The 53,813-nt window shown below is 66.2% G+C and carries 60 protein-coding genes, 2 tRNA genes and 1 pseudogene (1 of these 63 only partly in view); 26 read left to right on the top strand and 37 right to left on the bottom strand.

What is annotated here, in order from left to right; translation table 11 throughout:
* Window positions 1-240: 240 nt before the first annotated feature.
* The 6 genes from MMSR116_RS05745 to MMSR116_RS05725 all read right to left on the bottom strand — a co-directional run bounded on the left by MMSR116_RS05745 (window position 241) and on the right by MMSR116_RS05725 (window position 5,336).
* Window positions 241-501 carry a hypothetical protein gene (locus MMSR116_RS05745; RefSeq protein WP_010683198.1) on the bottom strand — a complete coding sequence of 87 codons (261 nt, stop codon included), beginning with the start codon at window positions 499-501 and terminating at the stop codon, window positions 241-243.
* Window positions 502-511: 10 nt separating this feature from the next.
* Window positions 512-1,060: a hypothetical protein gene (locus tag MMSR116_RS05740; RefSeq protein WP_010683197.1), complete on the bottom strand. Its 549-nt coding sequence runs from the start codon at window positions 1,058-1,060 to the stop codon at window positions 512-514.
* A gap of 35 nt (window positions 1,061-1,095) precedes the next feature.
* Window positions 1,096-1,230, bottom strand: coding sequence for a hypothetical protein (locus MMSR116_RS32200; protein WP_280178352.1), 135 nt, complete (start codon window positions 1,228-1,230; stop codon window positions 1,096-1,098).
* Between the two features lie 256 nt (window positions 1,231-1,486).
* A complete protein-coding gene (locus MMSR116_RS05735; protein WP_158168526.1) occupies window positions 1,487-2,041 on the bottom strand; it encodes a hypothetical protein in 555 nt (184 codons plus the stop codon).
* A complete protein-coding gene (locus MMSR116_RS05730) occupies window positions 2,020-3,999 on the bottom strand; it encodes a hypothetical protein (RefSeq protein WP_158168524.1) in 1,980 nt (659 codons plus the stop codon). Before MMSR116_RS05730 ends, MMSR116_RS05735 begins: the two co-directional genes overlap by 22 nt.
* Before the next feature lie 1,103 nt (window positions 4,000-5,102).
* Window positions 5,103-5,336 (bottom strand): exonuclease domain-containing protein, encoded by a 234-nt coding sequence (locus MMSR116_RS05725; protein ID WP_010683194.1) that lies wholly within the window; start codon window positions 5,334-5,336, stop codon window positions 5,103-5,105.
* A 269-nt stretch (window positions 5,337-5,605) separates the two neighbouring features.
* Here MMSR116_RS05725 and MMSR116_RS05720 point away from each other — a divergent pair, with 269 nt between their 5' ends.
* Window positions 5,606-6,715: a hypothetical protein gene (locus tag MMSR116_RS05720; RefSeq protein WP_158168522.1), complete on the top strand. Its 1,110-nt coding sequence runs from the start codon at window positions 5,606-5,608 to the stop codon at window positions 6,713-6,715.
* A 583-nt stretch (window positions 6,716-7,298) separates the two neighbouring features.
* On the opposite strand, the gene MMSR116_RS05715 is transcribed toward MMSR116_RS05720, so the two are convergent.
* The gene (locus MMSR116_RS05715) at window positions 7,299-7,787 is read right to left on the bottom strand and encodes a hypothetical protein (RefSeq protein ID WP_010683190.1); all 489 of its coding nucleotides are present in this window, start codon (window positions 7,785-7,787) and stop codon (window positions 7,299-7,301) included.
* A gap of 363 nt (window positions 7,788-8,150) precedes the next feature.
* On the opposite strand from MMSR116_RS05715, the gene MMSR116_RS05710 reads away from it, so the two are divergent.
* On the top strand, window positions 8,151-8,297 hold the full coding sequence (locus tag MMSR116_RS05710) for a hypothetical protein (RefSeq protein ID WP_158168520.1): 147 nt from the start codon (window positions 8,151-8,153) through the stop codon (window positions 8,295-8,297).
* Between the two features lie 635 nt (window positions 8,298-8,932).
* On the opposite strand, the gene MMSR116_RS05705 is transcribed toward MMSR116_RS05710, so the two are convergent.
* Window positions 8,933-9,250, bottom strand: a complete 318-nt coding sequence (locus tag MMSR116_RS05705) for a hypothetical protein (protein WP_010683187.1) — start codon at window positions 9,248-9,250, stop codon at window positions 8,933-8,935.
* 69 nt (window positions 9,251-9,319) lie between these two features.
* Window positions 9,320-9,502, bottom strand: coding sequence for a hypothetical protein (locus MMSR116_RS05700; protein ID WP_010683186.1), 183 nt, complete (start codon window positions 9,500-9,502; stop codon window positions 9,320-9,322).
* A 407-nt stretch (window positions 9,503-9,909) separates the two neighbouring features.
* Here MMSR116_RS05700 and MMSR116_RS05695 point away from each other — a divergent pair, with 407 nt between their 5' ends.
* The 4 genes from MMSR116_RS05695 to MMSR116_RS05680 are packed head-to-tail and all read left to right on the top strand — an operon-like array spanning window position 9,910 to window position 11,705.
* Window positions 9,910-10,770 (top strand): glucose 1-dehydrogenase, encoded by an 861-nt coding sequence (locus MMSR116_RS05695; RefSeq protein ID WP_010683185.1) that lies wholly within the window; start codon window positions 9,910-9,912, stop codon window positions 10,768-10,770.
* Between the two features lie 32 nt (window positions 10,771-10,802).
* Window positions 10,803-11,117, top strand: a complete 315-nt coding sequence (locus MMSR116_RS05690; protein ID WP_010683184.1) for a hypothetical protein — start codon at window positions 10,803-10,805, stop codon at window positions 11,115-11,117.
* A 31-nt stretch (window positions 11,118-11,148) separates the two neighbouring features.
* On the top strand, window positions 11,149-11,487 hold the full coding sequence (locus MMSR116_RS05685; protein WP_010683183.1) for a hypothetical protein: 339 nt from the start codon (window positions 11,149-11,151) through the stop codon (window positions 11,485-11,487).
* Window positions 11,484-11,705: a hypothetical protein gene (locus MMSR116_RS05680; RefSeq protein ID WP_010683182.1), complete on the top strand. Its 222-nt coding sequence runs from the start codon at window positions 11,484-11,486 to the stop codon at window positions 11,703-11,705. Before MMSR116_RS05685 ends, MMSR116_RS05680 begins: the two co-directional genes overlap by 4 nt.
* Window positions 11,706-11,813: 108 nt before the next feature.
* On the opposite strand, the gene MMSR116_RS31745 is transcribed toward MMSR116_RS05680, so the two are convergent.
* On the bottom strand, window positions 11,814-12,038 hold the full coding sequence (locus MMSR116_RS31745) for a hypothetical protein (protein WP_244625606.1): 225 nt from the start codon (window positions 12,036-12,038) through the stop codon (window positions 11,814-11,816).
* On the opposite strand from MMSR116_RS31745, the gene MMSR116_RS05675 reads away from it, so the two are divergent.
* From MMSR116_RS05675 to MMSR116_RS05665, 3 genes are all read left to right on the top strand, one after another.
* Window positions 12,037-12,444, top strand: coding sequence for a hypothetical protein (locus MMSR116_RS05675; RefSeq protein ID WP_244625605.1), 408 nt, complete (start codon window positions 12,037-12,039; stop codon window positions 12,442-12,444). The genes MMSR116_RS31745 and MMSR116_RS05675 overlap by 2 nt on opposite strands.
* Before the next feature lie 72 nt (window positions 12,445-12,516).
* Window positions 12,517-13,095, top strand: coding sequence for an NADPH-dependent FMN reductase (locus MMSR116_RS05670; RefSeq protein ID WP_010683180.1), 579 nt, complete (start codon window positions 12,517-12,519; stop codon window positions 13,093-13,095).
* Window positions 13,096-13,486: 391 nt separating this feature from the next.
* Complete coding sequence (locus MMSR116_RS05665) at window positions 13,487-13,819, top strand: hypothetical protein (RefSeq protein WP_010683179.1); 333 nt, start codon at window positions 13,487-13,489, stop codon at window positions 13,817-13,819.
* Window positions 13,820-13,884: 65 nt separating this feature from the next.
* Here the strand turns inward: MMSR116_RS05665 and MMSR116_RS05660 are convergent, their stop codons facing one another.
* The gene (locus MMSR116_RS05660; protein WP_039892932.1) at window positions 13,885-14,100 is read right to left on the bottom strand and encodes a hypothetical protein; all 216 of its coding nucleotides are present in this window, start codon (window positions 14,098-14,100) and stop codon (window positions 13,885-13,887) included.
* Window positions 14,101-14,418: 318 nt separating this feature from the next.
* Between MMSR116_RS05660 and MMSR116_RS31300 the strand changes: the two genes are divergently transcribed.
* Window positions 14,419-14,571 carry a hypothetical protein gene (locus tag MMSR116_RS31300; protein WP_191991874.1) on the top strand — a complete coding sequence of 51 codons (153 nt, stop codon included), beginning with the start codon at window positions 14,419-14,421 and terminating at the stop codon, window positions 14,569-14,571.
* Window positions 14,572-14,575: 4 nt separating this feature from the next.
* Here MMSR116_RS31300 and MMSR116_RS05655 read toward each other — a convergent pair whose 3' ends face one another.
* Window positions 14,576-15,049 carry a hypothetical protein gene (locus MMSR116_RS05655; protein WP_010683176.1) on the bottom strand — a complete coding sequence of 158 codons (474 nt, stop codon included), beginning with the start codon at window positions 15,047-15,049 and terminating at the stop codon, window positions 14,576-14,578.
* Between the two features lie 144 nt (window positions 15,050-15,193).
* Window positions 15,194-16,444 carry a phosphoglycerate dehydrogenase gene (serA, locus tag MMSR116_RS05650; RefSeq protein ID WP_010683175.1) on the bottom strand — a complete coding sequence of 417 codons (1,251 nt, stop codon included), beginning with the start codon at window positions 16,442-16,444 and terminating at the stop codon, window positions 15,194-15,196.
* Window positions 16,445-16,767: 323 nt separating this feature from the next.
* Between serA and MMSR116_RS05645 the strand changes: the two genes are divergently transcribed.
* Entirely contained in the window at window positions 16,768-17,616 is an 849-nt protein-coding gene (locus tag MMSR116_RS05645; RefSeq protein WP_010683174.1) for a transglutaminase-like domain-containing protein, read from the top strand.
* 14 nt (window positions 17,617-17,630) lie between these two features.
* On the opposite strand, the gene MMSR116_RS05640 is transcribed toward MMSR116_RS05645, so the two are convergent.
* Entirely contained in the window at window positions 17,631-18,398 is a 768-nt protein-coding gene (locus tag MMSR116_RS05640) for a Crp/Fnr family transcriptional regulator (protein ID WP_010683173.1), read from the bottom strand.
* A gap of 538 nt (window positions 18,399-18,936) precedes the next feature.
* Here MMSR116_RS05640 and rpsA point away from each other — a divergent pair.
* The 4 genes from rpsA to MMSR116_RS05620 all read left to right on the top strand — a co-directional run bounded on the left by rpsA (window position 18,937) and on the right by MMSR116_RS05620 (window position 22,697).
* Window positions 18,937-20,649: a 30S ribosomal protein S1 gene (gene rpsA, locus MMSR116_RS05635; protein ID WP_010683172.1), complete on the top strand. Its 1,713-nt coding sequence runs from the start codon at window positions 18,937-18,939 to the stop codon at window positions 20,647-20,649.
* A 336-nt stretch (window positions 20,650-20,985) separates the two neighbouring features.
* Complete coding sequence (sppA, locus tag MMSR116_RS05630) at window positions 20,986-21,948, top strand: signal peptide peptidase SppA (RefSeq protein ID WP_010683171.1); 963 nt, start codon at window positions 20,986-20,988, stop codon at window positions 21,946-21,948.
* A 50-nt stretch (window positions 21,949-21,998) separates the two neighbouring features.
* Window positions 21,999-22,310, top strand: coding sequence for an integration host factor subunit beta (locus tag MMSR116_RS05625; protein ID WP_010683170.1), 312 nt, complete (start codon window positions 21,999-22,001; stop codon window positions 22,308-22,310).
* A gap of 18 nt (window positions 22,311-22,328) precedes the next feature.
* Window positions 22,329-22,697, top strand: coding sequence for a LapA family protein (locus MMSR116_RS05620; RefSeq protein ID WP_010683169.1), 369 nt, complete (start codon window positions 22,329-22,331; stop codon window positions 22,695-22,697).
* Between the two features lie 154 nt (window positions 22,698-22,851).
* On the opposite strand, the gene MMSR116_RS05615 is transcribed toward MMSR116_RS05620, so the two are convergent.
* The 9 genes from MMSR116_RS05615 to MMSR116_RS05575 form a co-directional block, all read right to left on the bottom strand.
* Window positions 22,852-23,532, bottom strand: coding sequence for a phosphoribosylanthranilate isomerase (locus MMSR116_RS05615; RefSeq protein WP_010683168.1), 681 nt, complete (start codon window positions 23,530-23,532; stop codon window positions 22,852-22,854).
* Between the two features lie 60 nt (window positions 23,533-23,592).
* The gene (locus tag MMSR116_RS05610) at window positions 23,593-24,699 is read right to left on the bottom strand and encodes a DUF2125 domain-containing protein (protein ID WP_010683167.1); all 1,107 of its coding nucleotides are present in this window, start codon (window positions 24,697-24,699) and stop codon (window positions 23,593-23,595) included.
* 148 nt (window positions 24,700-24,847) lie between these two features.
* Window positions 24,848-25,294, bottom strand: coding sequence for a hypothetical protein (locus MMSR116_RS05605; protein ID WP_010683166.1), 447 nt, complete (start codon window positions 25,292-25,294; stop codon window positions 24,848-24,850).
* A 139-nt stretch (window positions 25,295-25,433) separates the two neighbouring features.
* Window positions 25,434-26,213 carry a lysophospholipid acyltransferase family protein gene (locus MMSR116_RS05600; RefSeq protein WP_010683165.1) on the bottom strand — a complete coding sequence of 260 codons (780 nt, stop codon included), beginning with the start codon at window positions 26,211-26,213 and terminating at the stop codon, window positions 25,434-25,436.
* An 86-nt stretch (window positions 26,214-26,299) separates the two neighbouring features.
* Window positions 26,300-26,827: a hypothetical protein gene (locus MMSR116_RS05595; protein ID WP_010683164.1), complete on the bottom strand. Its 528-nt coding sequence runs from the start codon at window positions 26,825-26,827 to the stop codon at window positions 26,300-26,302.
* Window positions 26,828-26,924: 97 nt separating this feature from the next.
* Window positions 26,925-30,122, bottom strand: coding sequence for an efflux RND transporter permease subunit (locus MMSR116_RS05590; protein ID WP_010683163.1), 3,198 nt, complete (start codon window positions 30,120-30,122; stop codon window positions 26,925-26,927).
* A 107-nt stretch (window positions 30,123-30,229) separates the two neighbouring features.
* Window positions 30,230-31,384 carry an efflux RND transporter periplasmic adaptor subunit gene (locus MMSR116_RS05585; protein ID WP_010683162.1) on the bottom strand — a complete coding sequence of 385 codons (1,155 nt, stop codon included), beginning with the start codon at window positions 31,382-31,384 and terminating at the stop codon, window positions 30,230-30,232.
* Between the two features lie 145 nt (window positions 31,385-31,529).
* Window positions 31,530-31,850 carry a rhodanese-like domain-containing protein gene (locus MMSR116_RS05580; RefSeq protein ID WP_010683161.1) on the bottom strand — a complete coding sequence of 107 codons (321 nt, stop codon included), beginning with the start codon at window positions 31,848-31,850 and terminating at the stop codon, window positions 31,530-31,532.
* A 118-nt stretch (window positions 31,851-31,968) separates the two neighbouring features.
* Window positions 31,969-33,264, bottom strand: a complete 1,296-nt coding sequence (locus MMSR116_RS05575; RefSeq protein ID WP_010683160.1) for a glycosyltransferase family 4 protein — start codon at window positions 33,262-33,264, stop codon at window positions 31,969-31,971.
* 131 nt (window positions 33,265-33,395) lie between these two features.
* On the opposite strand from MMSR116_RS05575, the gene MMSR116_RS05570 reads away from it, so the two are divergent.
* Window positions 33,396-33,473: transfer RNA gene (locus MMSR116_RS05570), tRNA-Pro, on the top strand.
* Window positions 33,474-34,023: 550 nt separating this feature from the next.
* On the opposite strand, the pseudogene MMSR116_RS31740 reads toward MMSR116_RS05570, so the two are convergent.
* Window positions 34,024-34,326, bottom strand: a pseudogene (locus MMSR116_RS31740) (hypothetical protein); the annotation flags it as partial.
* 564 nt (window positions 34,327-34,890) lie between these two features.
* Here MMSR116_RS31740 and MMSR116_RS05565 point away from each other — a divergent pair.
* Window positions 34,891-35,805 carry a manganese catalase family protein gene (locus tag MMSR116_RS05565; protein ID WP_010685278.1) on the top strand — a complete coding sequence of 305 codons (915 nt, stop codon included), beginning with the start codon at window positions 34,891-34,893 and terminating at the stop codon, window positions 35,803-35,805.
* A gap of 55 nt (window positions 35,806-35,860) precedes the next feature.
* Here the strand turns inward: MMSR116_RS05565 and MMSR116_RS32475 are convergent, their stop codons facing one another.
* On the bottom strand, window positions 35,861-36,163 hold the full coding sequence (locus MMSR116_RS32475; protein ID WP_010685277.1) for a hypothetical protein: 303 nt from the start codon (window positions 36,161-36,163) through the stop codon (window positions 35,861-35,863).
* 1,328 nt (window positions 36,164-37,491) lie between these two features.
* Here MMSR116_RS32475 and MMSR116_RS31295 point away from each other — a divergent pair.
* Window positions 37,492-37,668, top strand: coding sequence for a hypothetical protein (locus MMSR116_RS31295; protein ID WP_010685275.1), 177 nt, complete (start codon window positions 37,492-37,494; stop codon window positions 37,666-37,668).
* Between the two features lie 183 nt (window positions 37,669-37,851).
* On the opposite strand, the gene MMSR116_RS05560 is transcribed toward MMSR116_RS31295, so the two are convergent.
* On the bottom strand, window positions 37,852-38,076 hold the full coding sequence (locus MMSR116_RS05560; protein ID WP_039893881.1) for a hypothetical protein: 225 nt from the start codon (window positions 38,074-38,076) through the stop codon (window positions 37,852-37,854).
* Between the two features lie 178 nt (window positions 38,077-38,254).
* On the opposite strand from MMSR116_RS05560, the gene MMSR116_RS05555 reads away from it, so the two are divergent.
* The gene (locus tag MMSR116_RS05555; RefSeq protein ID WP_010685273.1) at window positions 38,255-38,650 is read left to right on the top strand and encodes a response regulator; all 396 of its coding nucleotides are present in this window, start codon (window positions 38,255-38,257) and stop codon (window positions 38,648-38,650) included.
* 291 nt (window positions 38,651-38,941) lie between these two features.
* On the opposite strand, the gene MMSR116_RS31290 is transcribed toward MMSR116_RS05555, so the two are convergent.
* From MMSR116_RS31290 to MMSR116_RS05540, 4 genes are all read right to left on the bottom strand, one after another.
* Window positions 38,942-39,085: a hypothetical protein gene (locus MMSR116_RS31290; protein ID WP_010685272.1), complete on the bottom strand. Its 144-nt coding sequence runs from the start codon at window positions 39,083-39,085 to the stop codon at window positions 38,942-38,944.
* A 1,079-nt stretch (window positions 39,086-40,164) separates the two neighbouring features.
* Window positions 40,165-40,587 (bottom strand): hypothetical protein, encoded by a 423-nt coding sequence (locus MMSR116_RS31730; RefSeq protein WP_244625604.1) that lies wholly within the window; start codon window positions 40,585-40,587, stop codon window positions 40,165-40,167.
* A 10-nt stretch (window positions 40,588-40,597) separates the two neighbouring features.
* Window positions 40,598-40,900, bottom strand: a complete 303-nt coding sequence (locus MMSR116_RS05545; RefSeq protein ID WP_010685270.1) for a hypothetical protein — start codon at window positions 40,898-40,900, stop codon at window positions 40,598-40,600.
* 53 nt (window positions 40,901-40,953) lie between these two features.
* Window positions 40,954-41,133, bottom strand: a complete 180-nt coding sequence (locus MMSR116_RS05540; protein WP_010685269.1) for a hypothetical protein — start codon at window positions 41,131-41,133, stop codon at window positions 40,954-40,956.
* Window positions 41,134-41,411: 278 nt separating this feature from the next.
* On the opposite strand from MMSR116_RS05540, the gene MMSR116_RS05535 reads away from it, so the two are divergent.
* Window positions 41,412-41,954 (top strand): hypothetical protein, encoded by a 543-nt coding sequence (locus MMSR116_RS05535; protein ID WP_010685268.1) that lies wholly within the window; start codon window positions 41,412-41,414, stop codon window positions 41,952-41,954.
* 81 nt (window positions 41,955-42,035) lie between these two features.
* Here MMSR116_RS05535 and MMSR116_RS05530 read toward each other — a convergent pair whose 3' ends face one another.
* From MMSR116_RS05530 to MMSR116_RS05505, 6 genes are all read right to left on the bottom strand, one after another.
* Window positions 42,036-42,314: a hypothetical protein gene (locus MMSR116_RS05530; RefSeq protein ID WP_010685267.1), complete on the bottom strand. Its 279-nt coding sequence runs from the start codon at window positions 42,312-42,314 to the stop codon at window positions 42,036-42,038.
* Window positions 42,315-42,331: 17 nt separating this feature from the next.
* Complete coding sequence (locus MMSR116_RS05525; protein ID WP_010685266.1) at window positions 42,332-42,589, bottom strand: hypothetical protein; 258 nt, start codon at window positions 42,587-42,589, stop codon at window positions 42,332-42,334.
* Window positions 42,590-44,924: 2,335 nt separating this feature from the next.
* Window positions 44,925-45,281: a hypothetical protein gene (locus MMSR116_RS05520; protein ID WP_010685262.1), complete on the bottom strand. Its 357-nt coding sequence runs from the start codon at window positions 45,279-45,281 to the stop codon at window positions 44,925-44,927.
* Between the two features lie 448 nt (window positions 45,282-45,729).
* Complete coding sequence (locus MMSR116_RS05515) at window positions 45,730-46,389, bottom strand: carboxymuconolactone decarboxylase family protein (RefSeq protein WP_010685261.1); 660 nt, start codon at window positions 46,387-46,389, stop codon at window positions 45,730-45,732.
* A 179-nt stretch (window positions 46,390-46,568) separates the two neighbouring features.
* The gene (locus MMSR116_RS05510; RefSeq protein ID WP_010685260.1) at window positions 46,569-46,955 is read right to left on the bottom strand and encodes a hypothetical protein; all 387 of its coding nucleotides are present in this window, start codon (window positions 46,953-46,955) and stop codon (window positions 46,569-46,571) included.
* A gap of 307 nt (window positions 46,956-47,262) precedes the next feature.
* Window positions 47,263-47,339: transfer RNA gene (locus MMSR116_RS05505), tRNA-Arg, on the bottom strand.
* A gap of 195 nt (window positions 47,340-47,534) precedes the next feature.
* Here MMSR116_RS05505 and MMSR116_RS05500 point away from each other — a divergent pair.
* On the top strand, window positions 47,535-49,700 hold the full coding sequence (locus tag MMSR116_RS05500; RefSeq protein WP_039893879.1) for an FUSC family protein: 2,166 nt from the start codon (window positions 47,535-47,537) through the stop codon (window positions 49,698-49,700).
* Between the two features lie 203 nt (window positions 49,701-49,903).
* On the opposite strand, the gene MMSR116_RS05495 is transcribed toward MMSR116_RS05500, so the two are convergent.
* Complete coding sequence (locus tag MMSR116_RS05495; RefSeq protein ID WP_039893878.1) at window positions 49,904-50,131, bottom strand: hypothetical protein; 228 nt, start codon at window positions 50,129-50,131, stop codon at window positions 49,904-49,906.
* Window positions 50,132-50,437: 306 nt separating this feature from the next.
* On the opposite strand from MMSR116_RS05495, the gene pth reads away from it, so the two are divergent.
* The 5 genes in view from pth to MMSR116_RS05470 are tightly spaced (at most 44 nt apart) and all read left to right on the top strand, a layout consistent with a single transcriptional unit that may run on beyond the window.
* Entirely contained in the window at window positions 50,438-51,046 is a 609-nt protein-coding gene (pth, locus tag MMSR116_RS05490) for an aminoacyl-tRNA hydrolase (RefSeq protein WP_039893877.1), read from the top strand.
* Between the two features lie 44 nt (window positions 51,047-51,090).
* The gene (locus MMSR116_RS05485; RefSeq protein ID WP_051072245.1) at window positions 51,091-51,318 is read left to right on the top strand and encodes a hypothetical protein; all 228 of its coding nucleotides are present in this window, start codon (window positions 51,091-51,093) and stop codon (window positions 51,316-51,318) included.
* Complete coding sequence (locus MMSR116_RS05480) at window positions 51,314-51,757, top strand: PIN domain-containing protein (protein WP_039893875.1); 444 nt, start codon at window positions 51,314-51,316, stop codon at window positions 51,755-51,757. The genes MMSR116_RS05485 and MMSR116_RS05480 overlap by 5 nt, the downstream gene beginning before the upstream one ends.
* Window positions 51,758-51,772: 15 nt before the next feature.
* Entirely contained in the window at window positions 51,773-52,870 is a 1,098-nt protein-coding gene (ychF, locus tag MMSR116_RS05475) for a redox-regulated ATPase YchF (protein ID WP_010685255.1), read from the top strand.
* A 38-nt stretch (window positions 52,871-52,908) separates the two neighbouring features.
* On the top strand, window positions 52,909-53,813 hold the 5' portion of the coding sequence (locus MMSR116_RS05470; RefSeq protein ID WP_010685254.1) for a MaoC family dehydratase. It continues 85 nt past the right edge of the window; the window shows 905 of its 990 coding nt (coding positions 1-905); the start codon lies at window positions 52,909-52,911; its stop codon lies beyond the right edge, outside the window.

Here is a 53,813-nt window from a genome sequence, read left to right as displayed (position 1 = left end):
CGGCGGCGACAAGGGATAAGGCTTGTCGGCGATCAGCCTTGATCCGGACGTTTCTAAAGCCGGCCAAAGGGTCGGAAGCAGCCATTAGGACCGGTTCGTTAGATGCGCACTCAAACCAGACCAACCGCCACTGGCTTAAATGTCCGGTTTCGGCCGCTGTGCTAAAGGCAGCTCACCACCCTTCTCGGACGTTGTAGGGTGGTTCCAAGCGTCAGGTTTCGACCACTAGCTCGAACGCGATCACCGCTCGATCCCCATCATCCCGTCGAGGATCCGGAAGATCCGATCGGCGGCGTCCGCGTGCTCCTCGGCCTGCTGCTTGAGAGGTGTGGCGCCGTCTTGGCCGCCGCGCTGATCAAGCCACCAGGCTTCCTTGCGCAGATCCTTCTCCTTGTCGCGCAATGCCTGATGAACGAGGAGCGCCTCGCGCATGGTGAAGCGCATCTCGATGTTGCGTGGGCCGGCACCATCGCCGACATTGATCTTTGGGATATCGGGCATCAGCGGCCCCTCATCGAGCGCTCCATGCCAGCAGCGAGCATGCGCTGACGAAGCACCCGACAGAGGTCCAGCCCGACATAAGGCCAAACCAAAAATACATCTTTGTCCGAAAATCGGACTTCCTCTTTTCGCTGGTAAATTGCTTCAGTTCATCGGACCACGCGCGTTGAACGAGCGATGGAGATAAGCGACCCAAATCCGACTCACGCCACAATCTTTCGGCGTTCCAGTGGTTGGCGATCGCCTCATAATTTCGGTAGGTGAAGAAGGCGGCAAGCGTTGCAAGGACCAATCCGCCGGTAAACAGTCCCATTGGAAGACCAATGAGAGTCAGTTTGTCTTCTTTGGTCAAGCCGGTGAGACCGAGCAAATTCGCGGATATTGATGGCGTAGCAAGGAGCGCCCCCGCGTTTATAAACTGTAGATTAGTAATGATTATCTTAGAAAACTCGGCTGAAAGCTTTTGAGCTTCAATAGCTCGACGTTCCGGCATCTCTTCGACGTCACGCCTCACTTTTACGAACGTAGCCCAATCGCGAAAGTCCGGCAAATCCGCCAATGCAGGCCTCTGGGGCGGAATGTTCGATGGATGACTCACTCCGCGTCCTCGCTGATGTAATCCGCCCAGATCGGCGTCTCGAGCGTGCCCACGAACGCCGCGTGACGCTCGCGTTCCGCATCGGTCAGCCAGGACTTGCAAACGCGCAGCGCCGCCGAGTGAGCGACCATCGCAGCCGCCGCGACAGGGGAGGGGGCGACGGGCCCACGATCAAATCCAACCTGTTTGCCGCCGAGCAACTCGACATAGACGTCGGCGAAAATCTGAACGTCGAGGAGCGCACCATGCTCGTAATGCCCCTCGATCTGCTTCGGTACGACGACACCGCGAGACGTCGTATCAGTTTCTTCGATAGATCTGCAAGCAAGGCAAACTTAAGGATGTATCACCAATATCGAACTGTGACCCCGATCGCGGAGGAACCGATTATTCGGATTGACGTACATAGCGCCATGCCGAATGCTTTAGTTCCTCCAACTCCGAGTCGTCGGGATTATGAATAGAGATCGCGTCCACCATGCGGGCGAAGCTGACACAAGCGGCTGGGTCCGATCTGAACGCGTATGTCACGTGACACCAAACTCGCGCCCGCTCCACCTGCATATCGCGATCGTTGGGGTAGGGAGCAGCAATCAAGTCTACTGACCGGGCATGCTCCAAACAAGCGGCCGAGTCGGAACGGGTTGCGTAGGCGACGGAGCGCCAGGCTTGCGCTCGCTGATGCTGCATGTCGCGATCGTCGGGGAAGGGGACAGCGATTGCGTCCACCGTCTGGGCGTGCTCAGCACACACGGCCGCATCAAACCGAGTCGCGTAGGCGACGTAGCGCCAAGCCTGCGCCCGCTCAAATTGCATCTTGAGATCCTCGGGGTAGGGGGCAACGATCGCGTCCACCGTCCGGGCATGCTTCACACAGGCGGCCGGATCAGATTCGGTCGCTTCAGCTAGCACGCGGCAGGTTATCGCCCGCTCCAACTGCATATCGCGATCGTTGGGGTAGGGGCAGCGATTGCGTCCACCGTCCGGGCGTGCCTTGCACAAGCGGTTGGATCAGACCGGGTCGCGAAGGCGACGTAGCGCCAAGCCTGTGCCCGCTCGAACTGCATATCGCGATCGTCGGGGAAGGGGACAGCGATTGCGTCCACCGTCTGGGCGTGCTCAGCACACACGGCCGCATCAAACCGAGTCGCGTAGGCGACGTAGTTCCAGACCAGAGCCCGCTCCAATTGCATGTCGCGATCTTCTGGATAGGGGACAGCGATCGGGTCCACCGCCCGGGCATGGTCCGCACACGCGACCGGATCGACTAAAGACGCGTAGGCGACGCAGCGCCAAGCTTGCGCTCGCTCGAATTGCATGTCGCGATCCTCGGGGTAGGGGACGGCGATTGCGTCCACCATTCGGGCGTGCCCCGCACAAGCGACCGGATCAGGCGCGTTCTCATGAGCGACGCAGTACCACGTCTCCGCTCGCTTGAGCTGTAAATAGCGGTCCCCGGGGTGGGAGTCGACAAGCTTATCGAGTGCGAGCGCCCACATCTGACATTTGCCGGCCTCAATAGAGCGATCGAGAAAAGCAGAGCGATAGAGAAAGGCGGCTGCTGCGTACGCTCCAGCGATCGCTTCGACCGTGGCACTGCGCTCGTCGAGCTTGTCCACGGCATCGGACAAGGTCTTGCTCATCGACATCGCGAGTATGTGACAATGATTCGGCCGATAAGCTTCGGCCAGACGCTGAATCACCTCAGCTTCCCAGCCAGCGGCGCTGAATAAAACTGGCCACATCGCGGATAGCGTTTCGAACACTCGCGACCGCGACCCTCTTCCATGAGTGCGATCGACGAGATAGAATAATCGCTCCAACCAACCCAGACTCCGAGCGGTGGGTACACCCTCTGTCCGAACAAAGGTCAGTCCGACAAGGCATAGCCACGTGTCGGCCATAAATGGACGGCACGCTTCACGAACTTCTCCCAGATCCAATATTTGGGGCATGAAGCGTGCTGCTGCTTCCCGGTCTAAGCCGTTACACCATGCCTCCGCGAGCGTCGCGAGCCGACGCGCCTCTTGGATGTCCCTCGAAGCGGTCGACATTCCCTCGGGCAACCAAACGGCCGCGTCAGCATAAGCCAAAGCCACTGCAGTAGGATCGAGGCCCGCATTCGTCGGCGGTCCACTTCGAAGCAGCGCGCCGAGCTGATCGTCTTTCCCGCCCAGACGCAAAGCGCTGCGTAAGGTTCCCTGAGAGCTGATCGCCCATGCCGTCGCGACGAGCCGCTCCTTTTCGGCCAGAGAGTTCAACTTCTCGATAACACGCCGTACGAAAGCGTCACCGATCATCTCCGGTCGGATGGGCGGCAAAATATCCGATCGATCAAGGTCGTCGACGGGATAGACGCGAGCGAGCTCTTCACGATTTGCGGTCGGCAAATGATAGATAGCCGTTAGTGTAGACAGCCCACGATGCGTCACGCTATCGGTCGCCCCACCTGCCAGCGTCGCCGCAGCTGCTGCGTAGCGATGCTCTTCTTGATCGAAGCCGGCCTCGCTTAGCGCCTCAATGACTCGATCGACCCGATGACGCAGCAAGTCGTGCTCGGTCATCGACGAGAGCGACTTGCCCTCGCGCAACCAGCGCAGGCCGAGTTCGACGAGAAGCGGGTTGCCGTGCGTCCTCTCCTCAAAATACCTGACGCGCTCCGTGTTGCTGAGCGGATAATAATTCCCAGAGACACATATACCGCCACCCAAGAACCGGATGTCCCCCTCCGTGAGGCGCGTTTCATCTGAGAGCATCAACGGGCGCTGAAACGATCGTCTGCCGCGATTCGCGCTCCAGGCACCCTCGCTACGGTTGAGGCCTAGCTCCGCGGGTGCCGTCTGATTCACAATCAGCAGACGTACTGGATGACGGAAGGCGATGGCGGACTCTTCCAGCATAGTGACGATCTGCTCTGAGTCAGCCGGACGAGGATCATCGAGAAGCAACAGCGTGGGTCGACGGGGTCGCCAAGCGCTGAGGCTCGCCAGCCAGCCCTTCGAGACGCCGGCCCGTGCATTCCAGGGTGCATAAACGGAGCGCTCAAGCGAACCTTCGCCTGGCACGAGCCAGCCGGCATCCCAAGGATCCTCGGCCTTCGGAGACCGCTGGCAGACCTGAACGCGCCACCAAGACCATAGACGTTCGTGTAAGGCGGCGGGCCCGCCTGACCCAAAATGCGTTCGACGTGCGAGTTCGCGGGCAAGTTCGACAGCCAATCGACTTTTGCCCGAGCCAGAGCGGCCCATCAGCAGCGTCCAGCTGAACGCATCCTCGGCTCGCGGGATGGTTTGCCCGCCCGATCTATCCTCGGCCGTACGCCGCACGAAGTCGAGTGAAGCGGCCCAAACCTCCCGGCGCGTTCCCTCCCTTGGAACGCGCCAAGGTAGAACGACATCGGATTCGTCCTGATAACCTTGTCCTACCCCTCGAAGCGGATCGAAGGGTCGCGGAGCTTTGATCGGCCTCAAGACCTCCCGGTCGAACTCTGCGAATAGCCGATCGTGTAGAGCGGAAGCCCGTTTGCCGATCGATAACCAGCCAGCGGCTACGCCGATCGCCAAGGTCGTTAAGAGCGGATATTTAATCAGCAGGGGTTGAGCAAACGCTGAAAAATTTCGCCGAGCTTTCCGGCCGGCAGCAGTCCGATCAAGAATTTGTTGATGTCGGCTGCTGTGATGGGCTCTCCAAGACCGACAAGAGAAGATATCCAGGGCAACGCCAGTGTGAATAAAACCAATGCAATGCCGGCTGCGACAGCGCACATGCACCGTACGACGCGGGTGCGGCTCTCACGTCGGCGAGCGAAGGGGCTCGTAAAGCGCTTGGCTGACATCTCGCGCCTAAATGCGTCGTGGCCTACCGCCGTCGCAGCTATAGCAGCGCTCTCTAATTAAATTCTAGGGTTCGCAAATGTAGTCAAATGCCGAGGATTGCGGCGAAGGGGTCGCGACAAATGCCGTATCCGCGACCCGCATGCGTCGAGCCGATTCGCTTGTAGCCATCAGAAAAGTTGGCCCGGTTTCGGCGCACTGCGGCTTTCCTGCGCGGCGCCGTTAGATAGGGGACACACCTCCAGGGCGTTAAGGTGCACCCCCTTCGGCAGATTGATGTAGCAGTGGAAGGTGCGGCCGGTCTGGGTATGGCTCACCAGCTCGACGCAGCCAACTTCGATGATGCGATCAACCCTGGCGTCGGCGCTGGTGGTCTCGGTGTCGAGAACGACTTCGTGGGTCATGCTTCAGATCGTTACACGCCAATTATCCCTCACCATACTGATAAAACAGCAATCTAGAAAACGAGATAAATCACTAAACGGCGCTAAGTTGGCTCTAAAAATCTTTGAGCACCAATAAAGCCAGATTTCTGTACGGCGGATTGGTGCCAAATTTCAAGTACTCGAATTTCTAAACAGCGAAAATCTCAACATTAATTATAAATAGGTTCCATTCACGCAGGCTCCTAAAGGCAGGCTGCATATTGCCTAGAATTTAGAGACGTGCATTTATGAAGAGAGGTTTGAGAAATGAAAGTGCTGCAATGACAGATGACGTAACTTTTATACGCACTACGTATAGGGATTTTGCTAAAACAATTCTCCTAAATTGGCGTTTGTACGCGACCATATTTTTGGTTTGTGTTCTCGGCATAATTGGCACATATTTAATGTATACAATGAATATGCCATATGACCCAACAATCGGCATACTATTTGTATACGCTGCGTTTACCTCAGGACTAATTGGATTTTTCCTGTTTGTAGCGACGCGTCTAGATATCATATCTCCAGTCGCGAGAACACGCGTAGAGTTGGGCGGCGAATTAGACCACGCATCAAAAGAACTTGACAGGCTGATTGCATCTAATGAAGCGTTGATGAAACATGTTGAAGCGCTTACTCAGCGGGATCTCAGGGAGACTTCTGACGTAATCGCAAGCATTGAGCCCGATCTGGACAGGATAGTTGGCGTTCACTTCGAAACAGATGTCTATAAGTCTTTTGAAAATCAAATTCTGCAAAAATATGGCGCAGCTATAGACATCGGACATAACATCAAAGAAATTCGCGAAATATTTATCCGTTCGGTCGAAGGCATGAACATACAACTTTTGCAGCAAAGAGCAAATTCGAATATAAATCTCTTGATTGGTCTTGTTTTTTCTTCTGTTGGCATGTTGTCAATGGGATACCTGTTTTACGTTGGATATTTCATCGAGAACCATGTAGCAAATGTTTCTGATATCACGCTTTTTATATTGGGATTTTTGCCGAGGCTAACATTTGTAATCCTAGTCGAGACAGTAGCTTTCTTTTTTCTGAATTTGTACCGAGAAGATCGCAACATGATCAGATATTTCAGAAATGAGATCACAAATTTTGAAGCAAAGTTCCTTGCTCTAGAGGCATCTGCTCGCTTTCGAGAGAGGGACGCCATGAAAAATGCAATCGCGATCTTCACATCCATGGAGCGAAATTTTCTAATTAAAAAGGGAGACAAATTAATAACGGAAGCGTTAAGGGAGAGTGATGATCGTTTATTTGATAAATTTGTGGACAAACTTACAAATAATTTTGATTTGACACGTCTGCGTAAGGGAAGTGGTTCTGAGCCTTAATGTAACCCTCCTGTCCCTTTAATTTAGCCTATCGCCGAACCAATGGAGTTGTGATGGAAATATTCCTGACTCTATTCGAACGCCGACGATTGATCTCACTTCTGTTGTCATCTATACGAATATTTCCTTCAAGATCGTACTTTGTTGATTACAGGTCGCCTCGCCTAATGTCGCCACTACTCGAAGACCGCCGGATTGGTGGCGCGGACAGCTACAGCCGAGTCGATCGCGAGAAACAACTCGGAGCTGAGGGATCAGGCCAGTATGCGAACGTGCTGATCGACCGGAGCATGGCATCCAGCCTTTTCAAGATCGTTTGAGGATCAATCATGTCGTGCAAAAGGACATTTTGATGATCGTTCATTCCGGACCGGGCCGGCGGCCTTGCCGCGGCCGGTCCAGTTCGCCGGCACGATGATCTGGTCCAGGCCTCTGGCGGATGCCCAACAGTCCGCCTCTGTGTGGGCACCGGGGGCTACGTCGGCGATCACGAGGCAGACGGGATCGCACCTATGGACAACATCGAGTGCGTCCTAGATCAGACCCTGTCGATTGACGTCGCGACCGCCGCAGACGAGGAGCTTCATGCGGCCTTTCTCTGATCGGCTTCCTGGGCGCGCTGGGCGGTCCGCAGCAAATTGTCCATAAGCCGGATCGCGTGGGCTTCGGCGATGGTCGGACGGCCGCCCTGCTGCATCCGCTGAAGGATCAGCACTTGGTGTGGCATAAGACATTTGCCGCCGTAGCGCTTTGGAATCTTGTGGTTGAGCTTCAGCAGCTCGAACGCCAGTGATTTCCAGGGACGCATGTACCCACGCTCGCACGTGAGTCCCCAAGCCTCGCTCGGGCTTTCGGGCCGAGGCCCGTATGCCCATGGGGCGGTCGGATCCATGTTGTCCGGCGCGATGCGTCCCGGCGCCAGCTTCAGTGCAGCCGCCAGATCGTGGAGATCCATGTCCTCGGAGGCAAGGGTGCGCACCAGCATACGAGCGGCATTCACGACCTCGCCATCAACATCACTTCCGAGCATCAGCAGCAACTTCGCAAGTCGATCGGTAAAATCAGCTCTCATGGATTATCTCCGGTTGCTGATGTTGTACCATTTCAAGACGCGAAAGTTGCGTGCCTGGCCGGCGATATCCACCGGGCGTGGGTAATAACGCACAGTGGATCGTTGTCCCCGCAGTTTTCCACAGCTGCCTCGAACTCGATTGACCCCCTTGCGGACGAGAACGAAGCTGGAACATCAGCAGCGGAGGTCAACCGTGGTGACTGTTCAGTCCATCTCGATACCAGCTGGGAGCGATCGAAATCCAAAGTCTTTTCCCGTGACCGCACCGAAAAGCATTATCGAGGATGAACTACGGATGATGCGCCTGGGGAGTACCTGCAGGCTGAGTTCCCTGACTGGTCGTTTGTTATGGCGCCGGAGAATATGCTACCTGGCAACCAGTCGGCCGTCGGCGTGCTGCTGGATCGGAACGGCGCCTCGCCGTTCCCACAGGAGGAAGCGGAGCGTGTGTCAGGCTACGTCTGCGAGGCCATGGCGGCCTTCGTGGACTATCAGAAGCAGAGCCATTAGCGCGGCGGATGCGACGGAAACCGAACCCGATATCGTGAGCCGCCAAAGAGCGGCGGCCGGTAACGCTATCCTTTCAGATCAAGGACATCGCCCCGACTGTTAATCGCCTTGTCGCAGGTTCGAGTCCTGCTCGGGGAGCCATCCCTTCAAAACCCGACATACCGCAGACGGATGCCGACGCGTCGGTACTGTTCGCGCGCCTCAAGGCCCTGGCGGCGAACGTCTGCAGGAAATGCCTAGGGATCAGTACGGGCGATCAGGATTACTTTCCAGCGGCCCTCCGCTCACGTAGGCGCGAAGAGCGCCGCGGAACGCGCGGCCCCGCGATGTGACCTCTACCGACGCCGCCGCGCGCGGAGCGCGTAGAGCACCGCGAAGGCGACGATGATGCCGACGAGGATCCAGGCCGGCGCGCCGGAGGAGGCCGTTGGTCTGTGCGGCCTCGGTCCCCGGCGTGGGGTTCACGGCCTGCGCGTCGGCCGCAGCGGTCGCCGCCGCCACGAGCGCCAGCGCGAGCGATGTCGTTCGCAGCATCCTCCGACTCCTGGTCCGGGTTCACACGCCGTCGAAGATGAAAGGCGGGGCCGTCGCGGCGAGAAGACCCGCCGGTCACGAACGACCCCGCGGCGGACGGCTTACGAACCCTGCTGCTTCCTGAGGCTGCTCTGTTCGCCGGACTCGTCCGTTTGCGGATTGGCGAGCCCGCTGGTGTTGCCGGTCGCGTCCAGAACGCCCTCTGCCGAGACCTGTCGATTGCCGGCGTGGTCCTGATACTGCTCCGTTTGGACGTTCTTGCTGTCGAGTCCGCGCTCGTCGGTGTGGCGGGACTTGTCACGGTTGCTCAGGACCATGTTCTCCGGCAGCACGCCCTCGGGCAGCTCCGACATGGCACCGGTCCCATCGCCCTTGCCCTGAGCACCCGGGCCGACCTTGTGCCGACTTGCATTCGCCATCTACGATCTCCGCTGCAGTTCAGCCAACCTTCGGGACGCCGCGGCGCGCCGGCGCCGCGGCAATCGCCTTCAGCGATTCTGCTGGTAGCCCTGGTTTGTGGTGTTCACCTTCGCGTTGCCGGCCTGACCGACCTTTTCGGGATCCTTCGTCTGCGAACCCGCGCGACCCTGCGAGAGCGGCGCCTCCGGGGCGCTGCCGGGCCCCTTGTCGGAGCGGTTCGCCGGAGGAACGGGCGGTGGCTTGGTCGTCATGTGTACCCCGTCGTTGCCGAATGACTGGCAAACCCGGACCACCAAGCATCGTTCCGGACGGTACCGCTCCAGGCCAAGCTTTCGGTGACGTTCTTGGTCGAACGATCGGCCGCGCTCGGGACGGAATACGAAGATTCATTTTAATGCCGAGCTGCTGATCCTGAAAGTCTCCTGTGCCGAGCGCTTCTATTGCGAGGACGCGCGGAACGACCGGGCTGCGGCGTCGAACTGGCGCGCGGCGGCGAAACAATGTCGGGTGTGCCGGGTTTCCGGGGCAATACCGGTCTCCGCGACGCACTGGCGGACCGGGTTCCCCGTATCGCCGTCGCGGATCTGCGCGACGCCCTGCGCGTCGATCCCTCCCGCGAGATGTCGTCGCCGGCCTTCAGACCGAGAGAAGCGCGACCATGACGTATTTTCCGAAGCCGCCCTTCGACCGGCAGCGTCCGCTGACCCCTCCGGGTCGGGACGCCGACATGGACCCGCGGCCGGATTACGGCGAAGCGCACTACCGAGGCTCGGACCGCCTGTCTGGGCGCAAGGCGATCATCACGGGCGCGGACAGCGGCATCGGCCGGGCGGTGGCGCTAGCCTTCGCCCGCGAGGGCGCCGACGTGCTGGTGAGCTACTACGACGAGCATGAGGATGCCCGGGAGACCTGCCGCCTCGTGGAATCGGCCGGGCGGACGGCGATCCCGCTCCCCGGCGACGTCAAGGATCCGAAGCACTGCCGGGCCATCGTCGACAGGGCGGTCGAAGCGTTCGGGCAGGTCGACGTGCTCGTCAACAACGCCGCGCACCAGAAGACCTTCGCCAACCCGGAGGAGATTTCGGACGAGGAGTGGGAGGTCACCTTTGCGACCAACATCCACGCCATGTTCTACCTAGTGAAGGCCGCCCTGCCGCACATGAAAGCGGGCGGCACCATCATCAACACGACCTCGGTGAACGCCGACACCCCCAGCCCGCAGCTACTGGCCTACGCCACCACCAAGGGGGCGATCCAGAACTTCACCGGCGGCCTCGCCCAGATGCTCGCGGAGCGCGAGATCCGGGTGAACTGCGTCGCGCCGGGCCCGGTCTGGACGCCGCTCATCCCCTCCACGATGCCGGAGGAGAAGATGCGCCAGTTCGGCACCCAGGTGCCGATGAAGCGGCCGGGCCAGCCCTGTGAACTCGCGCCGGTCTACGTCCTGCTGGCCAGCCCGGAATCCAGCTACGTGTCGGGCGCCACCATCGCGGTGACGGGCGGCAAGCCGATCCTCTGAGATCCGAACCGGACCCGAACGAGAGACCATCCGTGGCCCAAACTTCAGACGACCCGAAGGGCTCCGAGCGCCCGAACCTCCGGGCGTTCAGCGCGTCCGCCGACCGCAACGGCCAGGATCTCGGTCAGGACGAGGCGCGGGATCTCGCCCGTCCGGCGGAGCTTCAACGCGAGCGCGACTCCGATCTGGGCTGGCAGGCGGAGACGGTGCGCACCGCCTCCGGCCACGCGCGTCTCGACTCCGTGAGCGGCGGCAGGACGGCCTCCGTGGAGGCCACCGAGGCCGAGACGCCGCCCGAAAACCTGCGCCGCCTCGGCGATGCCAGCACAACGCCGAAGGCGTCCTGACCGAAACCCTCCTGACAAGGACGCCAGCGCGATGATCCCGAGCCGCGTGCACGCCGTGAGCGATTACCTGTTCCCGGCCCTGATCGCCGCGCTCTCGCGGCGGCGGGGCCCCGCCGCCCGCCGGATCATGCGGGTCGGGCCCGTCTGGCACTATGCCTACACGGTCCTCACGCGCTACGAGGGCGGCCTCGTACCGGTACTCTCGATGCGGACGCACCTCGCCTGCGACGCCCTGGGCGCGCTCAGCTTCGTCGGTGCGGCCGCCCTGCTCAGGGACGAGCCGGCCCGGGACCGGCTCCTCCTCGCGGCCCTCGGCCTCAGCGAGCTGGCGCTCATCGCGGCAAGCGAGCGGGAGGTTCCGGTCCGGTGACGCAGCCCCTCCTCGGCGTGCCTCTGATCTTGGCCTCGGTCTTCACCCTGGGCTGCATCCTCATCCAGAAGGCCGGCCGGCGCGCGGAGGCGGTGACGGAGGGCCTGGGCTTCCTGTTCCTGCTCTGCGTGCTGCTGAATGCGGTCGCGCTTCTGGCCTTCTTCGCGAGTGCGCGAAGCTCCGGCACGGTTCCGATCCGCCTGCTGACGGCTTGGTAGGGCGAAGCGGCAAATCTTGCCGCGCGGCGGATCCTGCCCGCTCTGCCACCAGCCGAGCTACTGAAAACACTGGCGAAATTCTGGAACGCGGCATGCGTGCCCGCACCGTCAACGGTCGCGAGGGCATCTCATGTCGGTGAATTCGGTATCGGGCACGTCCCTGCAACGGGACCTCGCCGGGGCGCTGCGCCTCACTCGCGCTGCCGCCGTCCAGGAGGTCGACAGCAGCACCTTCACGCCGCCGAGCCAGAATGCGGGCTCCACGCAGGGCACGGGCAGCGCCTCCCAGCCCGGCACGGCGGCGTCGACGCCGGCGCTGTCGAACGACCTCATGGCCTCGCTCCTGCAGCTGCAATCCGATTTCAGCCAGATGGGCCTGCAGAACGGCGTCGCGGTGCCTGCAGACGGGTCGAGTGGCGGCAAGGTTTCCGCGACCGGTGACGGCACGGATGCGAGCCAGGGCGCGGACGGCACCGCTCCGGTGCGTCATCACCGGCATCACGCACGCGCGAGCGCGGCCGATGCGACGGATGCCACGCAGGCCGGCCAGTCCGGAAGCGCGACGGACGTCACAGCGACGTCCGCCTCGGCCTCGACGACCGCGACGACCTCGGTGAACGATCTCGGCGACGGCCTGCAATCGTTCCTGCAGCAGATCACCAAGGCCATCGCTGCTTATGCGAGCGGCGGCCCGGCAGGGATCGCGGCCGCCGCGCTCACCAGCCCGTCGAAGGCCTGAGCCGTCCAGTCGCCGGCGACGCCTGGAGCGGCGCGCGCGTCTCTGGCATGATCGGGCCGACCGGAGGCCGCCATGTCCCTCACCGTACCCGTCATCCTCGGCAGCGTCCGGACGGACCGGATCGGTATCCGCGCGGCCCGCTTCCTAATGGCGCGGCTGGAGGCGCGCGGACACGCGGCCCCGCTGGTCGACCCGGCCGCGCTCAAGCTTCCGCTGCTCGATCGCATGTACAAGGAATATCCCGCCGGGACGGCGCCGGAGCCCCTGAGCCGGCTTGCCGATCTGTACCGCCGGTCCGACGCGTTCCTCGTGGTCTCTGCCGAGTACAATCACGGCGTTCCGCCGGCGCTCTCCAACGTCCTCGATCACTTCCTGGAGGAGTATTACTGGCGCCCGTCAGCGATCTGCTGCTACTCGGCCGGTCAATACGGCGGGGTTCGCGCGGCGATGCCGCTCCGTGCGATGCTGGCCGAGATGGGCATGCCCAGCATCCCGTCGCTGCTGCCGATCCCACGCCTGCAGAAAGCCATCGACGATGCCGGCGCGCCCGCAGAGCCGTGGCTCGAGGCCTCCGCAAAACGTTTCCTCGACGAGTTGGAATGGTACGCTGAGGCGCTGCGAGACCGACGCCAGCGTGGGACACCCTACTGAAGCGATGGCTGTCAGCCCCGCTCCTCGATCGACCGGATGCCGACCGACCCCTTGGAATAGGGAGTCTTCGGCGGCAGGGCGCCGGATGGGAGGCTGCGGCCCGCACGGTCGCTCCTGAAGCGCTATTTCTGAGCGCTCAAATGTGCGGAATTTGTTGCAGAGACAATCCAGCTTCCAAGATACAACGCGATGAACCAGCGATTTGATTCAATTCAGGCCGGAGAACTCTCGATCAAAGCCTGCAGATCCCGCGAACGACTTCGCAACCGCCTCGTCAAGTGAATGGTCTCGCGGCGCCGCGAGACAGTATTAAGCTGTTGCAAAAAAGTGGCTGCCGAGTCGGCCGAAGTGTGGGAGCTTGGCTGTGTTGCCGAACCCCGGACACACCCCGATGAAGATCGACGAGAGGGCGCTCTTTCAAGAGCGCGTGCGGACACTTGTCCTGCGTCATGCCCTGGAAGCCGTGCTCGAGCGCCTCGCGTTTGCCGCGCGTGAGAGTGGGAAGAATGCGGAGACCGAGTTCCTGAACTTGGAACAGGCCTTGATCACCGCCGCCCAGAGCATCGCGGACCGCGCCGCGACCCAGAAACTGGCGGTTCTGAACGCCGTCGAGGATGCCAGCGCCACGATCCGCGCGGCTTTCAACAACGCCCATGATCGTCTGGAGGCGTTGCCCGCCGCGCATCTGGCGCTCGTCGAGGCCCCGGTCGCCGTCGCCGCCTAGCTCGATCTCGGACCCTCCGAGGCGCCAATTCGTCCCGGAGGTCCCGAGCGCGAACCCGGCGCGCGCTACTGCTTCGCGCGGTTGATGATCGTCCAGAGCGCCTGAGCCACCGGTTCGGTGACGGTGCGGCGATACTTGCGGTGCACCAGCTGTCCGTTGTGGTAGACGTCCTGCTCCACGTACAGCCGCTCGCCGTCCCAGCGGACGATATTATCGGACTCAATGGTCTCCTCGACGCCGAGATCCCCACGAAGGATCGAAGTGCCTGTCTGGGTGAGCATACGCGCGTCCTCGTTCACGCAATCGTTTCCTAGGGGGCCGTCGTTGCCGCCCGAGCGGCCCTCCACACGGGGCAGCATAGGTGCGCATCCGCCCACAAGCCAGCGACCTCACGAACGCGGAACGACGACCGTAACGCGAACCGGACGGACGGGGCGGTCGGGCGGTCTCCGGCAACAGGCCTCATCACGCCACCGATGTACGTCACCGATGTGCGCTTCGACACGGCGAAGCTCGTGACGCGGTGCGATGCTGCACGTGCAGACCGGGGTTGCGTTCAGGACGCCTTCCGGCCCGGCACCCTCGCGACGGAGGCGTCCATGATTTCTCGGCCGTTCCGGTTCATCGCCCCGGCGCTCGCTGCCCTCGGCCTCATAGCCCTGCGCCTGGCGAGCCCCATCATCGGGCCGATAACACCCCCGCCGCCCGGCAGCGCCGAGGACGGGCGCGTCGTGTTCCGCCACTATCTTTGAGCGGTCAGCCGCGACGGTTCAGGACGACGGCCGGCACCGCGCAGGACGGTTGGGCGCCCGGTCCGAGGACGATGTCACCCTGGCGCGGGTTGTTCACCGTGAACGGCGCCGTCTCCTGAAGGCCGATGAAACCGCGTCCGATCTGCGGGACGAACAGGTCGCCGCCGAATCGCACGAAGCAGCGGTCGATCACCGCCTCGTAGTCGAAGGTCCTCTGCAGCACCGGCGCACCGCCCGCATCGGGGATGCCGCAATAGGCCGACAGGTTGATCTGGCCTGGCCGCGACAGCCGCAGCGACAGCGCTTGGCCCGGCAGCACCGTGGCGGGCGGCCCGCCGTCCTGACGCGCCACCAGCACGAGGCCCGACCGGTTGTAGACGCGGCGCAGGCAATCGGCCGAAGCGCCCGAGACCACCGAAGCCGTGCCGGCAATGCCGAGCAGGATACCGGTCCAGGCGCGCCCAATACGCTTCGTCACTGCTCATCCTCCGCCAACCGGCCGATTGATCCGCAAAGGCCGCGCCTGACTTGAACAGCGACCGGCCGGGTCGCGCAAGTCGAACACGGCCATAACGGCCCAAGGGGCGAATCGTTCGGGGGTCAGTGTACGCGCGGTGACGGCTCAGCGACGCTCGTAGAGCAGCCGGGCGCGGATGGTACCGGGGATCGCCCGGATTTGCACGAGCAGCGCCTCGGCGTCGGCGTCAGTGGCGTCGGTTTCCAGCACCACGTAACCGACCTCGCCGTCGGTCTGGTAGAACTGGGCGGCGATGTTGACGTGCCCGCGGGAAAACACGTCGTTCAGGCGCCCCAGCATGCCCGGCAGGTTGCGCTGGACATGGATGAAGCGGGTGCCGGTCGGGCGAGCCGGGAGCTGTACCTGCGGGAAGTTCACCGCGCCCACCGTGGAACCGATGTCGGAATAATCCACGAGCTTGCGCGCCACCTCGGAGCCGATGCGCTCCTGCGCCTCCTCGGTCGAGCCGCCGATATGAGGCGTGAGGATCACGTTCTCGATGCCCTGGAGTGGGCTGACGAAGGCCTCCGCGTTGGAGCCGGGCTCCGCCGGAAAGACGTCGACCGCTGCACCCTTGAGGTGGCCATCGCGCAGTGCCGCCGCCAGGGCGTCGAGATCGACCACGGTGCCCCGGGCGTTGTTGATCAGGAAGGCACCGGGCTTCATCGCCCGGATCGCAGCCTCGCCGATCATGTTCGCGGTTGCGTCGGTCTCCGGCACGTGGAGGGAGACCACATCGCTCTGGGCGAGCAGCGCGTGAAGCGATTCGGTTGGTTCTGTGTTGCCGTGGCGCAGCTTGTCGGTGTGATCGTAGAACAGCACCCGCATGCCCATGGCCTCGGCCAGCGTGGAGAGCTGGGTTCCGATATTGCCGTAGCCGACGATCCCGAGCGTCTTGCCCCGGACCTCCAGGGAGCCCGCGGCCGACTTGTCCCAGCGACCGGCATGCGCGCCCACCGAGCGCGGCACGATGCGGCGCAGCAGCATCACGATCTCGCCGATGGTCAGTTCCGCCACCGACCGGGTGTTGGAGAACGGCGCGTTGAAGACCGGGATGCCCCGATCGCGCGCCGCCTGCAGGTCGACCTGATTCGTGCCCACCGAGAAGCAGCCCACCGCCAGAAGTCGGTCCGCGGCCTCGAACGCCGCAGCGTCGAGCTGCGTCCGCGAGCGGATGCCGACCATGTGCACGCCCTGCAGCGCTTCGTGGAGTGCCTCCCGGTCAAGGGCCTTCGGCAAGCGCGTGAGATTGGTGTAGCCGGCCGCCTGCATGAGCGAGACGGCACTGTCGTTGATGCCTTCGAGCAGCAGGACCCGGATCTTGTCCTTGGGCAGGGAGAGCTTTTCGGGCGTCATCGGAGTCGATCGTCTGCCGGCTTGCCTCTGCGGCGGGAATCGCCGGTCCGGAGGCGGGGATCATCAGGGATACGAGCCTGCCCTGTGCGATGCAACATGACGCCGCGCTGGGCAGATCCGCGGTGCGACCGGGCCCTGCGAACCGAGAGGGGTCGACGCCGCACAGACTTCAGCCAAGCGTGCCAGATATTGAGGCGCCGGAATCGACCGAATCCGCACGAATTGTCGGAACTCGGCTGTGCTTCGCGATTTGACCGGCCCTGTATTGCAACTTTCGGTCTCCGGGGCGTTCCGCCGCCGACACCGCACACGGTCTTCGCACGATGCACATCCGTACCGGCTTCACGATCGCGTTTGACACGTTCGGCCCGACCCCGATGAACCTGCTCCTGAACGTGCGCCCGGAGCATCAGAGCGATCTGGTGATCCCCGAGGTGATCACCTTCGACCCGCCGGTGTCAGCCCATCAGCACCGCGACGGGTTCGGCAACGTCTGCACGCGCATCATCGCGCCTGGCGGCCGGATCACAATGGCGACCGACTTCATCATCGCTGATTCCGGACTGCCGGACGATCAGGCGCCGCAGGCCCGGCAGATCGCCGTTCAGGACCTGCCCGACGACGTCTTGGTCTATCTGCTGGGCTCGCGCTACTGCGACACCGACAAGCTGTCGGGCATCGCCTGGTCCCTGTTCGGCGGCACGCCGGAGAGCTGGGCGCGGGTCCAGACCATCGTGGACTACACCCATCACCGCCTGCGCTTCGACTATCAGCAAGCCGACGCCACCCGCACGGCGTTTGACGGCTATACTCAGCAGGTTGGCGTGTGCCGGGACTTCGCGCATCTGGCGATCACGCTGTGCCGGTGCATGAACATCCCGGCGCGCTACGCCACCGGCTACCTCGGCGATATCGGTGTGCCGAAGGATCCGGCCCCGATGGACTTCTCGGCGTGGTTTGAGGTCTATCTCGACGGGCCGGACGGGCCGCGCTGGTACACGTTTGACGCCCGGCACAACCGCCCCCGCATCGGCCGCATCGTCATGGCCCGCGGCCGCGACGCAACCGACTGCGCTCTCACCACAAGCTTCGGCGCCGCACATCTCGTTCAGTTCGACGTCCACACGGATGCGCTCGCCGACGCGCGGGACGCGTTCGACCGCGCGGCCTGAGGCACTGGAGGACCCTAAGCGGGCACGGCCGCCTCCCGGACGGCCGGCTCGTTGTTGCGCTGATGCAGGAATGTCGGATCGAACTCGGCCACCGCCGTCAGCGCGTCCCAATCCTCGATCGTCAGGACGCCGCCCGACAGGGCGACCAGCTTGCGCTGGCGCAGCGTCCGCAGAACCCTGTTGAGGTGGACGCTGGTGAGACCGAGCGCGTCCGCCAGCTCCGACTGCTTCGGCGCCAGGGGGCAGCTCAGCCCCGTCGTCAATCCGACGGCCTGTTGCCGGAGGAACAGCTCGCAGAACAGGTGCGCGACGCGGCCCAGCGCCTGCCTCCGGCCCAGGCTGGTGATCCGCTCGCGATAATGCGCCGCGTCGATCAGCGTGTCGCGCCACAAGGCGCTCGCGAGGTCGGGATGTCGCCGCAGGAGCGGTCGCAACTCGTCGTGCGGGATGAACGCGATGACCGCGGCCGTCAACGTGGCGAGGTTGTGATCCATGTGATGCAGGTGCAGGCTCTGCAGATCGGGCATGTCGCCCGCGACGTAGAACGACAGGATCTGGCGGTCGCCGTCAGTGAGCGCGGCGTAGCGGGTCACCCAGCCCTGGAGCACTAGGCAGCACTGATTCGGCCTCTCGGAAAAACGGGCGATGTCGTGACGGGCCGGCAGGTTCCGGACCGTATGCGGCAGGTTCAGGAGGGCGGCGCGCTCGGCATCGGCCAAGCGCGTGACGCTGTCGAGCTTGCGCGCCAGCATCTCCATCGGTGCGTTGTAGCCGTTCGGCATCGGACCCTCAGGCCTCGCACCACGCGGTCGGGATCGATGAGGGGGCTGACCGGCCGTCCGAGCGGGGCCTGACATCGAAGCGCGACACGTTCTCTTCCCCCATAACGGTCCGCGGACGGTCGAGCCCCGCACCGGCGCCGGTCGGCTAACACGACGGACCTTGCAGGAGGCCGAACCGCAGGAAGCCGGGACACGGCTCCGGTTCGCGGACGTATCGCGGCGATCCGGCCCGAGGCAAGACTGGCACGTGGCCGCGGTCTCGTCACGCGGTCCAGCGCCGAAAATCCCTTTCGGTTGAAGTCACAGGGCCGTTGCTGTATGGCACGCCGGTCTTTCCGGACATGCTCGCGCGCGCTCGTCGCCCGCCGAACCCCGGATGGACCGCCCTCGTCATCCGTATCGACGCGTCGGCAAGCCGGGTCCCGCGGGACCGGCCGCCTCTCCCGAAAGACTCCGGGAAGGCCGCGGCGAGCGGGGGTGCCTGCAACGCGAGCCGCCGACGCAACGGGCCTCCGCCGGAGGCCGTTCAGGAGACAGAATGACCGCAGGTACCGCTCTGGGGCGTGGCCCGAGCCGCGAGGATTTCGCAGCCCTCCTCGAGGAGAGCTTCCTCGAACACGAGATCACTGAAGGGTCCGTCGTCAAGGGTCGCGTCGTCGCGATCGAGAAGGACGTGGCCGTCATCGACATCGGCGCCAAGACGGAAGGCCGTGTCGCGCTCAAGGAATTCACCGGTCCCGGCCGCGAGGGCGAGCTGAAGGTCGGCGACGAGGTCGAGGTCTACGTCGACCGGATCGAGAACGCGCTTGGCGAGGCCGTGATCTCGCGCGACAAGGCGCGCCGCGAGGAGAGCTGGGTCAAGCTCGAGAAGTCGTTCGAGAACAACGACCGCGTTACCGGCACGATCTTCAACCAGGTCAAGGGCGGCTACACGGTCGACCTCGACGGCGCCGTGGCGTTCCTGCCGCGTTCGCAGGTCGACATCCGCCCGGTCCGCGACGTCACCCCGCTGCTGGGCACCCCGCAGCCGTTCCAGATCCTCAAGATGGATCGCCGCCGCGGCAACATCGTCGTGTCGCGCCGGACCGTGCTCGAGGAGAGCCGCGCCGAGCAGCGCTCGGAGCTGGTGGCCAACCTTGAGGAAGGTCAGGTCATCGACGGCGTCGTCAAGAACATCACCGAGTACGGCGCCTTCGTCGACCTCGGCGGGATCGACGGCCTGCTGCATGTCACCGACATGGCGTGGCGCCGCGTGAACCACCCGTCCGAGGTCGTGACCATCGGCCAGACGGTCAAGGTCAAGATCATCAAGATCAACCACGAGACGCACCGCATCTCGCTCGGCATCAAGCAGCTGCTGGCCGATCCGTGGGAGGGCATCGCCGCCCGCTACCCCGAGGGCGCCAAGCTCAAGGGCCGCGTGACCAACATCACCGACTACGGCGCCTTCGTGGAGCTGGAGCCGGGGATCGAGGGCCTGATCCACGTCTCCGAGATGAGCTGGACCAAGAAGAACGTCCATCCGGGCAAGATCGTCTCCACCTCCCAGGAGGTCGAGGTTCAGATCCTGGAGGTCGATCCGGTCAAGCGCCGCATCAGCCTGGGCCTCAAGCAGACCCTGCAGAACCCCTGGGAGGCCTTCGCCGAGAAGCACCCGGTCGGCTCCGAGGTCGAGGGCGAGGTCAAGAACAAGACCGAGTTCGGCCTGTTCATCGGCCTCGAAGGCGACGTCGACGGCATGGTCCACCTGTCGGATCTCGACTGGAACCGTCCCGGCGAGCAGGTCATCGAGGAGTTCAAGAAGGGCGACATGGTCCGCGCCCAGGTTCTCGACGTCGACGTCGAGAAGGAGCGGATCTCGCTGGGCGTGAAGCAGCTCGGCGGTGACCCCTTCGCCGAGGCCGGCGAGATCAAGAAGGGCCAGATCGTCACCTGCGAGGTGGTCGAGGTGAAGGATGCCGGCGTCGAGGTGAAGATCGTCGACACCGACATGCAGACCTTCATCCGCCGCGCCGAGCTCGCCCGCGACCGCGGCGACCAGCGCCCCGAGCGCTTCGCCACCGGCGAGAAGTTCGACGCCCGCGTCGTCCAGTTCGACCGGAAGGCCCGCCGCGTGCAGGTCTCGATCAAGGCCCTCGAGGTCGCCGAGGAGAAGGAAGCGATGGCCCAGTTCGGCTCCGCCGATTCGGGCGCCTCGCTCGGCGACATCCTCGGCGCCGCCTTCAACAAGAAGCGCTCCGACGACGAGTGATGGCAACGGCCGCCCGGCCAGTCCGGGCGGTATAGCCTCAACGTTCAGACCCGCGCCGGACCCAGGTCCGGCGCGGGTTCTTTTTTCCATCCGCCAATTCAAGGTTGTCGCCAGCGGATAACGTCCGGGTCGGCCGGCATCCGGCGCGACAGGGATGGGCAGTGCCGTCATTTTCTTCGCCCGCCCCGTATCCACCTCCGCGAAAAATGCTCTAGAACACCGGCCTCACCCGGCGCGGACCGGGCGAGCCGAAGGAAACCAAGGACTTGCCCGGCTTGGGGCGTGCTCCCGCACCCCGTCGCGGGGCCGGCCGGGGGCTTGAAGGGAAGCGACCGCATGGCAGCCGACGCCGAACTGCTGATTGACCGGCGGCGCCTGCGCCGCAGGCTGTCCCTGTGGCGCGTGCTCGGGATCGGCGGTCTGATCGTCGCGGTCGGCGCCCTCGGCTACCGCGTCCGGACCGGCGCGGAGGGCGCGTTCGCGGTGCGGCCGCAGATCGCCCGCATCTCCGTCTCGGGCTTCATCGCCGGCAGCGAGGCCACCGCCAAGCTGATGAAGCGGGTCGGCGATGCCGACGCCGTGAAGGGCGTGGTCGTCTCGATCAACTCGCCCGGCGGCACCACCACAGGCTCGGAGGAGATCTTCCGAAACCTGCGGGCGCTGGCTGCCAAGAAGCCGATCGTCGCCTTCGTGGACGGCACCGCCGCATCCGGCGCCTACATTACCGCCATCGCGGCCGACCACATCGTGGCGCGCGAGACCAGCCTCGTCGGCTCGATCGGCGTGCTGTTCCAGTACCCGGACGTCTCGGGGCTCCTCGACAAGGTCGGGGTCAAGGTCGAATCCGTGAAATCCTCGCCGCTGAAGGCCGAGCCGTCGGGCTTCACCCCGACCTCGCCGGAGGCGCGCGCGGCGCTCGCCGCCGTGGTCGGCGACACCTACGCGTGGTTCAAAGGCCTCGTGGCCGAGCGCCGGGGCATGGATCCAAACCAGCTCAGCACGGTCTCGGACGGCCGCGTGTTCAGCGGGCGCCAGAGCGTGCCTCTGAAGCTCGTGGACGAACTCGGCAGCGAGCGACAGGCCGTGGCGTGGCTCGAGAGCGCCCGCGGGGTCCCGAAGGACCTCCCCGTTAAGGACTGGAAGCCGCGGTCGGAGAGCGATTTCTCCCTCTGGTCGGCGGCCGGCGTCGGCGCCGATCTCCTGGGCCTCGACGGCCTCGCGGCCCGGATCCGGACCGTCGGCGCGGAGGCGCAAGCTGCCCGCGGCGGCCTCCTCGCCCTCTGGCGTCCGGAACCCTGACCCCGCGCTCTCACGTAGCCCGCCCCGATCCCGCGAGAAGACCAGACGCCATGATCAAGTCGGAGCTCGTCCTCAAGATCGCCGAGCAGAACCCGCATCTCTACCAGCGTGACGTGGAGATCCTGGTCAACGCCATCCTCGACACCATCTCCGACGCGCTGGCCCGCGGCGACCGGGTGGAGCTGCGCGGCTTCGGCGCCTTTTCGGTGAAGCGCCGAGAGGCGCGCAGGGGACGCAACCCACGCACGGGTGCCGCCGTTGCCGTGTCCGAGAAGGCGATCCCCGTGTTCAAGACCGGCAAGGAGATGCGCCAACGCCTTAACGCGGCGGGCATCGGCGAGACCGCCTCGGCCGCCGAGTAGGAAGGACCTGAGAGCGCGATGATCCGTTTTCTGAAGAGCCTCGTGCTCCTGCCGATCGCGGCCGTGGTGATCCTGCTGGCGGTCGCCAACCGCGCGCCAGTACGGCTCTCGTTAGACCCATTCAACCCGGACGCGCCCGTCTTCAGCGTCGACCTGCCTCTCTACGCGATCCTGTTCGGCGCAGTGGCGCTCGGCATCGTGGTCGGCGGCATCTTCACTTGGCTCGGTCAGGGCAAGACCCGGGCGCGGGCGCGCTACCATCGCCGCGAGGCGGTCCGCTACGAGCGCGAAGCCACGCGGTTGCGGACCTACGCACCGGAGAGCGAGACGTCCGGCGCCTACACGGTGCCGAATACAGGCCGCGCAGCCCTGCCGGCACCGCGCTAGGGCGATTGCCGGTCAGGTTGCGTGGGGCCGGACAGCGGGTGCCCCAGCCGCGACGATCCCCCTCGTGCTTACAGGAGAGCGGGGCTCGTCGCGTTCGGCACGGGCTTGGCCTGCGACCGTTCCCTGATCCGGTGGCGGACGACTCCTGAACCCGCTAACGCGTCACCGGCAGGTTCATGCCGGCGCGCGCGGCCATCACGAAGGCCGCGATTTTATCCGGATCCTTCACGCCGGGCGCCACTTCGACCCCCGAAGAGACATCGACTGCGCCGATCCCTGTCCGCATTAGGGCCTCGGCCACGTTCCCGGCGTCGAGGCCACCCGACAGCATCGTGCCGGGTGGAAGAGCGGCACCGCGCAGGATCTCCCAGTCGAAGCGGCGACCGTTGCCGCCGGGCAGCGCCGCGTCCGGCGGCGCCTTGGCATCGAGGAGGATCCGGTCGGCCACCGACGCATAGTCGTGCAAGACCGCGAGATCCGCTCTGGTCGCGATGCCGAGCGCCTTCATCACCGGACGGCCGGCGAGGGCCCGGATCGCGGCCACGCGCGCGGGACTCTCGCGGCCGTGGAGCTGGATCAGGTCCGGATCCACGGCGGCGACGGCCGCAGCGATCACATCATCGTCCGGATCGACCAGCAGGACCACACGCTCGGCCCGCCCGCGCGCCAGGACCGACAGGGTAGCGGCCTGCGCCAACGTCACATGCCGCGGACTGCGCGGAAAATGCACGAGGCCGATCCAGTCCGCCCCGGCCTCCAGCGCGGCGGTGAGAGTCGCTTCGGTGCTGAGCCCGCAGATCTTCACACGGGCCGAAGTGGGGGACTCGGGAGACATGGGGCTCCTATAGCGGATTGCGCGGCGCCGATCAGCCGCCATGCACCGCGCGGCCGCCCTTCAGTATAGTGGTGGCACGACGACGTTCGGGATCGGGAAACCACTGAACACGATCTTCCCGTCGACGAGGCGCAGCGGCGGAAGCGCCTTCAGCGGCGGCGCGTCGGTCGGAGCGTCCCGATCCGGGCGCTGGCCTAGGCCCAGGAGGCCGCCGACCAGCTGTCCCACCAGGGCGCCCCTGTCGGAACCGAACCGCTGGCCGACGATGCCGCCCACCAGCGCGTCGACGCCGGCGGCCCGGAGGTCGATCTGCCCCGCCGGGCGGTGAGCGCCGTCAAGGGCGAGCGTGCCCTTCGCCTGGACCCGCTGCGCCCCCTTGGACAGGGAGAGTGCGGTAAGATCGAGGGTGCCGCCGGCCTGACGCCACCGCTCAAGTTCGCGTGCCACCGTGCCGGTGCGCAGCACTATGGCCTGCGTGAGCGTCGCGTCGAGGGCGACGTTTGCCGGATCCTGCGTACCGGTGAGTGCGTCGAGCTGCGGCGCCTCCGCGTGGTTCAGGCGCAGGCTGAGATCGACGGCGCCATCCGATTCATAGCGGCCGGGACTCGGCCGTGCATGCAGTTCCAGATGCTTGCCCGAAACCGCGATGGGGCTTGGCTCCGCCCCCTTCACCGTGACATTGGGCGCATCGACCACCAGCGACGCCCGGGTGAATCCATCCGCCGCGCCGTGGAAGCTACCCTGCAGGTTCTTCCAGGCGGCATCCCCGGTCAGATCGCCCTGCTCGACATGGAACGGTCCGGCACTCTCGAATACGATGAGGCGGGGCTGGTAGATCTGGGCCACCGCAGTGCTCGGGCCCAGGCGGAGGCGCCCGTCGGCGCGTACCAGGGTGACGGCGCTGCAGCGCAGCTCGATCCGGAAGGGGTAACCGCCGAGTGAACGGTCAGCACAGGTCCATGTGCGGCCTGCCGCGGCCTCGCGGGCGATCCAGCCATCGATCTCGCCGGCCGCCCGCTCACGGATCCAGAACCAGCCGGTCGACCAACCTACCACCACGAGGGCGAGCAGGACGTACGGCAAGAACAGCCCGAGCCGGGATCGCCGCGCCCCGCGCGCCGGGGGCGTCTGAGGAGCAACCTCCGGACGCGTCCGATCCTGCACCATGCATTCCGCTCCCGATCACGTTCCCGCAGGAACATCGCAGCCCCGGCTTGAGGCCACGCACGGGGCGAAACTGGGGCGGTGGCGCCTCCGGTCGACCAGCGACGCGCGTTTCATCCGCCAGCCTGGCCGTTCCGATCGAATGTTTCGATCAGACCTGCGCCGGCTCGGCGGTATCGACTTTCAGATCCTCCACGATCGCAACCCGCTCAGCCTCGTTCTCGGCTAGGCGATGCACGTGCATCTCGGTGGCACCCCGGCTGCGGACGCGGTCGAGCCAAGTCCGCCGCAGATGATCGCGCGGGTTCTCGCTGGAATTTGCGACCGAAACCATCTCGGCAATGCCGGTGTCGTCGCGGCGCACCGCGATCACCACGGCCTGTGCCATCTCGTCGAGGTCGAAGCCCCCAGCCGGATGAACCCCAACGACGTAGCGCCGGCCGGAGCGGCCGCGCCACGCGGAAAGGGGAAGCGCGGGCGATCCGCGCAGACCCGCGGTCGTCTTGAGGCGTTCTTCACGCACGTCCTGCCTCCGGTTGCGATCGTCCTTCAGGTCGCGAAGCGCGGCCGACCAGGACAGGGCTCTTCTGTTCGCCATTTGTTCCAAATTAGCGTGCGATATCCACAGGCGTCAAGGGCGACGTTCCTAGAGGAGGATGTGGGCGTTGCCCACGCTATCCACAAGACGGGCACCCCGTTGCGGGTGGTCCTCAGTCGTCGTCGATAGGTCCGACGCCTCAGCGACGCGGCGCGGCTGCGGCAGGGGCCTCCGCCGCTGGGACGGGGTTGCCGGCGGCGGCGAGACCCGCGAGGCCGCCGTCCACGAGTGCGTTCGAGGCCGTCTCCAGGCGCTCCTGCGCCAGAGCTTGGAATTCCTGCCGGGGTAACCCCGGCGGGATGGGCGGCAGGAACTCGATGATGGCGGTGCCGGGCCGTCGAACGAGACTGTTGCGGGACCAGAACAGACCGGTGTTCAGTGCCACCGGCAGGCACGGCACGTTCAGCGCCACGTAGAGGTGCGACAGGCCCTGCTTGTAGGCCGGCTCGGCGCCGACCGGACGGCGGGTACCCTCCGGGAAGATGATGAGCTGGCGACCCTTCCGGATCGCCTCGCCGGCGGCGGCGTTCATCGCGCTCATAGCCCGTGTGCCCTTGGACCGGTCGATCGCGACCATGCCGCTGCGCGAGAGATACCAGCCGATCAGGGGGATGAGCAGCAATTCCTTTTTCAGGATGTAGGCGAAGTCCGGCAGGATCGTGCAAAGCGCCAGGGTCTCCAGAGCCGACTGATGCTTGGCGGCTACCAGCAAAGGCCCGGGCGGGATGTTCTCAAGGCCGCGGAACTCGACACGGGTACCCGCAACCACTCGCAGCAGCCACAACGTGGCCCGTCCCCAGGCCCGGGCCAGCCGAAGCACGGAGCGCCCCGCGATCAGCGTGGGCATCCCGGCAACCGCCAGGACCGTCGTCATGGCGTAGAAGCAGAGGTTGAAGGCGAGGGAGCGCAGGGCGAGCATCGGATTCCGCGGCGTGGCGGCCCCCCTGTAGCGCGCCCGTGGGTCCATGGCCAAGCGGCACTGAGGCCGGGCGGGAGAAGCGATGCTCAGGCGCCGCCCTCACGAGCCTCCCGGACGAATCCGGCGCTCCGTCCGGCGATCAGCCAGTAGACGAGTCCCGCGCCGGCTCCGACGACGAAGAGGATCAAGGTCAGGCGCGCCTCGGCGGCGAGAAGGTCAGGATTGACACCGGAATTCCGGCCGGTATCGCGGGAGCGCACGGCGCCGCGGGTGAGCCAGGGGAGGGCGGCGGTCAGCAGGCCGCACCCGGCGCCGTACCAGAGGAGGCCGCGCCGGGCGAGGATCTCGCCGCCGAGGCCGACGAAGGCCGGAGGCACGACCAGAAGGACGAACAGGGCCTTGGCGAGGCCGGCAACGAATAGGATCAGCCCCTCCGGCGGCAACCCCGCCGACAGGTCGGACAGCGCCATGTCGAGGCCGGCGAGCGCGCCGCCGGTGAGCCAAGCCTGCGCGGCCGGATCAACGAGCAGCGCCGAGACGAGGACTGCGAGGCCCGTCGGAATGGCGAGCAGGAGGGCGAAAGCCCCGAGGAACAGGCGGCCGACGGCATGCATGGGCCGAGCCTCTACACCGGACTGACCCGACCGTCGCGCGAAAGCCGCGCCTGATCCTCGTGGATCGGACGCGGCTTCCGGGTTCGAGCGCGGCGCGTCAGCCGTGAGCGGGGGCGCCGCCGCCGTGATCGGCGTGCGTGTGTTTCTTCCGGAACCGGCCGAGCCAGTTCGAGAAGTGGCGGATCACCACGTAGAAGACCGGCGTCAGGAACAGGCCGAAGAAGGTCGCGCCGATCATCCCGAAGAACACCGCCGTTCCGAGCGCCTGGCGCATCTCGGCGCCCGGACCGGTGGCGATCACCAGCGGCAGCGTGCCGAGGATGAACGCGAAGGCGGTCATCAGGATCGGGCGCAGGCGCAGGCGACAGGCCTCCACCGCCGCCTCCACCGGGCCGCGATGCTCCCGCTGCTCGATGTCGTGGGCGAACTCGACGATCAGGATCGCGTTCTTGGCAGCCAAGCCGATGAGCACGATCAGGCCGATCTGCGTCAGGATGTTGTTGTCCTGGCCGCGGAGCTGCACGCCCGCGAGCGCCGCCAGCACGCCGGTCGGCACCACCAGCAAGATCGCCAGCGGCAGCGCCCAGGACTCGTACTGCGCGGCCAGCACCAGGAAGACCAGCAGCACGCCCAGCGCGAAGACGGCGCCCGCGGTGCCGCTCGCGGCCTTCTGCTGGTAGGCGATCTCGGTCCAGTCGTAGGAGTAGCCCTCGGGCAGCGCCTTCTTGGCGATCTGCTCCATGGCGTCCAGCGCCTGACCGGTGGAGATGCCGGGCTTGGCCACGCCCTGCACCGGCACCGAGTAGTACAGGTTGAACCGCTGCACGATCTGCGGACCGGTCACGTCGCGCACCGAGGCGAGCGTGCCCATCGGCACCAGTGCGCCAGTCGAGGAGCGCACCTTGATCTGCGAGATGTCCTGGATCGACGTGCGGAACGCCGCGTCGCCCTGCAGACGCACCTGATAGATACGGCCGAGGGTGTTGAAGTCGTTCACGTAGGTGCCGCCGAGATCCGCCTGGACCGACGAGAACACGTTGGCCAGCGGCACGTTCAGCATCCGCGCGATGGTGCGGTCGATGTCGAGGAAGAGCTGCGGCGTCGAGTTGTCGAAGGTCGTGAAGACCCGCTGCACGTCCGCGCTCTGGTTGGCCTGACCGATCACCTCGCCGGCCGCGGCCATGAGCGGGCCGATATCCGACGACTGCCGGCTCTCGATCTGCATCTTGAAGCCGCCGCCGTTGCCGAGGCCGCGGACGGGCGGCGGCGGGATGACGATGACCCGCGCCTCCTGGATGTCGGAGGTCGCCTTCAGCACGTCGCCGGTGATGACGGCAGCGCTCCGCCCCTGCGTGGCCCGCTCCTTCGCGCCCTTGAGCGTCAGGAACATCACGCCGGCATTGGTCGTGTTGGTGAAGGTCGCGCCGTCGAAGCCCGCGATGATCACCGCGTTGGCCACGCCGTCGACCGTGCGCGCCTGCTTGGCGGCGCGCAGGATGACGTCCGTGGTGCGGTCGAGGGACGAGCCAGATGGCAGCTGGACCACGCCGATCAGGTAGCCCTGGTCCTGGTCGGGGATGAAGCCTGTCGGCGTCGTCTGCGCGAGGTGCAGCGTGCCGGCGATCACCGCCGCGTAGACCAGAAGCATCACGCCGATGCCTACGACGCCGCCGGTCAGGACGCGGATGGTCCGTCCATAGGCGTTCGAGGTTGCGTCGAAGGCGCGGTTGAAGCCGTTCGCCAGCCAGTTCACGAACCGCGTCAGGAAGAATTTCGGCTCCTTCCGGGCGTGGTGCGGCACCAGAAGCAGCTTGCAGAGCGCCGGCGACAGGGTCAGCGAGTTGAAGGCCGAGATCAGCGTCGAAGCCGCGATGGTCAGCGCGAACTGCTTGTAGAACTGGCCCGAGATGCCCGGGATGAACGCGGTCGGCACGAACACCGCGGCGAGCACCAGCGCGATGGCGATGACCGCGCCGCCGACCTCGTCCATGGTCTTGTGCGCGGCATCACCCGGCGACAGGCCCTCGGCCATGTTGCGCTCGACGTTCTCCACCACCACGATCGCGTCGTCGACCACGATGCCGATGGCGAGCACCAAACCGAACAAAGTCAGGTTATTGAGCGAGAAGCCGAAACCCGCCATCGCGGCGAACGTGCCGATGAGCGACACCGGAATTGCGATGACCGGGATGATCGCGGTGCGCCAGCTCTGCAGGAACACCAGCACCACGATGACCACGAGGCCGACCGCCTCGAACAGGGTCTTGTAGACCTCGTGGATCGACTCCTCGATGAACTCCGTCGGGTTGTAGGCGATGCGGTACTCGACGTCCGGCGGGAAGTTCTTCTTGACCTCCTCCATGACCTTCTTGACCGACGCCGCGGCGTCGAGGGCGTTGGTGCCGGGCCGCTGGAACGCGCCGATGCCCACCGCGGGAGTCTCGTTCAGGTAGGAATTGGTCGTGTAGTCCTTCTGGCCCATCTCGACGCGGGCGATGTCCTTGACCCGGACGAGGCGCCCGTCCTGCGCCTTGATGATCACTTCGGCAAACTGCTCGGGCGTCTTGAAGCGCGCCTGCGACTGCACGACGAGCTGGAACGCCTCGTTCTTGGCCGCAGGCGGGCCGTTGAGCTGACCCGCCGCCACCTGGACGTTCTGCTCCTGCAGGGCCGAGGTGACGTCGGTGACCGAGAGTCCGTAGGCCGCGAGCTTGTTCGGGTCGACCCAGATGCGCTCGGCGTACTCGTTGCCGCCGAAGATCGTGATGTCGCCGACGCCGTCGAGGCGCAGCAGCTCGTCGCGGATGTTCAGGTAGATGTAGTTGGCGAGGTAGTTCTGATCGTAGGTCTTGTTCGGCGAGAGCAGGTGCACGACCAGCATCAGGTCGGGCGAGGCCTTGCGCACCGTGACGCCGAGGTTGCGCACGTCCGGCGGCAGACGCGGCTGCGCCACCGAGAGCCGGTTCTGCACCAGCACGTTGGCGATATCGAGGTTGGTGCCGACCTTGAAGGTCACGGTCAGCAGCATGTTGCCGTCGTTGGTCGACAACGACGTCATGTACAGCATGTTGTCGACGCCGTTGACCTCCTGCTCGATCGGCGTCGCGATCGTGGCGGCCACGGTCTCGGCGTTGGCGCCCGGATAGGAGGCGCGCACCGTCACGGTCGGCGGCACGATCTCGGGATACTGCGAGACCGGCAGGCTCTCGTAGGCCACGAAGCCGAGGATCAGGAACACGATCGACGTGACGGACGCGAAGATCGGCCTGTCGACGAAGAAATGGGCGAAACGCATCGGTCAAACCTCTGAGGCCCGCCGGTCTCCCGGCCGGGGCCCTGCGTCGTCGGTGCGGGGCGCGCCGCGCGGCGCGCTCGGAAGCGGTCTCGGTGAGCCGCTCGGGCTCACGTCTTGCTCGGAGGCAGCTCGATGGTCTCCGGCGTCACCTTGGCGCCGGGCCGGATCCGGGAGATGCCGTTGACCACCAGGGTCTCGTCACCCTTCAGCCCGGACTGGATCACCCGGTAGCCGTCGACCTTCGGGCCCAGCACCACATCCTTCTGCTGGATCACGTTGTCGGGCCCGAGCAGGTAGACGATCCGCTTGTCCTGGTTGGCGGCGACCGCCTCGTCGGGGATCAGCACGCCCTGATACGGCTTGGTCGCCGGCATCGCGACGATGCCGAACAGGCCGGGCTTGATGAACAGGTCGGCATTGGGGACCGTGGCCCGCAGCAGGATCGTGCCGGTGGCGTTGTCGACCCGGTTGTCGACGAAATCGAGGGTGCCCTTGCGGGTCGGCTTCGCCTCGCCGGAGAGCGCGATCGAGATCGGCACGCCCTTGCCCTGCTGGGTCTGACCCATCCCGATGCCGAGGCTGTTCTGGTATTTCAGAAACGATTTCTCGTCGACGGTGAAGCTGAAGTAGATCGGGTCGAGCGACACGATCGTGGTCAGCATCGTCTGGTCGGCACTGACGATGTTGCCCTCGGTCACTAGCCGCCGGCTGATGCGGCCGTTGATCGGCGCCTTCACCTCGCTGAAGTCATAGTTCAGCTGGGCATTGTTGAGAGCCGCCTGGGCGCTGTCGACGTCGGCCTGTGCGGTCAGCGAGGCCTGCCGGCGCTGGTCGGTGACCTGCTCGGAGATGTTACCGCTGCGAGAGAGCGTCTGCGCGCGCTCGAGATCCGTCTGCGAGAAGGACTGACGCGCCTTGGCGGATGCGAGCGCTGCCTGGGCCTGCTCCAGCGCCGCCTTGTAGGGCCGGCGATCAATGATGAACAGGGTCTCGCCCTTCTTCACCGTCTGGCCGTCGATGAAGTTGATCTTCTCCAGGTAACCGGTGACGCGGGCGCGGACTTCGACGTACTCGATCGCGTCGAAGCGGCCCGTGTACTGGTCCTGCTCGACGATCTGTCGCACCACGGGCTTGGCCACGGTCACCTTGGGCGGCGGGCCGCCCGGTGCCTGAGCCCGGGCGGGCGCCGCGAGCGGTCCGGCCACGAGGCCGGCGGCCAGGGCTGAGAGCACGGTGAGAAGGCTGGGAAGCCGGCTGCGCATCGGGTCCTGCTGTCCGTTGGCCGACCCGCCGGTCGTGCCGAGCTTGACGATTGTTCCGCCGCAGGTGCGCCCTAACCTGCGGGAAACGCTGTTGCTTGTGCGCGAGCGCACATCACGGCTCCCTGAGCCGAATTGATCCGCGAGGCTACTCGACCGTCTCGCCTGCGCTGTACCAGTCCTTGAAGCCGCCTTTGTAATGCTCGACGATATCGAGACCGGCGTTCTGCACGGCCATCAGCGCATGGACCGACCGGACGCCGGACGCGCATGAGAAGACAGGCCGCCGTCCATCCTCGGCCACGAGCGCCGCCACGGCCTCGGGATCAAATGCCGACAGCGGATGGGAAACGGCACCCGGGATGTGTCCAGCCGCATATTCATGAGGCTCTCGGACATCGATGACCAGCATCGAGCCATCGCTGAGCCCGTGCTTGATCGTATCCCGATCGAGGTCGACTACCCGCATCGGCAGGTTCTCCGTTCCGCCCGGCCTTCGCCAAGCCTGAGGACTGACGAGTTTCCTTATGCGTCAGGCCGGAGAGGCGCAACTTGATGACGGCGGGCAGAACGGATGACAGCCCGGTTCAGAGCGCGGCCAGAACGGGCTCGACGGCCGCGAAATGGGCCTTCCAGTCGGGCGGCGCATACCCGTCGAGCCGCCTGGCCAGCTCGGCTCCGAGAGGCGACGCTGGATGGGCCAGAGCCTCGATGGCCTCCAGCCAGCCCGGACCATCCAGCGGATCGCGGAACAGGGCGAATCCTTCGGCGATCTCCCGGTGGACCGGAAGATCCGAGGCGACCACCGGCAGTCCGCAGGCCGCGGCCTCCACCACGGGTATCCCGTAGCCCTCGGCGAAGGAGGGCATCAGCAGGGCGGTGCAGCTGCGCATGAGGGCAGCGAGGCCGTGGGTGGACAGCCCCGTGACCTCGACCGTGTGGGCACGGACGCCTGGGCAGCGTTCGAGCATATCGATGGCGCTCTCGGCCTCCCAGCCCCGGCGCCCGACCACGACGAGGCGGGGGGTGGCGGCGCCGTGGCGCTCGGCGAGCCGCCGCCAGATCTGGAACAGGAGCAGGTGGTTCTTGCGCGATTCGATCGTCCCGCAGACCAGGAAGGTCGGTCGGTCGGGGCGGAAGCGGGGTCCGGCGCGCCCAAAGGCGTCCTCGACGCCGAGATGGCCGACCGCCACCGGCGGCCGTCCAAACCCGTCGGCGGCGAGGTGGTCCAGGGTGGTCCGGCCTGTATCGGCCGAGTTCACCAGGATCGCGGCCGCATGACGGCCGATCGTGCGCATGCGCGCCCTGTGGCGGTCGGCCTCCCCGGCTCTTCCATATTCGGGATGGGTGATCGGGATGAGGTCGTGGACGAAGAATGCGGCGCGCACGTCCCGCCGCGTATAGAGCCAGTCGAACCGGCCCGGATTGTCGAGGCGCAGGTGTGAGGTGTGGAGATAGAGCGCGTCGCGCGGCAGGGCGGTGATCGGGCGGCCGCGCAGGGCGATGTCGGCCGCCGTCCGCGCCTGGATCCGTCGCCGCTCTGAGGAACCGATCCGCTGCGCCGGATCCCGCGTCCCGCTCGGAATTGACCCCGCTCCCGCCGGATCGCCGCAGCGCGCCGCGAGGCGGTGGAAGATCGGATCCGAAGCCGCCTGCCGATCCTCGACCCAGCCGGCGGCCACGGCCTCGACGATCGCGAGCGCCTGCTCGCGCTGAAGGACGCGGGGACCATATGCCGTGGAGACGATACCGAAGCCGAGGCCCGGCCGGCCCAGGAAGGCGCGCGCGTAGGCGAGGTCGACCCGGTCGATCCCGGAGGGACTCGGATGCCGCAGGCGCGTGACGAGGCGCGTGAGATCGAAGGCGATCGGTCGGTCTGTCATGATCCTCAAGAGGGGCGGCTGCGGAGATTCCCCGTAGCGACCTGCGCCCGGCATAGCCAGCGCATCGGGCCCGATCACGGGGGTTGCACAGGCGCGGCGCGACGGCTAAGAGCCCCGGGCCCTTGCGGCGTCGGAGTGTAGCGCAGCCCGGTTAGCGCACTAGTCTGGGGGACTAGGGGTCGTGGGTTCGAATCCCGCCACTCCGACCAATCATTCAGGGGTCGAGCCTGTACCGGAGGCTCAGAACCGGAAGCCCCAGGGCAATCTTCAAAACGGTTTACACCTACAGTTCACAGCGAGTTCCCGTCGCGGGTCGTTCCGGAGACGCTGCCTCGGCCGGAGTTTCCCGGTGCGGCGCGAGGCTTGAAGGCGGCGGCATCCCTCGCCCCGGTCCACGATCTGCATCGCCTGGACGGCTGCCGCCGGTCAGGCCTGCGTCCTCCGCGGCCACTTTCGGCTGGTGGTCGGCACGCGCGGAGCCATCACCCGGCATCTTGCCGGCAATGCCGCGTCAGGGCCTCGCGATTCAAACTTGGCGAGCGTCCCGCTGGAGCGCCTGCCCCCCGTGGACCGCATACAAACCGGACCGTGAGTGCGCCCCGGTCAGAAGGCGAGAAGCCTGCCGCATGCGGGCCGTCGTCGCCTGCGGCTGCCGCTCGTTCGAACATGACGAATGCCGCTCCGACGGTTGTTTTCAACGCTTTAGAGCGTTTTCGGTTTGGGCTGAGTCGGCTTGGTGGGGTTCACGCGGCGCTGGGAGGCTGATTCACTCGGCCGGTCGACAGCCGGAGTGATGCATGGGCCGCCCCTACAGCTTGGACCTGCGCGAGCCAGGCAGCCCGCCATCAGGCAGACCAGGGCGAGACCGGTCAGCCACTCGAAGTCCGGGCACAGCACCTGCTCGAGGCCCTGCGGCTGCCCGGCCACATCGTAGGCGCAGAACCACTTCACGTGGGCGCTTGCTGGACCTGTCCCCGCGAGGAGGAGCAGTGGCGCAGCCAGACCGGCAAGCGTGCGCCGACCCCGGCGCGGAGGACGCTCAAGCGCGGTGACCTGAACCATGATGACCTCGGAGGACGTCGTGGCGGACCACCGGCCCGTCTACGTATTCCCTCACAAGTCGGAGCTTCGTGCCAACGATTTGTTAATGAGTTTTATCAATTGGTTAATAGCGGTGATTAAGGTGAATTAGGAGCAAGAACGCACCTCACGTGATCCCCGGGTTTCTCCTGCACGCCGGAGGGTCGACGGACCAATCGGTGCCGAGGCGGGCCTCCGCGCGATCGTTGAGCCCGCCCGGGAGCGTCTGTCCGAGCGTGCATGGGCGAGCGGCGGTGTTCCCGGCTCAGCGAGCTTGGCAGCGAGGCGACCGCGCTGGCGTCATGCTGACCACGGCAGTCACGGTTAAGCCAATACGGTCGCGGGCGTCGATCAGCGGATCGCGTGCGATCATCGGGCTATCTGCGTGAGGCACCGCGACAGCCGTGACTGTAGCCTTCCTGGCGCCGCGCATCGCGCGCGATCCCGGCCAGCCTCTTTGTGGCCGATCTCGCGAAGCGCGGAGGAACGATCGACCCTGCAGAAAGATGCCCTCATGCGCATCCCGCGCGGACGGAGCTGCCTCGCATGTTCATGAAGCTCGATCGCCTTCAGGCCGAACTGCCACAGCCGAAGAAGCCAGACCCGAACGCGGCGGCTGCCCTGCAGGAGCTGCTCGGCGGCAAGTACGGCGAGATGTCGACGCTCGGGAACTACATGTTCCAGAGCTTCAACTTCCGCAACAAGTCGAAGCTGCGCCCGTTCTACAGCCTCGTCTCCAGCATCTTCGCGGAGGAGCTTGGGCATGTCGAGCTGGTCTCGACGGGCATTGCCATGCTGAACAACGGCCCGGGCGACGACACCGAGGAAGTCGACGTCTCGAAGGCGCCCTTCCACGACATGCAGGACATCCGGCTGGCCGGCAGTTTCCTCAGCAACGGTGGGGGCGCGACGCCCGTCAACTCCAATGCTCAGTCGTGGAACGTCGACATGGTCACGACGACCGGCAACATCATCATCGACCTGCTGCACAACTTCCACCTGGAGTGCGGCGCCCGCCTGCACAAATTGCGTGTCTATGAGACCCTCAAGGATCCGACGGGTCGCGAGGTCTGCGGCTATCTCCTGGTGCGTGGTTCGGTTCACGCCCACGCCTACGCGCTGGCGCTCAAGAAGCTGACCGGCGTCGAGATCGAGAAGATGCTGCCCACCCCGAACATCGTCCTCGACAAGATCCCGGAATGTCAGAAGTACCTTCAGGAGGGCTCGCACCGGCGCCTCTACAGATTCAGCCCCGACGACTACAAGGAAGCGGCGGGTGTCTGGTCCAACGACGAGGTCGCCCTGCCGGGCGATCCGCCCGGAAACCTGGAGGTGGTCGACGGTCTCCCCGAGGGTGGGAAGATCCCCGAGCTGGATGGCAATTACGGTGCTTTCGCGCCGAACTACGCGCCCGAGGAGATCTTCGAGATCGCGAGCAAGCTCTACAAGAAGGGTCGTTAAGTCTCGCGTCGCTGTTTATGGGAGCCCCGCGGTTTCATGACCGCGGGGCAGGTCCTTATCTGCCGCTCGGGGCCGCACCGCTGCCCGTGGCACCGTTGCCCGACCCGCTTCCGGCGGCTGCGCCGGGCGTGCTGACGGGCGGACCACCGCTTGTGCCGGGACCCGTTCCCGTGCCGACCGTACCCGTGCTCATCGCATTTCCGCTGCCCTGCATCGACTTCTCGGAGTTGCTCTTCACCGAGCCGGGGCTATTCATGTTGCCCTCGGCGCTACCGCCGCCAGCAGCAGTCTGCGCCATCGCGGCGCCCGAGATCGCGAGCGTGAGAGCAGCCGCTACGGTTAATGACTTCATTGACATGGTGTTTCCTCCGACAGATCGGATTGATCGGTCATGGGTTGAACCAGATCGCACGCAATATTGTTCAGGCCCCCGTGAAGATTAAAGTTTGAGACCCTGTCGTCGTCGCAATCGCAGCGGTGGGATCAGCGCACCTGGGCAGACCACGAGGCTGAGCAGGGCAAGCGGGACGATGGGGCGGCCTTTCCAGCAGGCGATGATGACGGGCAGAAGGCTCGGATCGCCGCGGCCAGGAAGGCCCGGAGCCCAAGGCCGGACAGGGCCATCTGCCGCTCGTGGCAGCCTCAGGCCGCTCCGCTGTCTTCACACCCGGTGGCAGAGCGCCGCCACCGTGCCGATCCGGCCCGCGCACTGCGTTTCCACCCGATCGACCGGTCGCAGCCTTCGGCCCTGATCCGGTTCGGCTGGGCCAGAGACTACTGTGAGGGGTTCGGGCGGCCGCACGGCTCCAGGGGCAGAGGCGCCGACAAAAAAGGCCACTCCCGAAGGAGCGGCCCGAAGTCTTGGGAGGAAACGCCCTTGGGAGGGCTGCAGAACCACGACGCCATCGTGATCCCACGGGAGTGACTTGGACACCTGCAACGCCGTGAACAACCGCCCGCAGGTTGTGGAGCGTGCATAAGTAGGGTTGTGTTCTTCATCAGGTGCGCTTCCACACCATAGCGCGACGCGAGATCGCCCGCCGAGCCCAGGCTGACGCTCGAAATTTCACAGCGCGTCCCAGGGCATCGCAACCCGCCGGTGTCGCGACCCGGCCACCGATTGCTGTTGGCGCGCATGCAGCGCCCATGATTGCAAAGGCCGCTTGAAATTCCACCCGCAGGGTCCGGAGAGCGGAACGGACGGCTCGCTTCACCGGTGCTGGCACACCCGGCGCACCGGCCTCTGTGCGGAGTTCCGAAGCGCATGAAGGACCGCCTCGTGGCGTGGGTCACCGGGCAGGCCATGATCGGCTGTCAGGGGCATCAGCACCTTGCGGCCCAGCGGCTCCTCGAGCAGCGCCCACGTCTGAACGCTCTGAGGCAATACGGTGCCCTATATCGGCGGATCGTTTTATTGACAGCTACGTACAGATACCCAATTGATGCACATAGAGCCCAGCGAGTACTGATTAATAGCTGTCTTGACCCCCCTTGAGACGGCCCGGCGAGGCGGGAGGGGGAGCTTTGCTCGCCTGCCTCGCCGCAAACCGTTCAGGCGGCCCAGGGAGGATAGCCCACCAGGGCTGCCGCGCGGGCCGCACCTGCGGCACACGCGACAGCCGCGCTTTGGTCAGGAACAGCCCCACGCCGCCGCGCTTATCTTGGCGTAAACCATAGGAGGGGGCGATGAAGGTGTTTCAGGTCCGGCAAGGTGCCACAGGCACGATCCTCTGGACCGGCACGGCCACTGACCCGATCGCGGCCCTCGACGCCATGGCCCACGAGGCCGGCTACTACGACCATGCGGACATCCCGGACCACCTGCGAGCCGGTGGGCTCCACGCGGAGGAGGTCCAGGTTTAGCGGGTTGGCTGGTCCCATCGTCGGGCATGGATTCCGGACGCTGCCCGCACCGTAGGACGTGGCGGCACCGTCTGCCCGCCGAAGCCACGCGGCATCGGCAAGCCGGCCAAGCCTGCGCCGGGGTGCCTGGGATGTCCTGGCACCGCCGTTTTGCCAGGAGGCCGAGCAGGCGCGTGGCCCCGCCTACGCCGCCCTCACCACGGCCGTGGCCTCACAGGCGCGCAGACGAGCCTGTACGTCCTGCAGTGCAGGCGCCTGGTGTTCACCGGCGCGCGTCAATGCCGACAGGGCAGTAGAGGCCGCCGACAGGGCATCGTACGTCGCGCGATCCATCCCGCCCCCCTGCAGGGCCCGCTCGGCGACTTGCCGGACGAGCAGCCTGACGTCGGCCTCAATGTTCTCGACCATCGGGATCCCCTTAGCAGCACGCGCGGCACAATCGCCGGTTGCTATGTAGGGCGTGCGACGCAATGGTTAAGCCATCTCTGGACAGCGGACACGAGCAAAGACGTGCGCCCTCCCCACCCGGACGAGACGCAATCGGTACCAGCTGCGTTGAGGCGTCGCCGACTCTGTGGAGACCCTGATGGCTGACACCTTTGCGCCGCGGCTCGCCGTACTGATCGTCGAGGACGACCCGGTGCAGTTGATGGAAGCGGCGGCGGCCCTGCGCGATGCCGGGTACGAGGTGGCTGAGGCCTCGACCATCGAGGCGGCCCAGGCTCATCTGACGGCCCGGCCCGAGCTCGCGGCCATGGTCGCGGACGTGGATCTCCCCGGCGAGCCTCTCAGCGGATTTCTGCTGGCCAAGGCCGTTGCAGCGCGCTGGCCCGAACTCGCCATCCTGATCGTGTCGGGTGTGGCGTGGCCGGGCGTGGATCAGATGCCGATGGGCGCGCGGTTTCTGCGCAAGCCTTTCACGTCCGAGGGGTTGGCCGACGCCCTACGCGCAGTGCTGGTGGCGCGAGGGATCGGCCTGTGACCCGCCCCCCGCGCCAACCGCGGGTCAGTCTGTCAGCGCGGCCATGAGCGAGAACGATCCGGCGAGCACGAACGTACCCGCCACGAGGGACGAGATCAGCAGCATGTGAAGACCTTACTTGGGATGCCGATACGGCTGTGCTTTCCCAACGCCCAAGGTCGAGCTCGGTTGCGGCCGGCCCGGCCCCGCCGCCCGATCTGATCATGGGTCGGCGCGGGAGGTCGTCCTTCCCAGCGGCGGCGAGCTTGACCGCTCCGCGGCGCGGCTCGCCTCCGTCAATCGGCAGCTGGGTCAGGCGGCCGTCGCCCGTGCGGGCTTACGGGTGTGCCGAAACAGGCCGCGCAGGAGCCGGAAAGGCAGGCGGATCAGCCTGTAGATCGCGTGAGCGGTCATGACGGCCAGAACGGCGAGCAGCGCTAGGGCGGTGTTCAACACGGTGGGGTGCTCCCGGCGGCATGAACGCAGCGGGCCGCTTCCGCTCTTGCTTGCAGGTGGCGCGCCGATCGCGGCGGGACTGTGATGGGAGCCGTGCTGCCGCCTGTGACCCATGCGCACCGCCGTCGGCGATCCGCCAAACCAGCCGGTCGCTCCGAGCGGGCCATCTGACGCGGCACCGGTCGGCCTCCCGGCGGTACTACCGAAGGGCGAGCGTCCAACGAACCCGTTTGCCGGAATGATACGCCCGACCGAAGTGCCGCGTGCCCGGGCCCGGGGCATCCAGAGGGGCGTTCCGCATGACGGACGCCCGGGCTGGCCGCCATGCATGCCAGCCGATGGCGGCCAATGCGGTTGAACCCGTGATCGCCACGCAGGCGCACCCCCAGAAGGCCACATCCAGCACGTACAAGCCCAGGTCCTCCCCAAGGATATGATCGGTGCCAAGCCCGGCGCGCGCTCGATCGCGAGCCGGATGGTCGTATCAATGCAGGAGGAGCTGGAGGCCGGATCCGACAAAGACAACGAAGGTCATCGTTGCCATGAAACGAATATCTTCAAGCTTTTGAGACATGGCCGCATCCGATTTCCGATGCTTAATGATCCACTACTTACGTATCGGAAGATAGCCTCTTTCATATCGCGTTAACGGTTTTGCACGCCCTCCACACGCCGTGCTTAACAAATCGTTAAATCACCTTCGCGTTGATTAACAACGCACCCAAGTCAACTGCACCGCGCCAGACGACGGCAACATCCTGCAAAGGATCGACGTGGCGTTTTCGATGGGCGAACGGTCAGTCGGACGGGGCGTCGTCAGGCAAAGCCTGCAGCCTGTCATCGTCAGGGCATCCCGCGTCGGGTTCGTCATACCGTCCGGCCGCAGACCCGCGGCGCCTCGCTCGACCCGCGCCACGACCCCCGAGCATTCTCCCGGAGTCGCTTCGGTCGAGGTCGCCTGCTCGCCTCGGCGGCCTCTTGGACGACGTGTTCCTCGGCGTGTCACACGACCGCGCGCGCAGAAGTCCCGTGACGTCGTGCAGCGGAGCAGCGCAGAGATCCGGCGGGCGGATCGAGCGTCAGCTATTAAGCTCTCCGGCGGTCACGTCCACGATCTGGCCGCTGTCGTCGAGCACTTGGAAGGCCGTCTCGGTGGAGCGGAGCTGAAGCTCCAGCACCCGGGCGGTTCCCGCGTCCCAAGCCTTGCGCAAGCTATCGAAGGTGCCGTCCAGCTGTTCAGCCGGGGGCGGCTCGCCCTGGTTCAGAAACAGCATGCGGACGGTGTAGGCCATGCCCCACCATGCCACGGACATGGCATCCTTCAAAGGGCTGGCAGCACAAGGACCGCGGCCGCCAGAGGGAGCCTCGACCGACAGCCACCCTTTCAAGGACGGCGTGTTGCGGAATGGGCGGACGATGTCTTTGTTAATCGACGCCGGCTTCAGGCAAGACTTGCTTTCAATCGTCAATCTTCGGCCCGTCTGGTCGGCCGGCGCGGGCATTGTGTCGACGTCAGCGCTGCGTCGCTTCGATGTCGTCCTCGTAGATCGAGTCTGGCTGGCAGGCGTGCCACTCCTTCTTCTCGTCGGACTGGCCCTTGCGGCCCCAGCAGTAGCCGGCCTGAGCCAGACGGCCGCTGAGCCGATCGTGCAGCCGGCACTGCTCCTTGATGATCGCGGGATCTCCGGAGCCCTCGCAGGCCTGAACTGCCTTCGCTTCGGCGGCCAGCAGTTCGGGAATTGTGGGCAGGCGCTGTTGAGCCTGCGCCCCATCGGCAGCGACGGCGAGAGCGAGAGCGGCGAGGACGTGGCGCATGGTGGCAGGATAGACGCCGGGGCGCGACTGTCGAGGTATCTGCCCGAGTGGCCCTAACGTCCGCGCAGGAAGAAGAACCACAGCAGGAGGATGACCGGGATCGGCACCCCGATGAGCCACAGCAGGCTGCCTGTCAGCATGTTACCCTCTCTTCGATCTGCATGGGCAACCCCGCTGTCGGAAGGACCGTTCCGCGGCCGGGCCTTCGCGACGGCGAGCAACAGCGGTTTCACGGGTCGGTCCGCTCTCACCCTTGTGAGACGACTCGCGATCGGATTGGGCTACTATCCGAACGTCCTTCCCTCCTAGGCAGGACAGCCTTCAGCCCGCTCGGCACGCCGCCGCAGCGGGCTTTCTTGTGCACGCGATGGTGTCAGCTGGCCGTCAGCCGCGTTCGCCGCATTTCAAAAGAGATGGATTGTATTCGAGCCTGCAGTACAGATCGCCTTGCAGACTATTTCGACGCATGAAATATTCGAGTGCCGACTCACCGCCGATCGGGAGGAGATCAATGGACATTCGAAATTCACATCTTCTCGTCAGCGTATTGATGCTGTGTACAAGTTTTTCGAGCACACAGGCAGAAGATTTACCGCGATCAGGAGATTATAAAGTCATATATACTGGCGTAAACATGGCACCAATCAAGCCCATGCCCATCGGCGAAAACCGTTCGATCGCGATGAGCAACGTAACGATGACGGCCGTCAACACCGAGGGAAGCGGCTTCTTGAATAATCTGGCCGGCCGTTGCGTCGGAATGGCGACGTTGGATAACGAGGCCAAGACGGTGGAGAGCCATGGTCGTTGCGTCTATGCGGATGCGGGCGGCGACCAGATCTTCGAGAAGTACGATTACCCAGTGCAGGCTCAAGGTGCAGGCCTGCGCGGTACAGCCGAATGGACCGGCGGAACTGGAAAATTTGCGGGTATCTCCGGCGATGTTGAGCTGACCAACACCCGGCTTAGCCCAATGACGGACGGCATTGCCCAAGTTTCCGGCACAAAGACAGGCCGGTATTCTTTTAATAACGCAACATCTTCGCTGAAGTAGATCGACGGCCGGAGTTCAGGCTCCGCCCCCGGTGACGCTCCGCCTTCAGCGCGTCTTCCATGAGGAGGATGCACTGCGGGCTCACTCCCGCGGCGATGGCTCGGCTGCCGCAGCACCCGCCTCTGGCGCCGGCCCGGTGCTTAGCGTGCCGCTGGAGGCGAGCGCATCCGCCCACGCCCGTGCGATCACCCGCACCTGCGCGATAGCCTCCGCCTTGGAGAACCTTTCGGTGCTTGAGCGGCGCGGGCTGTCATCGGACCAGTAGACGTAGCCGGTGCGGCGACCGTTGGCGTCCTCGACGCACACGGTCTCTTCAAGGACGCAGATGCGGAGCGGAAGCTTGAGGCCGAGTGTGGGCATGCGGCCGATATAGGGCGCTACTGCCTGGGCGCAGGTGCAGGCGGCTGCGGCGATGCCCCGGGCTGGCCCGGCGCCTGGGGAATAGAGTTCGACGGCGGAGCTGGAGGCTGGTTCTGCCCCGGGCCAAGCGACCCTTGGTCGTTCTGCAGGGTCTGGTTCGCCTTGGTCTGGATCTGGTCAGCGGTTTGCTGGCTGATCAGGCCGTAGGAGACGGCCGCCGCGAGCGCGATGGCGACGACCGCACCGATGATCGTCTTGGTGAGCTTGGGCGGCATCCGAGCATCCTTCCAGGCGTGAGTGCACGGCCTTCAACGCCGATCCCGCTCCGATGGGCTCAAATCAGGGGACGGTCCGGCTACACGAAGCAGCGAACGCGGCCCCGCCATGCGCTTCAACCACTGCGGTGAGGGCCGCGCAGGCGTCCTGATCCGGGGCGAAAGTCTCATTTCCGACGCGGGGAGAGCCACTCGGAAGATCGACCCCGGCCACCGCCAGGGATCCTGCGGGCCGGCGTACCGGTAGATCTCGACATCCACCTCCCCGCCATCTCGGCGGAACGCGTCGGAGTGCGGCGCGTGCTCGAAGTCGCGGTCCTCACCGCCCAGGAAGCGGCTCGATGCGCTCTGTGGCCCTTGCCACGGCCTCACGCAGGACAGGGGACCAAGCGACACCGTTGTCGTGGAGGAACTGCGCGGCGCTGAGGAGAACCTTGCGCCTCTCAGGATAAGCCGATTGCTCCGCAGCGTCCGCCTGCAGACAGTGCTGTGCCAACTCCGTCGCCAGCCGGAGGATCTCGTGCAACTCCTCAGGCTGAGCGTCCGCGTCGGTCACTTCAGGGAGCCCTCCACCTCAAGGTGCTCGGCCGGGAGCCCAACGGGCGCCTGCCTGCCTCAGTCCGCGGACAGAGTGCCTTCATGAGCCGTCCGGATCAACGCTGGCAGACGATCCATCGCGGTGCGGCCGGCGCGCGGGCCGGGCACGCCGTGATGATATGGCCGCCCGGCCGACGGGGCGGTGTGCCGATCAGCGACCCAGCTGCCACCGGCAGTCCAAAAAAGCTCTACCTTGGCAGGAACGGAGTGGGGCGGGAGCCGTTCCTGCCGCGATGACCAACCATGTGGCTCTCGCGGGTTCAGTCCTGGCCGCTGTTGCGCTCTGGGTTGGTGTCTACGCCGCCTTGATGCCGAAGCACGCGCCCGCGTCCTCTGACGATGTGGCGGTGAGCGCACCCGAGAGCGTGACGATCGCAGATTTCGAGCTGGACGTTCCAGCGACGCGGCCTTGGGCCGACGTACCGCGAGACGCCCTGGCGTCGACCGGTGATCTGCCGGTGCGAGACCTGCGCCTCTCCACGGTGATACGGCCGGACTCGAGCCGGGCGCGAGATACTGATCGCTCGGGGAATGCCCTTCAGATCCGCGGGGCGGCGCGTCCGGACATCCTCAACAGGCAGCGCCTCATCCAGGAACGCGTCTCTGCGTCACGACGTGTTCACGCCCGGATGCGGTACAGGCGCAGGCCCGAGCCCATACAGTTCCGCTTGGCGACGCGCTCCTCGTCCTGAACCTCACTCAAACCCCCTATCGTCACGATGTTGAATGGAACGCTCTGGCCAGCCTAGCCGTAAGAGCCTGTCGGTCTGATCCGAGGCCGCTTGGTCCAATCGGGGGCATCAATGCGCGTTCTCGTGCGCACGATCATGGCAGCCAGCCTGATCATGGCAGACGCCGCTCAGGCCGCTTCTCTCACCGCAACGCAAGGCGGGCGGGAGATGGAAGGCCAAGCCACGAACTACGAGGCACGCCTCAAGAACATCCTAGACCGTGATGAGAGGAATTGGCGGCGGCTGTCCGCCTCCATCTGCAACGGTTGTGGTTCGCCGCCGCCGGCTTTGGAGATTGCCCACGCCACACCGTTGTACCTGCGGGCGCAGCGCGAGGCAGCCGCAGCAGCGCCGGCCCCAGTGACAACTGTCCGCACGCCCACCCCGCGGCCGGCTTCGGTCCAGAGCGCAGCGTTGCGGGAGTATGAAGGGGGGCTCGCGCGTGCGGTCCGGTCTAAGGCAAGTCACGCGCGCCGGACGGCTCAAGCGCGGCGACACGCTCGGTATGCGCGCGCGCGCATAATCCGGCATCAGCGGCGCCTGGCTTACCTCCGGGCTCAGAAGGAAAGGCAGGCCCTGATCGGCGTGAAAGCGCAGCAGACGGCTCATCGGACGAGGCTGGCGGGCCTGGCAGGAACGCCGGGCAGCGGAATGGGCTACCCCGGTGGGGATCGTCGTCCGACGCCGCTCCCGCCGCCACGACCGGACACAGTGTGCGCTGACGACCGTGGGCTCGCGACAGCGGGTTTTCGACCGTCTTCCGCTTGTGTCAGCCCCCGCTGAGCGAGGCCGCGATGGACGGGCGGGGAAGCCGCGGTAGCTCCGAACAGGGTCGGGCCTGTGCTGTCGGTCACTTCAAGCGCCAGTCCTCGTCCAGGGCGATGTGTGGAGCGTCGTCCTTCAGGACCTCGCCCACGAAGCCAGGACCTTGCTCATGAAGCGATGAGCCTCAACCCGAGCGGCTTCCCGGTCCGCCAGCTCCGGGCCGATCACATTCTGCCTGCGCCCTAATCCTTGAAGATCCGGACCTCGCCACTCGACAGTTCATCGCGCTGGTCGGCGCACCATTGCTGCTCACCGACCTCCTTCACCTCGGCATAGCGCCGCGCCAGTTCGTCCTTGAAGGCGGCGTTCGCCCGATCTTGGCCGAGTACCTTGGTCGCCACGTCGCGCGCGGTCTGGGAGATCCGCAGCGCGGTCGTGCCGTCGATCGCAAAGTGCTTACCGCAGAACGTGATGATGGCTGACTGCGCGCTGGATGCCCGGAGCAGGGCCAGGGCCTCCTCCTCCTGGGTCTGCGCGCGGATAGGTTGCGCCTGTACGCCAACGACAAGAGCCAGAACAACAGCTGCTCGGCAGCGCATAGCCGTGTCTCCTGCGGCCGTACCGCCTGCTTTGGTCAGCAGGGCAACGACGCGACAGATCGTAGGTTGCCCAAGCCCGGCTGCAAACCGGTGCTGGCGTCCTGCAAGCGCCCTGTGTGTCCCATGCGGTGTATCCGGTCTGGGCATGGCTGCGCGTGAGGGTGGGTTCGAGATCAGCCAAAGCGGAGATCCGCTGCGTTTGGCCGCGCGCGAGAGCGGACTCGTCGAGCGCGCTGTCGTCGCTGGGACGTGGCGAGGTGCCGGTGGCGACATGGACACTCCGGCTATCGCCGATGCGCCAGCGGTGGCGAGGACGAGTGGGCGGCGCCCGTAAGGAATGCGCGCCTCAGGCCTTCCGCGGATGAATTCGGTCGCCAGCTCGCCCGCATAGCGGCTTGGTTCGCCGGCAGACCGGTGAGCCGGGATGTAGAAGGCCGACCTGTTTTGCCTATCGATCACCCGGCTTGAACGGCGGCTCCTTGCCGGGCGGGACAGTCTCTTCAGCCATGCTCAGCAGCATGGCGACCGTCACGTAGGTTCCGGTGAGTGCGGTCAGGTCGACGACGCCCTGCTCACCGAGAACCTCCTTGGCACGGGCGAAGGTCTCGTCAGAGATCGCATGCTGCGTGGAGAGCTCCATGCAGAAATCGTACACCACGGCCTCGTCGGGCTTCATGCTCTCGGGGCGCTTGTTGGCCTTCAGGTCGGCTGCAACTTGTTCGGAGAGGCCGGCTTTGATCGCCAAAGGATAGTGGGCGTACCACTCGACCTGTGAGCGCCAGAGCCGTCCCTGGATCAGAATGGCGAATTCGTTCAGCCGTGTCGGCACAGAGGTGTGCCAGCGCAGGTAGTCGAGGAGGTCGTACATCCGCTGCGCCATCTCGGGGCTGCGGATCATCGGGTTGTAGGGGCCGCCGATCCCCACGCTGGAGATCTTCATGATCTTCTCGCCGAGCGGACGCTGAGCCGGCGTGAGCTGATCCATCGTCAGCTGAGGGAAGCGCGGTTCGCGGCCGAATGCGCCCGAGGATGTCTGGGCTGCGAACCACCCTCCGGTCGCCGCCATTATGGCGACAGCAGCGATGCCTTTGGCTTTGAGCAGGCTCATGGATCCCTCCCTGACACGGGCGCTCAGGCGCGCCTCTCTGTGGAGGGATAGTCCGCCATGCCTCCGCGGAGATCCAGTGCCTTGGCCGGGCTTGTGCCGTTCGAACCAACGACCACTCCCCTGAGGTCCTCAGCCCTTATCGTGCTGCTCTGTTGGCGACGAGGTCGGAGGCGAATCGGTCAGGCGACTGTCCCACCACAGACCCGCTCGACGGCATCACCGCTGTTTTCAGGCCGCGTGTTGAAGGCGATCGGCACCTTCGGCGCGGTCTCCCGGGCCACATTGATCAGGACCTCGAACACCGGCAGATGCCGCGGCCAGGAGCGGACGCCGTTGCCGATCACGAGGCAGTCGTAGGAGCCCGAGGTGAGCATCTGCTTCAGGATCGGGCCCGCCTGATCGTCCGGCCGGATGAAGCACTGCTCAGCCGTCCAGCCGCGGCTGCGCATATCCTCCAGCGCAACCTTGATCCCGTGATGGATCTTCTCGGCATCCAGCCCGGGTGGGAGGGCGGGGTCTGAAAAGTCGACCGCCTCCGGTTCATAGCCCACCATCAGAACGCGCATTGGATCCTCCGGCGCGAAGCACCGGACTGAGCCGGCAATCCCGCCAGCTAGCGGCCGGAAGAGCGCTCGCAAGTCTGAATGTCGAGGCGTGGAGACGCGCTGTCTCACCAAGTGCGAGCTTCGGATTGCGGCGTGCTGATACGTCTTCCGTGTTGCGTCCGTTTGGCACGGAGCACCCGCAAGCGCTCCGGCTCGCGTCGTAACCCGTTGGCAAACAACGATCCATGTCGCAGCGTGCTGCGCACCCGGTGGACGTTTCCGCGACAACGAGAAGCCCGCCAAGTCCTTGACTTGACGGGCTTGATTCTGGCGACCCCGGTAGGGCTCGAACCTACGACCTGCCGCTTAGAAGGCGGCTGCTCTATCCAGCTGAGCTACGGAGTCGGGAGGCCAGGCGGCCCCAGAAGCCACGGGCCGGCCCGAGGGTCAAGCGTCCGGGCCGAGCCTCCGCCGCGGCGGTCGCACCGGGACGTCCCACGGTCGCGCGGCCGCGCGATTGGGGTTGCGCGATCCGGCGGATCCGGTCAGGCCGCGTCACGGTTCACGCCAGGGCGCCGCGCCCGCATCTGGAGACCGAGGTTGCCCGCGCCGAGCCCCACGAAACCGCTGCCAGGCCGGATCCGGCGCCGGTTCGCTGCCGGACGGGGCAGCCTCAGCCGGCCGGGCGCAGATCTGCGGCGCCTTCCGACCGGCTTCGATCTCCGGAATGTCCGGCTCGTGGAAGGTGTGCGCGCCGCCTTCGCGTTCGGCGTCGTCATCCTGATCAACATCTGGGCGCAGTGGCCGCCCCTGCTCACCATGGCGCTCGCCGCCAACCTCGCCTGCTTCTGCGACAATGGCGGGCCGATGCGGACGCGGCTGCGCGTCCTCACCGCCTTCTCGGTCCTGGGCGGCCTGCTCTGGGCCGGCCTCGGCCTGATCAAGCCCCTGGGCCTGCCCGTGGTCGTCCCGGTGGCCTGCGGGCTGATCTTCGCCTGCGCCTACGCCCGGGTCTGGAGCGTGCAGGCGCAGGCCGCCGGCAACGTGCTGGTGGTCGTGTTGTGCATCGCCCTCGACCGGCCGCTGACCCTGGCGCAGGCCGCCACCACCGTCGCGATGTTCGCGGCGGGCGGGCTCTGGGCGACGTTCCTGGCCCTGGTCATCTGGCGGTTGCATCCCTACCGGCCTGCCCACCGGGCGGTGGCCGAGGTCTGGCGCGGCCTCGCGCGGCTCTGCGGCGACCTCGAGCGGCTCGTCGCCCTGCCGGAGCCCGACGCGGAAGCCTTCGACGGGCACGCCCGCGACCACCGGCGGGGCGTGCGGACCAGCATCGAGACCGCGCGGACCATGATCCTCGACCTCGCCCGCTCCCGGGAGCGCGTCTCGGACCGCACCGGCCAGGCCCTCCTGCGCCTGGAGAGCGCCGAGCAGATCTTCTCCGCCCTGATCGCGGTCGGCGAACTGATCGACAGCCGGCCGGGGCCGGAGCGCCGGGCGCTGGCCAAGCTGTTCCTGCGGCGCCTGCGGCCGCTCCTGGTGACCATCGCCCGGGCGATCCGCGACGATGCCAACCTCGATCTGGGCCGGCTCGAACATTCCATCGCCCGGGCCGCGGAGGGCCTGTCGGCGGATCCGACCCTGGCGCATCTCGCGGACCGGATCGTCGGGCGCGTGCGGATCGGCGCCAAGCTCTCGACCCCGGAGGGCTACCGGCCCGGCGGCACGCTCACCGAGGGCGGCCGCCTCGACCGCTGGACGCGCTATGTCGGGCCGCTGCGGCAGAACTTCACCCTCGCCTCGCCGAACCTGCGGCACGCCCTGCGGGCGAGCGCGGTGGCGGCGCCGGCGCTGGCCGCCACCCTGACCTACGCGGGCGCCTTCACGCACTGGCTGGTGATGACGGTGGTGCTGACCATGCAGCCCTTCTACGCGGCGACGTGGCAGCGGGCCCTGGAGCGGATCGGCGGCACGGTGCTGGGCGGCCTCGTGGGTGCGGTGCTGGCCTACTACGCCACCACCCCGCTCAGCGAGGCCGGGCTGATCCTCGTGCTCAGCATCGTGGGCTTCGCGGCGCGCCAGATCTCCTACGGCTTCTTCGTCGCCTGCCTGACGCCCCTCGTGGTGCTGCTGGTGGAGCTGCTGGAGCCCGGCCACAGCTCCTGGGAGATCGTCGCCATGCGGGCCGGATTCACGGTGCTGGGCGGGCTGATCGCGGTTGCGAGCTGCCTCGTGCTCTGGCCGATCTGGGAGCCCGATCAGGTCCGCCAGGAGTTGCGCCGGGCGCTCACGGCCCATGCGGGCTTCGCCGAGGCCGTCCTGCGCCTGGGCCCCGGAGCGGAGCGGGAGGCCGCGATCCTGGCCACGACCCGCGCGGCCGGCCTCGCCCTCAACGATCTGGAGGCGGCGCTGTCCCGCGCCCTGCAGCAGCCCCGGGCCGGGCACCATCCGGAGGTGGAAGCCGCCCTCGTGGCCGACGCGACCCTGCGCCGGATCAGCGCCCGGCTCACCGTCCTGCGGCACGCGCCGGAGGCCGCCGATCCGGAGGCGGAGACGTGGCGCGACTGGATCACCGCGACGCTGGCGGCCCTCGGTGCGGACCGGCCGCTCCCGGAGCGGCCCGGGCTCGACCGGAGGCAATCCTTTATCCGGCTGATCAGCCAGGTCGATCTTCTCGTCGGGACCCTGCGGCCCGCGGAGATCCGCCGAGGGACCGCGGCGGACGGGCGGGATCGGATCCGGGACAGTGCGGCCTCCGGGGTATCGTGACGAAGGCCCACGTCCGAAGGGGCTGCCGCCCCCGGACGGCTCGTCGCGTCAGACGATGATTTTGGCACCGCCGGCCCTGCGAGCGGAGCGAAGCGATCCCGCTGGCGCCGCCGTCATCGAGGCCGCGCTGCTCTGGGTCACCTCGCTCCACTCGTGATGACGGTCGGGGACGCCTCAACCGAAGCGTCCGACCGGCAACCGTCTCAGAACCGCGGCAGGGCGTTGGCCGGGCCGCCGGCATGCGAACCGGCGTAGCGGTAGGCGGGCGGCCGGGCGTAGGCGGCGGGAGCGCGCGCGACCGGGGCGTTGCCGACCCAACCGGAATAGGCCGCGGCCGGGTAGGGCGAATGCCTGGAATCCAGGCCCTGCGCGAGGGCCGGGGTGGCGACCGCGGCGGCGAGGGCGGCGGCAGCGAGCAGGCGGGTTCTCATGATGATCTCCGAACGTCTTCGCATGACTTCATCGGGAAGCCATCCGGTCAGCCGTGTCGGGTGAAGAAGATCGTCGGTTCGGCGGTCTCGATCACGCGGGCTTTGCTTGGCCGAATGTGACCTCTCAACGGCAATACTCTGCCTCCGGTTCGCGCGTCGCCGTGTGCTGGCGCACGGCGGGATACGGCTCGGCAGCGAGATCAGGCGCCTCGGTCCGATCGAACGGAACTTGGAGGGGACTTGGACGGGGGTGCGTCCCGCGCCGAAGCGTGCCACAGACCGCGGCCGGACAAGGGATGCACCACCATGCGGCTGATCGTCGGCCTCGGCAATCCGGGCGCGCGCTACGCGGGCAACCGGCACAATATCGGCTTCCTGGCCGTCGACGCGATCGCCCGCCAGCACCGGGCGAGCCCGTTCCGCCACCGCTTCCAGGGCGAGGCCGCCGAGGTCGTGCTCGGCACAGAGCGGGCGATCCTGCTGAAGCCCACGACCTTCATGAACGAGTCGGGCCGCGCGGTCGCGGAGGCGCAGCGCTTCTACAAGATCCCCCTCGCCGACGTGATCGTGCTCCACGACGAGCTCGACCTCGCCCCCGCCAAGCTGCGGGTGAAGGTCGGCGGCGGCAATGCCGGCCATAACGGCCTGCGCTCGATCACCGCGCAATGCGGCAACGACTATCGCCGGGTCCGGCTCGGCATCGGCCATCCCGGCGACAAGGCGCTGGTGCACTCTTACGTGCTCAACGATTTCGGCAAGGCCGAGCAGCCCTGGGTCGAGGATCTCGCCCAAGCGATCGCCGACCACGCCGCCCTGCTGGCCTCGGGCGAGGACGCGAGCTTCCAGAACAAGGTCCACCTCGCCATGGCGGGCCTCGGCTGGGACGACGTGAAGACGCTCGGCGCCAGAAATTGACACGAAAACACGAGGACACGATATGGTTCAGCTGTGAGGCTGCCATGAAGAACGTCACCGTGACGATGAGCGAGGCCCTGCTGCAGCGGGCGCGCGTGGCGGCCGCACGCGACGGCAAGAGCCTGTCGCGCTTCATCGCCGAAGCCGTCGAGCAGCGCGTCGGCCGGCCGCTGACGCAGCGTGAGGCGCTCGACCGCTTTCTGGCCGGTCCCCTCATGCATCTGACGGACGAGAACGGCAAAGCACCCTCGCGCGAAGAACTTCACGATTGAGCCGATCTTCATCGATACGAATGTGTTGGTTTACGCACGCGACAATCGAAACGCCGACAAGCGCGAACGCGCACGGGCGTGGCTGGCTGCCATCACCGATTCGGGCTGCGCCCGCACGAATCTTCAGGTTCTCAACGAGCTGACGCGCTGGATCCTCAAGAACGAGCCGGGGCGCTCGCTGGGCGACATCCAGACTGAGGTTGAGACGATCAGGGCCTGGGGAGCGCGCCCGATCGATCAAGATGACACCGAACTGGCGTGGCTCGTTCGCAAGAATCTCGGCTATCAGTGGTGCGACTGCCTCCTAGTGGCTGCGGCCCAGCTCGCTGGATGCCGCTACTTCCTGACCGAGGACATGGCACATGGCGCCGTGTTCGACGGCCTCACCCTCATCAACCCTTTCCGCACGTCGCCCGATGACGTGCTGCGGCGGACCTGATCACGGAACGGACCTATGGGCTTCAAATGCGGCATCGTCGGCCTGCCGAACGTCGGCAAGTCGACCCTCTTCAACGCGCTGACGCAGACGGCGGCGGCCCAGGCGGCCAATTACCCGTTCTGCACCATCGAGCCGAATGTCGGCGAGGTGGCGGTGCCGGACCCGCGGCTGACCGATCTCGCCCGGATCGCGTCGTCGAAGGAGATCATCCCGACGCGGCTGACCTTCGTGGACATCGCCGGGCTGGTGCGGGGCGCCTCCAAGGGCGAGGGGCTGGGCAACCAGTTCCTGGCCAACATCCGCGAGGTCGACGCCATCGCCCACGTGGTCCGCTGCTTCACGGACGGCGACGTCACCCACGTGGAGGGCAAGGTCGATCCGGCCGCCGACATCGAGACGATCGAGACCGAGCTGATGCTCGCCGACCTCGACAGCCTGGAGCGCCGCGCCCAGTCGCTGGAGAAGAAGGCCAAGGGCACCGACAAGGAGGCCAAGGAGACCCTCGACCTCGTCAACCGGGCGCTCCCGCTGCTGCGCGACGGCAAGCCCGCCCGCCTCGTGGAGCGTAAGCCCGACGAGGAGAAGCTGTTCCAGTCGCTCGGCCTGATGACCGCCAAGCCCGTCCTCTATGTCTGCAACGTCGACGAGGGCGACGCCGACAAGGGCAACGCCTACTCCGACGCGGTCTTCGCCCGCGCCAAGGCGGAGGGCGCCGTGGCGGTGGTGGTCTCGGCCAAGATCGAGAGCGAGATCGCCGTGATGGCGGAGGCCGACCAGGCCGAGTTCCTGGAGGCGGTGGGGCTTGCCGAGCCCGGCCTCAACCGGGTGATCCGCGCCGGCTACGACCTCTTGGGCCTCGTCACCTACTTCACGGTCGGCCCCAAGGAGGCTCGCGCCTGGACGATCACCCGGGGCACCCGCGCGCCGGGCGCGGCCGGGGTGATCCACTCGGATTTCGAGAAGGGCTTCATCCGGGCCGAGACGATCGCGTTCAAGGACTACACGGCGCTGAACGGCGAGTCCGGCGCCCGGGACGCCGGCAAGCTGCGGCTGGAGGGCAAGGAGTACGTGGTGCAGGACGGCGACGTGCTGCACTTCCGCTTCGCCAACTGATCCTCCCTGGAAGAGCCCGCCCTCTGGAAGAGCCTGCCATGCCGGACCCCGCCCTCGAAGACTTCTCCGTCGGCGACGTGATCGTCGGCGCGCCGCTGACGGTCACCCGCGACGCCATCGTGGGCTTCGCGCGAGACTTCGACTTCCAGCCCTTCCACCTCGACGAGGCGGCGGCGGAGACGACCTTCGTGGGCCGGCTGATCGGCTCGGGGTGGCACACGGCCGCGCTCGGCATGCGGTTGCTCCAGCAGGGCCCGTTCAAGGGCGGCTCGTCGCTGGGCGCGCCGGGGATCGACGAGCTGCGCTGGCTCGCGCCGGTGCTGCCAGGCGACGCCCTGACGCTGACCTTCCGGGTCGCCGGGATCCGCGACTCGGCCTCGAAGCCCGGGCTCGGCTTCGTCACCGCCGAGGTCGCCCTCGGCAACCAGCGGGCGGAGACGGTGCTGACCCAGCGCTTCACCTTCATGCTGGCCCGGCGCGGCACCGATCCCCTGCCCCCGCGCCCCGTGGCGATCGGCGAGCCGGCCCCCGTCGCCGAGCCCGAGGATGCCGAGATCCTGCCGTTCCTGCGCGATGCCGAGATCGGCGCCGTGCGGGAGCTCGGCGCCTACCCGTTCAGCGCCGAGGCGATCGTGGCCTTCGCGCGGGCCTACGACCCGCAGGCCTTCCACCTCGACCACGACGCGGCCAAGCGCAGCCATTTCGGTGGCCTGTGCGCCTCCGGCTGGCACACCACCGCCGCCTACATGAACCGCATGCTCACGACCCGTGCCCGCGACGCCGCCTACACGGCGCGCCGGGGTCCGGTCCCCGCGGCCGGCCCCTCCCCCGGGTTCAAGAACCTGCGCTGGCTGAAGCCCGTCTACGCGGGCGACACGGTGCGGTTCAGCGCCAAGCTCACCGACAAGCGGGCCTCGGCCTCGCGGCCCGGCTGGGGTCTGGC

It is taken from the genome of Methylobacterium mesophilicum SR1.6/6 (assembly GCF_000364445.2).
In the GTDB taxonomy this organism is placed as follows: Bacteria; Pseudomonadota; Alphaproteobacteria; order Rhizobiales; family Beijerinckiaceae; genus Methylobacterium; species Methylobacterium mesophilicum_A.
Note: the sequence above shows the minus strand (reverse complement) of the source record. Positions and strands in the feature narration are given on the sequence as shown.

Coding starts and splice junctions, on each gene's coding strand:
- MMSR116_RS05745 (WP_010683198.1), bottom strand. CDS start 501: ATGCCCGATATCCCAAAGATCAATGTCGGCGATGGTGCCGGCCCACGC.
- MMSR116_RS32200 (WP_280178352.1), bottom strand. CDS start 1,230: ATGGTCGCTCACTCGGCGGCGCTGCGCGTTTGCAAGTCCTGGCTGACC.
- MMSR116_RS05735 (WP_158168526.1), bottom strand. CDS start 2,041: ATGCAGTTGGAGCGGGCGATAACCTGCCGCGTGCTAGCTGAAGCGACC.
- MMSR116_RS05730 (WP_158168524.1), bottom strand. CDS start 3,999: ATGCTGGAAGAGTCCGCCATCGCCTTCCGTCATCCAGTACGTCTGCTG.
- MMSR116_RS05725 (WP_010683194.1), bottom strand. CDS start 5,336: ATGACCCACGAAGTCGTTCTCGACACCGAGACCACCAGCGCCGACGCC.
- MMSR116_RS05720 (WP_158168522.1), top strand. CDS start 5,606: ATGAAGAGAGGTTTGAGAAATGAAAGTGCTGCAATGACAGATGACGTA.
- MMSR116_RS05715 (WP_010683190.1), bottom strand. CDS start 7,787: ATGAGAGCTGATTTTACCGATCGACTTGCGAAGTTGCTGCTGATGCTC.
- MMSR116_RS05710 (WP_158168520.1), top strand. CDS start 8,151: ATGCTACCTGGCAACCAGTCGGCCGTCGGCGTGCTGCTGGATCGGAAC.
- MMSR116_RS05705 (WP_010683187.1), bottom strand. CDS start 9,250: ATGGCGAATGCAAGTCGGCACAAGGTCGGCCCGGGTGCTCAGGGCAAG.
- MMSR116_RS05700 (WP_010683186.1), bottom strand. CDS start 9,502: ATGACGACCAAGCCACCGCCCGTTCCTCCGGCGAACCGCTCCGACAAG.
- MMSR116_RS05695 (WP_010683185.1), top strand. CDS start 9,910: ATGACGTATTTTCCGAAGCCGCCCTTCGACCGGCAGCGTCCGCTGACC.
- MMSR116_RS05685 (WP_010683183.1), top strand. CDS start 11,149: ATGATCCCGAGCCGCGTGCACGCCGTGAGCGATTACCTGTTCCCGGCC.
- MMSR116_RS05675 (WP_244625605.1), top strand. CDS start 12,037: ATGGCCTCGCTCCTGCAGCTGCAATCCGATTTCAGCCAGATGGGCCTG.
- MMSR116_RS31745 (WP_244625606.1), bottom strand. CDS start 12,038: ATGAGGTCGTTCGACAGCGCCGGCGTCGACGCCGCCGTGCCGGGCTGG.
- MMSR116_RS05670 (WP_010683180.1), top strand. CDS start 12,517: ATGTCCCTCACCGTACCCGTCATCCTCGGCAGCGTCCGGACGGACCGG.
- MMSR116_RS05665 (WP_010683179.1), top strand. CDS start 13,487: ATGAAGATCGACGAGAGGGCGCTCTTTCAAGAGCGCGTGCGGACACTT.
- MMSR116_RS05660 (WP_039892932.1), bottom strand. CDS start 14,100: ATGCTCACCCAGACAGGCACTTCGATCCTTCGTGGGGATCTCGGCGTC.
- MMSR116_RS31300 (WP_191991874.1), top strand. CDS start 14,419: ATGATTTCTCGGCCGTTCCGGTTCATCGCCCCGGCGCTCGCTGCCCTC.
- serA (WP_010683175.1), bottom strand. CDS start 16,444: ATGACGCCCGAAAAGCTCTCCCTGCCCAAGGACAAGATCCGGGTCCTG.
- MMSR116_RS05645 (WP_010683174.1), top strand. CDS start 16,768: ATGCACATCCGTACCGGCTTCACGATCGCGTTTGACACGTTCGGCCCG.
- MMSR116_RS05640 (WP_010683173.1), bottom strand. CDS start 18,398: ATGCCGAACGGCTACAACGCACCGATGGAGATGCTGGCGCGCAAGCTC.
- rpsA (WP_010683172.1), top strand. CDS start 18,937: ATGACCGCAGGTACCGCTCTGGGGCGTGGCCCGAGCCGCGAGGATTTC.
- sppA (WP_010683171.1), top strand. CDS start 20,986: ATGGCAGCCGACGCCGAACTGCTGATTGACCGGCGGCGCCTGCGCCGC.
- MMSR116_RS05625 (WP_010683170.1), top strand. CDS start 21,999: ATGATCAAGTCGGAGCTCGTCCTCAAGATCGCCGAGCAGAACCCGCAT.
- MMSR116_RS05620 (WP_010683169.1), top strand. CDS start 22,329: ATGATCCGTTTTCTGAAGAGCCTCGTGCTCCTGCCGATCGCGGCCGTG.
- MMSR116_RS05615 (WP_010683168.1), bottom strand. CDS start 23,532: ATGTCTCCCGAGTCCCCCACTTCGGCCCGTGTGAAGATCTGCGGGCTC.
- MMSR116_RS05610 (WP_010683167.1), bottom strand. CDS start 24,699: ATGGTGCAGGATCGGACGCGTCCGGAGGTTGCTCCTCAGACGCCCCCG.
- MMSR116_RS05605 (WP_010683166.1), bottom strand. CDS start 25,294: ATGGCGAACAGAAGAGCCCTGTCCTGGTCGGCCGCGCTTCGCGACCTG.
- MMSR116_RS05600 (WP_010683165.1), bottom strand. CDS start 26,213: ATGCTCGCCCTGCGCTCCCTCGCCTTCAACCTCTGCTTCTACGCCATG.
- MMSR116_RS05595 (WP_010683164.1), bottom strand. CDS start 26,827: ATGCATGCCGTCGGCCGCCTGTTCCTCGGGGCTTTCGCCCTCCTGCTC.
- MMSR116_RS05590 (WP_010683163.1), bottom strand. CDS start 30,122: ATGCGTTTCGCCCATTTCTTCGTCGACAGGCCGATCTTCGCGTCCGTC.
- MMSR116_RS05585 (WP_010683162.1), bottom strand. CDS start 31,384: ATGCGCAGCCGGCTTCCCAGCCTTCTCACCGTGCTCTCAGCCCTGGCC.
- MMSR116_RS05580 (WP_010683161.1), bottom strand. CDS start 31,850: ATGCGGGTAGTCGACCTCGATCGGGATACGATCAAGCACGGGCTCAGC.
- MMSR116_RS05575 (WP_010683160.1), bottom strand. CDS start 33,264: ATGACAGACCGACCGATCGCCTTCGATCTCACGCGCCTCGTCACGCGC.
- MMSR116_RS05565 (WP_010685278.1), top strand. CDS start 34,891: ATGTTCATGAAGCTCGATCGCCTTCAGGCCGAACTGCCACAGCCGAAG.
- MMSR116_RS32475 (WP_010685277.1), bottom strand. CDS start 36,163: ATGTCAATGAAGTCATTAACCGTAGCGGCTGCTCTCACGCTCGCGATC.
- MMSR116_RS31295 (WP_010685275.1), top strand. CDS start 37,492: ATGAAGGTGTTTCAGGTCCGGCAAGGTGCCACAGGCACGATCCTCTGG.
- MMSR116_RS05560 (WP_039893881.1), bottom strand. CDS start 38,076: ATGGTCGAGAACATTGAGGCCGACGTCAGGCTGCTCGTCCGGCAAGTC.
- MMSR116_RS05555 (WP_010685273.1), top strand. CDS start 38,255: ATGGCTGACACCTTTGCGCCGCGGCTCGCCGTACTGATCGTCGAGGAC.
- MMSR116_RS31730 (WP_244625604.1), bottom strand. CDS start 40,587: ATGCCCGCGCCGGCCGACCAGACGGGCCGAAGATTGACGATTGAAAGC.
- MMSR116_RS05545 (WP_010685270.1), bottom strand. CDS start 40,900: ATGCGCCACGTCCTCGCCGCTCTCGCTCTCGCCGTCGCTGCCGATGGG.
- MMSR116_RS05535 (WP_010685268.1), top strand. CDS start 41,412: ATGGACATTCGAAATTCACATCTTCTCGTCAGCGTATTGATGCTGTGT.
- MMSR116_RS05530 (WP_010685267.1), bottom strand. CDS start 42,314: ATGCCCACACTCGGCCTCAAGCTTCCGCTCCGCATCTGCGTCCTTGAA.
- MMSR116_RS05525 (WP_010685266.1), bottom strand. CDS start 42,589: ATGCCGCCCAAGCTCACCAAGACGATCATCGGTGCGGTCGTCGCCATC.
- MMSR116_RS05520 (WP_010685262.1), bottom strand. CDS start 45,281: ATGCGCTGCCGAGCAGCTGTTGTTCTGGCTCTTGTCGTTGGCGTACAG.
- MMSR116_RS05515 (WP_010685261.1), bottom strand. CDS start 46,389: ATGAGCCTGCTCAAAGCCAAAGGCATCGCTGCTGTCGCCATAATGGCG.
- MMSR116_RS05510 (WP_010685260.1), bottom strand. CDS start 46,955: ATGCGCGTTCTGATGGTGGGCTATGAACCGGAGGCGGTCGACTTTTCA.
- MMSR116_RS05495 (WP_039893878.1), bottom strand. CDS start 50,131: ATGAGAACCCGCCTGCTCGCTGCCGCCGCCCTCGCCGCCGCGGTCGCC.
- pth (WP_039893877.1), top strand. CDS start 50,438: ATGCGGCTGATCGTCGGCCTCGGCAATCCGGGCGCGCGCTACGCGGGC.
- MMSR116_RS05485 (WP_051072245.1), top strand. CDS start 51,091: ATGAAGAACGTCACCGTGACGATGAGCGAGGCCCTGCTGCAGCGGGCG.
- ychF (WP_010685255.1), top strand. CDS start 51,773: ATGGGCTTCAAATGCGGCATCGTCGGCCTGCCGAACGTCGGCAAGTCG.